Genomic DNA, 57,132 nt, shown 5'->3' with positions numbered 1-57,132 from the left:
ACGTGGTGCTCGCCGGCACCGACACCGTGGCCGTCGGACCCGCCGACCTGAACCTCGAGGAGGGAACGAGCAACATCGTCTACGCCTGGGGCAGCGCGGAGGACAAGAACCTCGCGCTGGCGACCCAGACCCTCAGCGGCATGGAATCCGCGCCGAACACCGTCAACGCGGGCGGCAGCGGCGCGGCGGCCACGCCCAACTCGTCCGACGAGTGGCTGGCCTGGGCAGCCGTGACCGGCATGGTCGCCCTGACCGGCGCCCTGCTGATCCGCCGGACCGCGAGCCGGCGTGGGTGACGTGTCACGACGACTCACCGGCCTCACCGTGGCGACCGCCGCCCTGGCGGCGGTCCTCACGTTCGGGGCCACTCCGGCGGAACAGGCCTCGCCCCCACCCGATTTCGGCGGTGCCACCGCCGCGGACGCCACCACCTCCGAGGCGTCGCCCGGCGCCGCCTCCGACCGGGCGGGCCCCTCGTCCCGGGTGCGAAGCGCGCTCCCGCCCCAGCGGATCCTCATCGACACGGTGGGGCTGGACGCCCGGATCCGGCCGGTGGGAGTCACCGGAGCGGGTGACATGGCCGTCCCGTCCGATCCGGCCGTCGCGGGCTGGTACCGCTTCGGGCCGGCCCCCGGCAGCAACCGGGGTTCCTCCGTGCTCGTCGGGCACGTGGACGGCGACACCGGAGACCTCGGCGAGTTCGCCTCGCTCTACGAGGTGAGGCCGGGAGACCCGGTCGAGGTGCGACGGGCCGGGGCCGAACCGGCCCGCTACCGCGTCACCGCGCGTTCGACGGTCCCCAAGGACTCCCTTCCGCCCTCGGCGTTCCGCAGGAGCGGCCCGCCGGTTCTCACCCTCATCACCTGCGCCCCTCCCTTCGTTCCCGGGCGGGGCGGCTACCAGGCCAATCTGATCGTCACCGCGGAGCCCCTCACCGCCTGACACCGAACGGACCCGGTACGGCGGTGAGCACGTCCGCGGACGGCCACCCGCCCGTACGGGTACGGGAGGACGGCCAAGCACACGAACAGGAGGGTGACGGTGCCGCACGTCGACCCCACGCACCTGGTGGAACTGGCGCTGGGAAACGGCGTCTCCCACCACGACGTCAGTGCCCTGCAGCACATCGCCGTGTGCCCGCGCTGCTGGGAGGAACTGAGCCTGATGACCCGTATCGTCAACGCCGCCCGCGGGGTCGAGGAGCCGGATCTGCCGACCGCGCCTCCGGACCGGGTGTGGCAGCGCATCACGGAGGAGCTGACCGGGACGGACGCACCGGCCGCTCCGCCACCCGCGACTCCGCTCCGGGGGCACCACCCGTCGTGGGCCTCCCCGCACGCCGGCCGTCTCCCGGGCGTCCGGTGCCGAAGAGCCGGTCCCGTGCTCGGCCTCGCCGCCGGCCTCGCCCTCCTGTGGTGGTGGCACCGGACCCGCTCGGGGCGCCGCCCCGCACGGGACGGGTGACCGCCCGCCCGTGCCGGCGACGGCTTCCTACGCGGCGCGCCCCGTCACGTACCAGAGGGACGGCAGTTCGACGCGGGTGCCGTCGGGGCCGTACTCCGTGGTGGTGAGCGGCAGGGTGCCGCTCGCCAGCACGGTGAGCCCGGCCGCGGTCAGGAACTCGGGCACCGCCGCGTCGGCGACCTCGCCGGGGGCTATGCCGTGCCGGAGGACCGGCGCGAGTTTGGCCGGCGGGCCGCCGGGGCCGGCCGCCAGGCTCCTCAGCACCGCGCCGGCCTCCTCGGACGGCTCGACGAGGAAGGCCCGGCCGCGCCCGCCCAGCACCGTGGCGACACCGTCCACCAAGCCCTGCCGGTCGTCGGCCTCGCACTGGTGCAGCACACCGCGCACATAGACGTTGGCGTCGCCGAGTTCCGCGTGCAGCGCCTGCGACTCGGCCTTCTCCACGGCGTCCAGCCGACGGTACGCCGCCCGGCCGGCCGGGTCCGCGCGGCGTGCGCGGTCCAGGGCCGCGGCGGACAGGTCGGCGCCGAGGACCCGGGGGAAACGGTCGGCGAGGAAACGGGTCTGGGTGCCGTTGCCGCAGCCGAGGTCCACCAGGGGAAGCCCCGGATCCGAGAGATACGGTTCGAACAGGGCGAGATGCCGGGCCACGGTGAGGGCGGGCTCCGCGTCCCAGAACACGGCACCCTGCTCGTCCGGTGCCTCACGCCAGAAGCCCTCCCAGGCCTCCCGGTACCGACTTGTCACGCTCATGACCGACTCCCCGGGGTGCGACGCCGGCCCGCCCGGTGCGGCGGGCGAGTACGGTGTATCGCGCCCCGGGCGCGCGGACAAGCGCGCGGGCGCATTCCTTCACGGCTCGTCCGCCGCGGAACGCGCCGTCGTACGACCGGCGTCGGCGGCCGCCGTGCTCAACGGCGCGGCAGCGTCAGCTCGAACCACACGCTCTTGCCGGCCGCCGTCCGGCTCGTGCCCCACTCGCGGGCGAGGGTGCTGACCACGCGCAGTCCGCGCCCGGACTCGTCCGCCGGCCGCGCGTCGGTCAGCGTCGGCAGTTCGTGGTCGTCGTCCTCCACCTCGCACAGCAGCGTGTCGCCGCGCACCAGCCGCAGGGCGACGGGGCGGGCGTGGGAGTGCCGTACGGCGTTGGTGACGAGTTCGCTCACCATCAGCCCGGCGCCGTCCACGAGTTCCGGCAGCCCCCAGTCGTGCAACTGCTCGCGGACCACCGCACGGGCCCGGCCGACCCCCGACGGCTCGGGGGCGAGCCGCCACTCGGCGACGTCGCCGGGTCCGATGCCGCCCAGACGGGCCATCAGCAGCGCCACGTCGTCCTTGCGGCCGCCGCGTGTGCTGAGCGCGCGGATGACGGTGTCGCAGGCGTCGTCCATGGACGCGGCCGGGTGGGCGGCGGACTCGCACAGCGTGGCGAGCCCGACACCGATGTCCTCGCCGCGCACCTCGACCAGTCCGTCGGTGCACATCACCAGCCGGTCGCCGGGCTCCACGCGTACCCGCACCGCCTCGAAGGGCACTCCCCCGACACCGATGGGCGCGCCCGTGGGCAGGTCGAGCAGTTCGCTGCGCCCGTCCGCGGCGCGCACCAGCACGGGCGGGACGTGTCCGGCGTTGGCGAGGTGCAGTGCACCCGCGACGGGGTCGTGGACGGCGTACAGACAGGTCGCCAGATAGGTGTCGCCGAGCCGCTGGGCCAGGTCGTCGAGATGGCGCAGGAGCTGCGCGGGCGGCAGGTCCAGGGCGGCCATGGTCTGTACGGCGGTGCGCAACTGACCCATCATCGCGGCCGCGTTCAGCCCGTGCCCCATGACGTCGCCGACGACGAACGCGGTGCGGGCGCCGGGCAGTTTGACCGCGTCGAACCAGTCGCCGCCGATCCGCCCGAGGAGGGTGCCCGGCAGATACCGGGTGGCGATGTCGCAGCCCGCCATGCGCGGCGGGATGTGCGGCAGCATGCTGTCCTGGAGCGTCTCGGCGACGTTCTCCTGGTACGTGTACATGCGGGCGTTGTCGAGCACGAGCCCCGCGCGGGCGGCGAGTTCGGCGCCGGTGGCCCGGTCCATGTCGTTGAAGACCGGCCGCTCGGGATGGCGCAGCAGGATCATGAAGCCGAGGACGGCATGGCGTGCCTTCAGCGGGACGACCAGCATGGAGCGGCCGGTGATCAGCGGCCGGATGTCACGCTTGTCGAACTGCGAGGCGATGGCGTGGCCCAACTCCTCGCTGATGCGCGGCACCAGGACGGGTTCGCCGGTGGTCATGCACTGGAAGAACGGGGTGTGCGCCGGAAAGGGCATGGCCTCCCCGACGGGCACCACGTCGTCCCAGCGGCCGGGTTCGTCGGTGTGCTCCAGGGCGACCCGGTGCCACATGGTGGTGGTGTCAGGCACGCCCTCGTCGAAGCCCTCGCCGGCGACGACCTGTTCCCGCAGATAGGTGCCGGCGACGTCGGTGAAGCGGGGCACGACGGCCTTGCTGACCTCGACGACGGTGCGGGAGAGGTCGAGGGAGGTGCCGATGCGGGAGCTGACCTCGTTGAGGAACTCCAGACGCTCGCGGACGGCGGCGTACTCGAGGTCCTCGCTCTCGTCACGCAGCTCCTCGGGCACCGGTTCGCCGGACGCCAGGGCCCGCGCGGCCCGTTCGCGGCGCTCCCGGCGCCCGGCGCGCCGGGGCACACCCCAGTCGGGGGTGACCGGGACCCGGTCGTTCCGACTGAACTCCAGTATGGGGTAACCCAGTTCCAGGACCTGCGCGACGATGCGGGCGCTGTCCTCGACGCTCATGCTGGGGAGGATCTCCGGGAGCCTGCGGGCGAGGTCCCCGGAACCGGGGAAGTCGGTGTGCAGGGCGAAGCCGGGCGCGACGCGTTCGACCACCCCGGCCCCGTCCGCACGCAGCCCCTCCGCGTCGGCGGCCAGCACCAGCAGCCGCTCCCGTCCCGAGCCCACCAGCGGATACGCCCACCACAGCACGTCGACGCGGACGGCCGGCGACGTGGCCAGACGCGCCCGGCCCGCGGCCGGGTAGGCCAGGCCTCCGCCGAGGGAGACACCCAGGCCCGGTCCCAGGCCGTCGTGGGGCGCGTACGCCCCGTACGGGGTGTCCTCCTCTTCCTCCGGTTCCTCGGGCAGTGCTCCGGTCACGGGCAGCAGGTCCACCGCCGGACGGCCGAGGGCCTCCTCCTTGGGGAGTGCGAAGAGGCGCCGCGCGCCCCTGCTCCAGTGCGAGACGAGTCCGTCGCGGTCGACGACGACCACGGCCAGCGGGATCCGGCCGGCGCGGCCCGGTCCGGTCGCCGTGCCGTCACCGGTGCGGCGATCGGGAGGTCCGTTCCGCTCGGTGCCACGGTCCATGGCCCAGGCCCTCTCTCCCCCGGCTGCGCAAGATCTGTACGGCCGCCACCACCGTACGGCCGCGGTCGGCCGCGATGTGCGGCAATACCGGAATTGCCCGCCGGGGCCCGCACCGGCGCGCGACACCCCGTGCGGCGGACCGTCTCAGTCCTCGTGCCCCAGTTGGAGGTCGCGTTCCGTACGGCCTCCGCCGGCCACCTGGAGCACGGTCGCGACCGGCGGGTAACCGGCGGCGATGACGGTGTACTCGCCGGAGGAGAGGTCGACGAAGCGGAAGGTGCCGTCGGGTCCGGTGGTGAGGGTGTCGACGACGTTGCCCGCCGCGTCCAGCAGCGTCACGCGCGCCTCCTCCACGGCCCGTCCGCCGCCCGCCCGTACCGTGCCGCGCAGCACGGCACCGCCGGCCAGCTCGACGTCCTGGCGGGTCTCGCGGGCCGCCTGGACGGTGACGGGGAGCGCGGCCGGGCGGAAGGCGGGAGCACTCGCGGCGAGGGTGTACTCGCCCGCCACCAGCTCGCTGATGACGTACCCGCCCTCGCGGCCGCTGCGGGTGCTCGCGACCACCTCCCCGTGGACGTTGGTGAGGGTGACGGCGGCGTCCCGCACCGGTGTGCCGTCGGCGGTGAGGACACTGCCGGCCAGGCGGCCCGCGCCGCCGAGGACGACGTCGAGCTCGACGGGCCGCTCGCCGACGGTCACGGAGACCGCCTGCGGCTGGTGGCCGCCGGCGGCGGCGATCAGGACGTACGAGCCCGGTCCCGGCGTGGCCAGCGCGTACCGCCCGTCCTCGCCACTGGCGCCGCGACCGGTCTGCTGCCCGCAGACGTCGATGAGGGTGAGCGCCGCGCGCGGTACGGCGGTCCCGTCGGGGTGCTGCACGGTCCCGCAGACGGGGATCCCGCCGGTGTGCGGGGCGCGGGCCTGGGGCACGCGCGTGCGGGCGTGCGGTGCTTCCTGAGCCGGGTCGGCGAGGGGGGTGTGGTGGGACACCAGTGGTTTCTCCTTGAGGAAGAAGGCGATGAACAGGCCGAGGACGAGCACCGGCACCAGGTAGAGGAAGATGCGCGGCATGGCGTCGGCGTAGGCCTGGACGTAGGCGTCGCGCAGCTCGGGCGGCAGCGCGTGCACGAGCTCCGGTGTGATCGACTCGGCGTCCGGCAGGGCGGTGCCCGCGTCCGCGGGGAGGCGCTCGGCGAGCGCGTCGGTGAGCCGGCCGGCGAAGAGGGTGCCGAAGACGGCGGCCCCGACGCTGCCGCCGATCTGGCGGAAGTAGTTGTTGGCGCTGGTGGCGGCGCCGAGGTCGGCGGGGCGCACGGAGTTCTGCACGGCGAGGATCAGCACGGGCATCACCATGCCGAGGCCGGCTCCGAGCACGGCCATCCAGATGCTGTAGTGCAGCCGGGGCGTGCCGGTCTCCAGGCGGGAGAGCAGCCACATGCCGAGGACGGAGAGGGCGGCGCCGACGACGGGGTGGCGCCGGTAGCGGCCGGTGCGGCTGATGAGCTGGCCGGAGACGACCGAGGCACCGACGATGCCGCCCATCATGGGCAGCATCAGCAGTCCGGACTCGGTGGCGCTGGCCCCGTCGACCATCTGCAGGTACGTCGGCAGATAACTGGCGGCGCCGAACAGGGCGACACCGGTCACCAGGCCCACCAGGGCGGTGACGTTGAACACGGAGTCCCGGAACAGCCCGAGCGGGATGAGGGGTTCGGCGGCGAAGCGCTCGACGACGAGGAAGAGGACGGTGGCCGCGGCGGCGCCCGCGCCGAGACCGAGCACGAGCCGGGAGTCCCAGGCGTGCTCGGTGCCGCCCCAACTGGTCAGCAGGACCAGGCAGGTGGAGGCGGCGGCCAGCAGCAGGGTGCCGAGAACGTCGAAGCGCCCCCGGGCGGCCGGCTTGGGGAGCTTGAGCACCAGGGCGACGACGACCATGGTGACGATGCCGAACGGCACGTTGATGTAGAAGCACCAGCGCCACGAGAGGTGGTCGGTGAAGTAGCCGCCCAGCAGGGGTCCGGCGACGGACGCGAGTCCGAAGGCGGCGCCGATCAGCCCCATGAAGCGGCCGCGCTGCCGTGCCGGCACGATGTCCGCCATGATCGCCTGGACGCCGATCATCAGTCCGCCCGCGCCGACGCCCTGCACCGCGCGGCAGGCGATGAGCTGGTCCATGGTCGTCGCGCGGCCGGCCAGCGCGGATCCGACGACGAAGACGAGGATCGCGAACTGGAAGACGCCCTTGCGGCCGAGCTGGTCGCCGAGCTTGCCGTAGACGGGCAGTCCGACGGTGGCGGTGAGCAGGTAGGCGGTGATCGCCCAGGACATGGTGTCCAGGCCGTGCAGTTCACCGACGATCTTCGGGAGCGCGGTGGCGACGATCATCTGCTCCAGCGCGGCGAGCAGCAGCGCCAGCATCAGCGCGACGAAGACCAGCCGGACCCGGCGCGGGCTCAGGCCCGGTTCCGCGACCGGTGCCGGGGGCGGCGGGCCCCCGGCCGGTGGTGCCGCGACCGACTCGTCCTGCGTCAGAGTGATCCCGCCCACGTGCCGCTCCCCTCGTCGCACCGCCGGACAATTCCCGCGTAAAAGCGACAACTACGAGCAAGCGCGGCGAGTTACGGGACAGAGGCGGTCCGCCGGCAGATCACCCGAACCGGTGAGGAGTCAACTCCCCACCGTTTCTCGGGCCTTGAGGACGCCGGGCGGCGGCTACTTCTCGACTTCCGTGGCCAGCTTGGCCAGCAGGGCGTCGTAGATGCGGGCGAGACCCTTGGGCGCGAAGGTCTTCTCGAAGAAGCCGCCGATGCCGCCGGCGCCGTTCCAGACGGTGGTCACGACGACCCGGGACCGGCCGTCGCCGGCGGGGGTGACGCGCCAGGTGGTGACCATGGAGGAGTTGCGGTCCTTCTCGACGAGTTCGCCGTCGGCCGGCTCGGTGACCTCCAGGAGGCAGTCGCGCACGCGCTTGCTGGTGGCCTGGAGCCTCCAGTGGACGAGGGTGCCCTCGCCGTCGCCGCCCTCGCGGACCTCGTACTCGCTGAACTGCTCGGGCAGCACCCTGCCGCGGGTGCCGCTGTAGTCGGCGAGGGCGTCGAACACCGTCTCCGCGTCCGCCGCGACGATCCGCTCCGTAGTGGCCTCGACCTGCGCCATCGCTTTCCTCCAGGGCATGGGTTCTCGGGGTCGGGGCAAGCCAACCACCCCGCTGCCCGGCCGCCCAAATCGGGGTTCCGGTTCTGACCGAACATGTCACTCGCACGATCAAGGGAACACTTGTTCTATTGTGGGGCGGAGTACAGCCACAGGAGGCGCCATGCGCTGGGAGAACCTCACCCCGGACTCCGGACACAGCCGGGCCGACGCCGCGCTGTTCGGCGCGGAGGCGGTGGTCACCCGCACCTTCGACACGCCGGAGTTCCGCGGCATCACCTTCCACGAGATCCGGGCCCGCTCGATCGTCAACCGGGTGCCGGGTGCCTCGCGCATGCCCTTCGAGTGGACGGTGAACCCCTACCGGGGCTGCACGCACGCGTGCGTGTACTGCTTCGCGAGGAAGACCCACAGCTACCTGGACCTCGACACCGGCCTCGGCTTCGACAGCCAGATCGTGGTCAAGGTGAACGCGCCCGAGCTGCTGCGGCGCAAACTGTCCTCCCGCGGCTGGCAGGGCGAGCACATAGCCATGGGCACCAACGTCGACTGCTACCAGCGCGCGGAGGGCCGCTACCGGCTGATGCCGGGCATCCTGGCGGCCCTGCGCGACCACGCGAACCCGTTCTCGATCCTCACCAAGGGCACGCTGATCCTGCGGGACCTGCCGCTGCTGCGGCAGGCGGCCGAGGTGACCGACGTGGGCATCTCGGTCTCGGTGGGCTTCACCGACGAGACGCTGTGGCGCACGGTCGAGCCGGGCACGCCGGCCCCGGAGCGGCGGCTGGACGTGGTCCGCGCGCTCGCCGGGCACGGCATCGGCTGCGGGGTCCTGATGGCGCCGGTGATCCCGTTCCTGAGCGACCGGCCGGACCAGCTGCGCGCGACCGTGCGGGCCGTCGCGGCCGCGGGCGCCACCTCCGTCACACCCCTGGTGCTGCACCTGCGGCCCGGCGCCCGCGAGTGGTTCATGGCCTGGCTGGCACACCACCACCCGCACCTGGTGAACCGTTACGAGCGGCTGTACACGGAGGGGGCCTACGCGCCGAAGTGGTACCAGCGCCGCATCACCCGTCAGGTGCACGACCTGGCCCAGGAGTACGGCATCGGCCCCACCCGCGCGGGCATGCCGCGCCGGATCCCCACCGCGGGGCCCGCCGGGCCCTCGACGGCGGAGCCCACCCAGCTGACGCTCCTCTGAGCGCATCCGAGGGCATCCGGCGGCCCAATTGGGTCAACTATCGATCGAACGCGTTCCTACGGGGTCCCACATCGGGACGATGCCGCGTGGACCGTGAGCCTCGCGGTCCGCAGCACCTCCGTCCTGGGAGGACCCCCATGAGTAAACGCGCAGCCGTGCTGTGCGGTGCCGTCGTCGTCGTGGCCGGAAGCCTCACGGCCGTCCCCGCCGAGGCCGGCACTCCGCGCGCCGCGGAATCCTTCCACGCCGCGAAGCCCGCGTGGAGGAAGTGCGGCACCGACGACCACCCGACGCTGCAGTGCGCGTCCGTCGAGGTGCCGCTCGACCACTCCGCCCCCGCGGGGCGGACGATCACGCTCGCGCTGTCCCGCGTGCCGCACACCGCGAAGAAGTACCAGGGCCCCCTGCTGGTGAACCCGGGCGGTCCCGGCGGCAGCGGGCTGACGCTCGCCGGGTTCGTGGCGTCGTCGCTGCCGGAGAAGGTGGCCGCCCAGTACGACGTCATCGGCTTCGACCCGCGCGGTGTGGGCGCGAGCGAACCCGCGCTGGACTGCGCGCCGGACCACTTCGGTGCGGTGCGCCCCGACTCGGTGCCCACCTCGCCCGAGGTGGAGCAGGCCAACCTCCGGCGTGCGAAGTCCTTCGCCGAAGCCTGCGGCCGGAAGTACGGCGACCTGCTGCCGCACATCGGCACGGGTGCCGCGGTGCGCGACATGGACGTCATCCGGCAGGCACTGGGCGCCGAGCGGATCAACTACTTCGGCTACTCCTACGGCACCTATCTGGGCACCGTCTACGCCAAGCGGTTCCCGGATCGGGTGCGGCGGCTGGTCCTGGACTCGGTGGTCGACCCCACCGAGGTCTGGTACGACGCCAATCTGAACCAGGACCACGCCTTCAACGACCGTCACCGCGCCTTCATGGACTGGGTGGCCAAGTACGACACGACGTACCGCCTCGGCACCGACCCGGAGAAGATCGAGGCCAGGTGGTACGCGATGCGCGCGGACCTGAAGAAGCACCCGGCCGGCGGCAAGGTGGGCGCCGCCGAGCTGGAGGACACCTACATCCCGGGCGGTTACTACAACGGCTACTGGCCCTATCTCGCGGAGGCGTTCTCGGCCTACGTGAACGACGGGGACGCCGAGCCGCTGATCGAGGCGTACGAGAACTTCGGCGCGAACGACGCCGCCGGGGACAACGGCTACAGCGTCTACACGGCGGTCGAGTGCCGGGACGCCTCCTGGCCGCGGGACTGGCGGCAGTGGCGCAAGGACAACTGGGAGGCCTACGCACGGGCACCGTTCATGACCTGGAACAACGCCTGGTACAACGCGCCGTGCGCGTTCTGGCCGGCCGAGTCCCTGCGGCCGGAGCGCGTCAGCAACAGCGAACTGCCGCCGGCGCTGCTGTTCCAGGCGACGCACGACGCGGCGACCCCGTACCAGGGCGGTGTCACCGTCCACCGGCTGCTGTCGCGCTCCAGCCTGGTCGTCGAGTCGGGCAGCGGCAACCACGGCATCACGCTGAGCGGGAACGCCTGTCTGGACCGGCACCTGGCCGCCTACCTGGCCGACGGGACCGTGCCGCGCGGCAGCCACGGCGAGGCGGACGCGGTCTGCGCGGCGCTGCCCGACCCGAAGCCGCTGACGTCGAAGGCGGCGCCGAACACGGCACGCGGCTCGACGCTGCACGGCCTGCTCGGCCCCCGCGGCTGAGCGCCTGACACCCCGTCGGGGGCGGGACCGACGTACCCGTGGTCCATCATGAACACATGATCGACCTGACCCGCGTCCCCGCCCCCGACGGCGTGGCCCCCGCGGCCCGGTACCCCCACGTGGTGACGGGCACGGGCCGCCTGGTCGCCGTCTCCGGCCGGCTCGCCCGGGACGAGGACGGGGAGCTCGTCGGCGCGGGGAACGCCGGGGCCCAGGCCCGTCAGGTGTTCGAGAGCCTGAGGCGCTGTCCGGCGGCGGCCGGGGCGACGTTCGACGACGTCGTGAGGCTCACCTGTTTCGTGACGGACAGGGCGCACCCGTCGGCCGTCCAGTTCGCCGGGCTGGTCCGCCAGGAGTTCCCGTCGGAGACCGAGGCCCTCGCGGTGGTGGCCGCATGAGCGGGCTCCTGGTGCGGCCCATGACCGCCGGGGACTGCGAGGGCGTCGCCGCGATCCGGATCCGCGGGTGGCAGCACGCGTACCGGGGCCTCGTCCCGCAGCCGTATCTCGACGGCCTCGACATCGGGGCGGACGCCGAGCGGCATCGCGCCCGCCTGCTGGAGGGCGACGGCAGCGCGGTCGACCTGGTCGCCGAGGCCGAGGGCGGCGAGCTCGTCGGATGGGCCGCGTTCGGTCCGTACCGGGACGGCGACGTGCGCACCGGGGACGCCGAGTTGTACGCCTTGTACCTGCGCCCCGAGCACATCGGCCGGGGTGTGGGGCGGACCCTCCTGTCCGAGGCGACCCACCGCTGCGCCTCCGCCGGCCCCCGGCGCATGTACCTGTGGGTCCTCAAGGACAACACCCGCGCCCGCCGCTTCTACGAGCGCGCGGGCTTCGGCGCGGACGGCGCCGAGGAACCCTTCGAGGTGGCCGGCGTGGCGGTGCCCGAGGTGCGGTACGCGCGGGAGCTCGGCGGCTGACGCGGGGCACCACCGGCCGGGACCCCGCGGGCACGCGGCCACCTGCCCGGCGACTCCGCTCCGGCGCGCGCATCGCCGGGAGGGCCGGAGCACCGCCCGGGCACGAACGGTGTCGCGGAACCCGCCGAGGCGGCCGGGGTGCGGTACCCGCGGGAGCGCGGCGGCCGACGGCGGGGTTACCGCTGTCCGGGGACGCGCCCCCGGGCGCCCCCCTGCCGGGGGATCCGGGTCAGGGCGCGCACCGCCGCCTCGGCCAGTGCCGGGTGGGCGAGGGCGTCGTTCAGTACGGGTTCGGCGCGCGGGTCGCCGAGTTCGCCCAGCCCGTCGACGCAGGCGAGCGCGACCCGGCGGTACGGGTCGTGGGGGCGGAGCCGGCGCCGCAGGGTGGTGATCAGGGCCGGTACCGCCTCGGGGGCGCGCAGTTCGGTGAGCAGGCGGACCGGGTGCAGGGCGTAGGCGACGCGGAGTTCGTTGGTGGCGAGGGCGGCGGCGGCGCGGGCGGTGCGCGGGTCGCCGAGGCGGGCCAGGGCGTGGGCGGCGGAGGCGCAGCGCGGCGGGTCGCGGTGGTTGAGGAGGAGGACGAGGGCCTCGAAGGCCCTGCGGTCCCCCGCCAGTCCCAGCCGGAACGCGGCCAGTTCCCGCGCCCACAGCGGCTGTCCGGGCTCGGTGAGCACGCCGGCCAGGGTGTCGGGGTCGTCGGTGGCCAGGAGACGGTCGTACGCCGCCGATCCGCCCGACTCCGCCCGTAAGCGCTCCGTGAGCGATCGCAACTCTTCGTCCATGTCCCAGAGATTAGGGGCCGGGCGGGGGTGCTCGGGACCTACATCACAAAGCAGGGGGCTGGCGCGCTCGTTACCCGCGGGTTAAGCTCAGACGAGCGAGTTACCCACTCGCCACCCTCCTCACGCCGGTCTGGTGACGCGGCCGTCGTGAGTCGCAGTCGGTTCGGTACCCCGTGTACCGCAGTACGGCTCGGCCCCGGGACAGGGCCGGCCGGATCCACCGTCGCTCCGTCGACGGCACCGGGCGTGTGCGCTCGCAGCCCGGTCCACACCCGCATCCCGCACGCACCCGGTGCGCCCTTCGGCGCACCCGGGCGTGTTTCCCGTCGTCACCCTCATTCCTGGAGTCCCGCGATGGCCACTCCCCTGTCCGACACCCCTCTGTCCCCGCTCCGGACCATCGCCGTGGTCGGCCTCGGCACGATGGGCACCGGCATCGCCGAGGTCCTGGCCGCGGCCGGCCGCGACGTCGTCGGCATCGACATCAGCGAGGCCCAGGCCGCCCGGTGCGTCGCCGCCCTGGAGGCCTCGACCGCCCGGGCCGTGGAGCGCGGCCGGCTCACCGGGCAGCAGCGCGCACAGCTCCTGGCCCGCGTCACCACCTCCACCGACCTCACGGCCGCAGCCGACGCCGATCTGGTGATCGAGGTGGCGCCGGAGTCGTACGAGGTCAAGCAGCAGATCCTCCGGGAACTCGACGGGATCGTGCGGCCGGAGACCATCCTGGCGACCGGCACGAACGCCCTGTCCGTCACCCGTCTCGCGGCCGACTCGGCCCGCCCGGAGCGGGTGCTGGGCATGCACTTCTTCAACCCGGCGCCGGCGATGAAGCTGGTGGAGATCGTCTCCTGTGTGCTGACCGCCCCCGCGGCCGTCACCGCGGTCACGAACCTGGCCCTGGACCTCGGCAAGGAGCCCGTGGCGGTCGGCGACCGGCCCGGATTCGTCGCCGACGGCCTGCTGTTCGGCTACCTCAACCAGGCCGCCGCGATGTACGAGGCCAACTACGCCTCGCGTGAGGACATCGACGCCGCGATGCGGCTGGGCTGCGGACTGCCCATGGGCCCGCTGGCACTGCTCGACCTGATCGGCATCGACACCGCGCGCACGGTCCTCGAGGCCATGTACGCCGAGTCCCGTGACCGGCTGCACGCCCCGGCCCCGGTGCTCAAGCAGCTCAGCGAGGCGGGCCTGACGGGCCGCAAGGCGGGGCGCGGCTTCTACACGTACGAGGCGCCCGGCAGCGGCACCGTCGTGCGCGACGCCCTCACCCCGCGTGAGGACGGCGCCGCGGCCGGGGGCCGTCCGGTCCGCTCGGTGGGCGTCGCGGGCTCGGGCACCATGGCCTCCGGCATCGCCGAGGTCTTCGCGAAGGCGGGTTACGACGTGGTCCTGGCCGCCCGCAGCGAGGAGAAGGCACTCGGCGCCAGGGCCCGGATCGGGAAGTCCCTCGCGCGCTCCGTGGACAAGGGCCGGATGACCGCGGAGGCCGCCGCCGAGACCCTGGAGCGGGTCCGTGCGACGGGCACCTACGACGATTTCGCCGACGTCGATCTCGCGGTCGAGGCGGTCGCCGAGGACCTGGAGGTCAAGCGGCAGCTGTTCGCGACGCTGGACAAGGTCTGCAAGCCGGGCGCCGTGCTCGCCACCACCACGTCCTCCCTCCCGGTCGTCGCCTGCGCCCGCGCCACCTCGCGCCCGCAGGACGTGATCGGCATGCACTTCTTCAACCCCGCGCCGGCCATGAAGCTGGTCGAGGTGGTCCGTACCGTGCTGACCGCCGACGACGTGCACGCCACCGTGCGCGAGGTCTGCGGGAGGATCCGCAAGCACGCCGTGGACTGCGGCGACCGGGCCGGGTTCATCGTGAACGCCCTGCTGTTCCCGTACCTCAACAACGCGATCAAGATGGTGCAGGAGCACTACGCGTCCCTCGACGACATCGACGCCGCGATGAAGCTGGGCGGCGGTTACCCGATGGGCCCCTTCGAGCTGCTGGACGTCGTCGGGCTGGATGTCTCGCTGGCCATCGAGAAGGTGCTGCACCGCGAGTTCCGCGACCCGGGCCTCGCCCCGGCGCCGCTGCTGGAGCACCTGGTGGCCGCGGGCTGCCTCGGCCGCAAGACCGGCCGTGGCTTCCGCGAATATGCCAAGCGCTGAGCAGCGCCCCGGCGACTGGTTCCTGAGCGGCGCGGAGTGGGGCGGACTGCTCGACCCCGACCGGTTCCCGCCACCCGCCCGCAGCGATCCTCCCCCGCCCGCCGAGGGCGGGGGAGCCCCCGGTCACGCGCATCGAGCTGCGCACATGCAGTACGTTCAGGGCATGTCCCAGCCCGCCAAGTCCGCACGTACGCCAGCCACGACCGAGCCGCCGGAAAGCGCCGCAGGCTCTCGGGCCGCCGCCCAGCGGCTCAAAATGCGCCGGGAACTGGCGGCCGCCGCGATGGAGCTGTTCGCGACCAAGGGGTACGAAGCCACCACCGTCGACGAGATCGCGGCCGCCGCCGGGGTGGCCCGCCGCACCTTCTTCCGCCACTTCCGTTCCAAGGAAGAGGCGATCTTCCCCGACCACGACGACACCCTGGTCCGCGCCGAGGCGGTGCTCAACGCCGCCCCCGCGCACGAGCATCCGCTCGACACGGTGTGCCGCGGCATCAAAGAGGTCATGAAGATGTACGCGGCGCGGCCGGAGATCTCGGTCGCCCGCTACAAGCTGACGCGCGAGGTGCCCACCCTGCGCGAGGCCGAGATCGCGTCGGTGGCCCGCTACGAGCGGCTCTTCACCCGCTATCTCCTCGGCCACTTCGACGAGCACGCGCACGACGACGACGCCAATGACGACCCGCTGCTGGCGGAGGTCGCCGCCTCGGCCGTCGTCACCGCGCACAACCACGTGCTGCGGCGCTGGCTCAGGGCGGGCGGCCAGGGGGACGTGGAGGCGCAGCTGGACCACGCCTTCGCGATCGTCCGCAAGACCTTCGGCAGCGGCATCATGGCGGGCCGGCGCACCGCGCCCCCGCCGTCTCCGGCCGCCTCGGCGTCCACGCATGGCGAGGTGCTGGTGACGGTCGCCCACGTGGACGCGTCGCTGGACGAGGTGATGCGGACCATCGAGCAGGCGCTGAAGGAGCGCTGAGCGGCCCCTCGACGCGCGCCGCCCGCTGTGACAACGGCCACCCCACCGGGTGGCCGTTTTGCCATGTCAGAGCCCCTTTTCGCACTGATTCCGGAGCCCGTTCGATCGATCATCGCTCATCTGATGCGTAAAGATTTCACCTGAGCCAATGTTCTGGCACGCAGTGCCTTGCCGGATGACACGGCGTGCCATACGTTGAAGGAGTCCGGGCGAACTGTCCCGGCGGGCCCACCGCCCGTACGTCCGGACGCCTGCGTCACAGGCAACCTCCCGCGCACACCAAGCGCTGCCGAAGCACCACCGCCGAACCGACGGCAAACCCCCGAACCCTCAGCAGCACACCGACGTAACCCTCAGCGCCCCTCCCTCAGGGCGCTCATCGCCGGAGGCAACACCGTGACCGTCAAGGACATCCTGGCCGCGATCCAGTCGCCCGACTCCACGTCGGAGGACTTCGCCGCCCTGCCGCTCCCCGAGTCGTACCGCGCCATCACGGTGCACAAGGACGAGACGGAGATGTTCGCGGGCCTCGAGACCCGCGACAAGGACCCCCGCAAGTCGATCCACCTGGACGACGTGCCGCTGCCCGAACTCGGCCCGGGCGAGGCCCTGGTGGCCGTCATGGCCTCCTCGGTCAACTACAACTCGGTGTGGACCTCGATCTTCGAGCCGCTGTCCACGTTCGGGTTCCTCGAGCGCTACGGCCGCACCAGCGAGCTGGCCAAGCGCCACGACCTGCCGTACCACATCATCGGCTCCGACCTCGCGGGCGTCGTGCTGCGCACCGGCCCCGGCGTCAACTCCTGGCGGCCCGGTGACGAGGTCGTCGCCCACTGCCTGTCCGTCGAGCTGGAGTCCAGCGACGGCCACAACGACACGATGCTCGACCCCGAGCAGCGCATCTGGGGCTTCGAGACCAATTTCGGCGGCCTCGCCGAGATCGCCCTGGTGAAGTCCAACCAGCTGATGCCCAAGCCGGACCACCTCAGCTGGGAGGAGGCCGCCGCCCCGGGCCTGGTCAACTCCACCGCGTACCGGCAGCTCGTCTCCCGCAACGGCGCCGGCATGAAGCAGGGCGACAACGTCCTCATCTGGGGCGCGAGCGGCGGACTCGGCTCCTACGCCACCCAGTTCGCGCTGGCCGGCGGCGCCAACCCGATCTGTGTCGTCTCCAGCGAGCAGAAGGCCGGCATCTGCCGGTCGATGGGCGCCGAGGCGATCATCGACCGCAGCGCCGAGGGCTACAGGTTCTGGAAGGACGAGAACACCCAGGACCCCAAGGAGTGGAAGCGCTTCGGCAAGCGCATCCGCGAGCTCACCGGCGGCGAGGACATCGACATCGTCTTCGAGCACCCCGGCCGCGAGACCTTCGGCGCCTCGGTCTACGTCACCCGCAAGGGCGGCACCATCACCACCTGCGCCTCGACCTCGGGCTACATGCACCAGTACGACAACCGCTACCTGTGGATGTCGCTGAAGCGCATCATCGGCTCGCACTTCGCCAACTACCGCGAGGCCTGGGAGGCCAACCGGCTGATCGCGAAGGGCAAGATCCACCCGACGCTGTCCAAGGTGTACTCCCTGGAGGACACCGGCCAGGCCGCCCACGACGTGCACCGCAACGCGCACCAGGGCAAGGTCGGCGTGCTGTGCATGGCGCCCGAGGAGGGCCTGGGCGTGCGCGACCACGAGAAGCGCGCCAAGCACATCGACGCCATCAACCGCTTCCGGAACGTCTGAGGGCCGGGACATGACAGAGCGCCAGAAGGACCGTCCGTGGCTCATGCGGACGTACGCCGGTCACTCGACCGCCGAGGCGTCCAACGAGCTGTACCGGCGCAACCTCGCCAAGGGCCAGACGGGTCTGTCGGTCGCGTTCGACCTGCCGACGCAGACCGGGTACGACTCCGACCACGTCCTCGCCCGCGGCGAGGTCGGCCGGGTCGGGGTGCCGGTGGCCCACCTCGGTGACATGCGCCGGCTGTTCCAGGACATCCCCCTGGAGCAGATGAACACCTCGATGACGATCAACGCCACCGCCATGTGGCTGCTGGCGCTCTACCAGGTCGTCGCCGAGGAGCAGGGCGCGGACATCACCAGGCTCCAGGGCACGACCCAGAACGACATCGTCAAGGAGTACCTGTCCCGGGGCACCCATGTGTTCCCGCCGGGGCCGTCGCTCCGCCTGACGACGGACATGATCGCGTACACGGTCTCCCACATCCCGAAGTGGAACCCGATCAACATCTGCAGCTACCACCTGCAGGAGGCCGGGGCCACGCCGGTGCAGGAGATCGCGTACGCGATGTCCACCGCCATCGCCGTCCTGGACGCCGTCCGCGACAGCGGACAGGTGCCGCAGGAGCGCATGGGCGACGTGGTCGGCCGCATCTCCTTCTTCGTGAACGCCGGCGTCCGGTTCATCGAGGAGATGTGCAAGATGCGCGCCTTCGGCCGCATCTGGGACCGGGTCACCCGCGAGCGGTACGGCATCGAGAACCCCAAGCACCGCCGCTTCCGGTACGGCGTCCAGGTCAACTCCCTCGGTCTGACCGAGGCGCAGCCGGAGAACAACGTCCAGCGGATCGTGCTGGAGATGCTGGCCGTCACCCTCTCCAAGGACGCACGCGCGCGTGCCGTGCAGCTGCCGGCCTGGAACGAGGCCCTGGGCCTCCCCCGCCCCTGGGACCAGCAGTGGTCGCTGCGCATCCAGCAGGTCCTGGCGTACGAGAGCGATCTGCTGGAGTACGACGACATCTTCGAGGGTTCGAAGGTGATCGAGGCGAAGGTGGAGGAGCTGGTCGCGGACTCGCTCGCGGAGATGGAGCGGATCGAGGAGATGGGCGGCGCGATGGCCGCCGTCGAGTCCGGCTACCTCAAGTCCCAGCTGGTCTCCTCGCACGCCGCGCGCCGGGCCCGGATCGAGTCCGGCGAGGAGAAGATCATCGGTGTCAACGCCTTCGAGGGCACCGAGCCGAACCCGCTGACCGCCGACCTGGACACCGCGATCCAGACGGTGGACCCGGCGGTGGAGGCACGCGTGATCGCCTCGCTGCAGAACTGGCGCGACACGCGCTACCAGCCGCCCTTCAACCACCCGCGCCCCTGCAAGGCGCTGGAGAAGCTGAAGGAGGCCGCGCGCGGCACCGACAACCTCATGGAGGCCACCCTGGAGTGCGCCCGCGCCGGCGTCACGACCGGCGAGTGGGCCGGGGCGCTGCGCGAGGTGTTCGGCGAGTTCCGGGCACCGACCGGCGTGTCCTCCGCCCCGGTGGCGGTCGCCGCGGAGGAGGGCTCGGCCCTGTCCGAGGTGCGCCGCAAGGTGGACCTGACGGCCAGGGACCTGGGCGTGGGCAAGCTGCGCTTCCTGGTCGGCAAGCCGGGCCTGGACGGACACTCCAACGGCGCCGAGCAGATCGCCGTGCGGGCCCGCGACGCCGGGTTCGAGGTGGTCTACCAGGGCATCCGGCTCACCCCGGAGCAGATCGTGGACGCCGCCCTCGCGGAGGACGTGCACGCGGTGGGCCTGTCCATCCTCTCCGGTTCGCACGCCCAGCTGGTGCCGGACGTACTCGAACGGCTCCGTGTGGCCGGTGCCACAGATATACCGGTGATCGCCGGTGGCATCATCCCGAACGGGGATGCCGAACAGCTGCGGGCAGCCGGAGTGGCCGCGGTCTTCACCCCGAAGGACTTCGACATCACCGGGATCATCGGCCGCATCGTCGACGAGATCCGCACAGCGAACAAGCTCGACCCCCTGGAGGTCCCCGCATGACCACGCCTGTCAACCGTCTCCGTCCGCGGCGTTCCTGCCTGGCGGTGCCGGGCTCGAACCCGCGCTTCCTGGAGAAGGCCCAGGGCCTCCCCGCGGACCAGGTCTTCCTCGACCTGGAGGACGCCTGCGCGCCGCTCGCCAAGCCCGAGGCGCGGCACACCATCGTGAAGTTCCTCAACGAGGGCGACTGGACGGGCAAGACGCGCGTGGTCCGCGTCAACGACTGGACGACCGAGTGGACGTACCGGGACGTCGTCACGGTCGTCGAGGGCGCCGGCCCGAACCTCGACTGCATCATGCTGCCGAAGGTCCAGGACGCCCAGCAGATCGTGGCGCTCGACCTGCTGCTGACGCAGATCGAGAAGACGATGGGCTTCGAGGTCGGCCGCATCGGCATCGAGGCGCAGATCGAGAACGCGCAGGGCCTGAACAACGTCAACGAGATCGCGCAGGCCTCCCCGCGCGTCGAGACGATCATCTTCGGCCCGGCCGACTTCATGGCCTCCATCAACATGAAGTCGCTGGTCGTGGGTGAGCAGCCGCCCGGCTACCCGGCGGACGCCTACCACTACATCCTGATGAAGATCCTGATGGCCGCCCGCGCCAACAACCTCCAGGCGATCGACGGCCCCTACCTGCAGATCCGCAACGTCGAGGGCTACCGGGCGGTCGCGCAGCGCGCCGCCGCGCTCGGCTTCGACGGCAAGTGGGTGCTGCACCCGGGACAGGTCGAGGCGTCCAACGAGATCTTCTCGCCGTCGCAGGAGGACTACGACCACGCCGAGCTGATCCTGGACGCGTACGACTACTACACGTCCGAGGCGGGCGGCAAGAAGGGCTCGGCGATGCTCGGCGACGAGATGATCGACGAGGCCAGCCGCAAGATGGCACTGGTCATCTCGGGCAAGGGCCGCGCCGCCGGCATGCGGCGCACCAGCAAGTTCGAGATCCCGGAGGGCTGAGCGCGATGCAGTTCGGACGCACCTACGAGGAGTTCGAGGTCGGGGCGACGTACAAGCACTGGCCGGGCAAGACGGTCACGGAGTACGACGACCACCTGTTCTGTCTGCTCACCATGAACCACCACCCGCTCCACATGGACACGAACTATGCGGAGAAGACGACGGACTTCGGCAAGAACGTCGTCGTGGGGAACTACATCTACTCGCTGCTGCTCGGCATGTCCGTGCCGGACATCTCCGGCAAGGCCATCGCCAACCTGGAGATCGAGTCGCTGAAGCACGTGGCGCCGACCTTCCACGGCGACACCGTCTACGGCCAGACGACCGTGCTCGACAAGTGGCCGTCGAAGTCGAAGAACGACCGCGGCATCGTCCACGTCGAGACCAAGGGCTACAAGCAGGACGGCACGCTCGTCTGCGTGTTCCGCCGCAAGGTGATGGTGCCGACCGAGACGTACATCAAGGAGCGCGGCGGCGAGCAGCCCGGCCGCCCGGAACTGAAGCAGCAGGAGAAGTAGGCCATGGCCCGTCTCGCCCAGACCGCCGGTCTGACCGACGTTCAGCAGGAGATCCTCTCCACCGTCCGCGACTTCGTGGACAAGGAGATCATCCCGGTCGCGACCGAGCTGGAGCACCGCGACGAGTACCCGCAGGCGATCGTCGACGGTCTGAAGGAACTCGGCCTGTTCGGCCTGATGATCCCCGAGGAGTACGGGGGTCTGGGCGAGTCCCTCCTCACCTACGCGCTGTGCGTGGAGGAGATCGCCCGCGGCTGGATGTCGGTGTCCGGCATCATCAACACGCACTTCATCGTGGCGTACATGCTCAAGCAGCACGGCACGCAGGAGCAGAAGGACCACTTCCTGCCGAGGATGGCGGCCGGCGACATCCGCGGCGCCTTCTCGATGTCGGAGCCGGGCCTCGGCTCCGACGTGTCGGCCATCACGTCGAAGGCGGTGAAGGACGGCGAGGAGTACGTCCTGAACGGCCAGAAGATGTGGCTGACCAACGGCGGCACGTCCTCCCTGGTGGCCGTTCTGGTCCGGAGTGACGAGGGTCACCCCGAGGGCACGGCCCCGCACAAGTCGATGACGACCTTCCTCGTGGAGAAGGAGCCGGGCTTCGGCGAGGTGCGCCCCGGCCTGACCATCCCCGGGAAGATCGACAAGATGGGCTACAAGGGCGTCGACACGACCGAGCTCATCATGGACGGCCTGCGGATTCCCGCCGACCGGGTGCTCGGCGGGGTCACCGGCCGAGGTTTCTACCACATGATGGACGGCGTCGAGGTCGGCCGGGTCAACGTGGCGGCGCGTGGCTGCGGCGTCGCCCAGCGCGCCTTCGAGCTGGGCGTCCGGTACGCCCAGCAGCGGCACACGTTCGGCAAGCCGATCGCCCAGCACCAGGCCATCCAGTTCAAGCTGGCCGAGATGGCTACCAAGGTGGAGGCCGCGCATGCGATGATGGTGAACGCAGCGCGCAAAAAGGACTCCGGGGAACGAAACGACCTTGAAGCAGGGATGGCGAAGTACCTCGCCTCCGAGTACTGCAAGGAGGTCGTGGAGGACGCCTTCCGGATCCACGGCGGCTACGGCTTCTCCAAGGAGTACGAGATCGAGCGCCTCTACCGGGAGGCTCCGATGCTGCTGATCGGTGAAGGCACCGCCGAGATCCAGAAAATGATCATCGGTCGCCGACTGCTCGAAGAGTATCGATTCCAGGGCTAGATGTCTGGGTACGGGGTGTTTTCTTGGAGAAGAGGATCACACCCCGTATGCACTCTTCGGCCGTCGACTTGGCTGCCTGCCTTACCCAGTTGCCGCCCGAAGCCGCTACGATCGCCGGAAAGCCGCCGTCCCCCGCAGTTGCGCGGCATCATCCGCTACGAAGGTCATCCATGCCCCACAGCCAAACCTCTGCACCTCGCGACAGCCTCGCCGGCGTACGCCTCGCGCGCGGAGCCTCGCCGTGGCTCCTGCCGACCGTTGCCACCGCAGCCGTCAGTCTGCTCCGCTCCCGCCGGTCGGGGGCCGCCAAGGCCGTCGCCGTCCCCGCCACCGCCCTGGCGGCGGGGATGCTGTGGTTCTTCCGCGACCCCGAGCGCGAGATCGCCCAGGGCCGGGTCATCTCGCCCGCCGACGGTGTGGTGCAGAGCATCATGCCGTGGAAGGACGGCCGCACCCGCGTCGCGATCTTCATGAGCCCGCTCAACGTCCACGTGAACCGGGCCCCGCTGGCCGGCACGGTGACGTCGGTCGAGCACATCCCCGGTGGCTTCGTTCCCGCCTTCAACAAGGAGAGCGAGAACAACGAGCGCGTAGTCTGGCACTTCGACACCGAGCTCGGTGACATCGAGATGATCCAGATCGCCGGCGCGGTGGCCCGCCGCATCGTCCCCTACGTGCCCCGGGGCACCAAGGTCGAGCAGGGCGAGCGCATCGGTCTGATCCGCTTCGGCTCGCGTGTGGACATCTACCTGCCGGAGGGCGTGGAGGTGGCCGTCGAGGTCGGTCAGAAGACCGTGGCTGGGGTGACTCGCATTGACCGTGGTTGATCCGGAGACACAGGCCGGCTGGGTGCCGGAGGCCGACGAGGCGGACGACGAGGAGGAGATGCCCCTCTCGCTCCGCCTGTCGATAGCGGACACCCTCACCCTGGGCAACGCCACCTGTGGCTTCATGGCGGTGTACTTCACCACCACCGGCATTCTGATCCCGCACCTCCAGGGCAGCCAGGAGACCGGCATGGCCCGCCACAGCGCGGCCACGGCCGTCATCCTGATGCTGTGCGCGGCGGTCTTCGACCTCTTCGACGGCCTGGTGGCGCGCAAGCTGCGCTCCTCGCCGATGGGCGCGGAGCTGGACAACCTGTCCGACCTGATCAGCTTCGGCCTGGCGCCGGCGTACTTCGTCCTCGTCTACGGCATGGTCGCGAACGACGCGCACCAGCGAGTGGCCGCGGTCGGAGCGATCATGGTGCTGCTGGCGGTGGTGCTGAGACTGGCGCGGTTCTCGTGCGTCACGGTGAAGGACGGCACCTTCCAGGGCATGCCCTCGCCCTTCGGGGCACTGACGGTGGTCTCGATCGTGCTGCTGGAGCTGCCGTTCGAGGCGACGCTGATGGCGATCCTGGGTACGGCGTGGCTGATGGTCAGCCGGGTGGAGTACCCGAAGCCGCGGGGGCGTCTCGCGGTGGCGATGCTGACGTGGATCGTACTGAGCATGGGACTGCTGGCGGCGTGGGCGTTCGACGCGCCGGGCGGTCAGCTGCTGCTGCAGATGGGCTGTGCGCTGCAGCTGGTGATGGGTGCGGTCATTCCGCTGTTCGCCACGGCCCGCCGTGTGAACAACTTCCGCGACAACCGCCGCGAGGCACGGGCGGCGCAGCTGCCGTAACGCCGGTTCGTTGTGATGGCCCCGGACCCGGGTTGGGACCGGGGCCTTCTTCTTGCCACCCCGGCGCGGCTGCGGCCCCGCCCGGGGCTCCGCCCTCGGACCCCCGGCCCATGCCCACCCACCACCCGACTCAGCCGGCTCAGCCGACTGAAGGGGCACCGTCGGACCCACCCAGCCCGTCCGGCGTTCGAGGACGAGGCCCGTTCAGGGCGGAAAGGGGGCCCGGGGGCGAAGCCCCCCGGGGAGGGGACGGGAAGGGGGGCGGGGGCGGAAAACCGCGTCAGCTCAGGAAGTCGCTCGCGATCCGTTCCGCCGTGCGTTCCAGGATCGGCCCCGCGTCGGCGATGCACACGGCCACGTCCGGCTCGAGGTCCGTCAGGGCGTACGCCCGCCGGATGCCCGCCCGGCCCAGCACCTCCGGAGGCAGCGCCAGCCGCCCGCACACCGCGACCACCTCCTTGCCCGCCGCACGCGCCGCCGCGGCGACACCCGCGGGGGCCTTGCCGTGCAGCGTCTGCCGGTCCAGCGAGCCCTCACCGGTGATCACCAGATCCGCCCGCTCCAGCGCCGGCGCGAAGCCCAGCACGTCCAGCATGACCTCGATGCCCGGCCGGAACGCGGCGCCCAGCAGCAGCGCGCCGTAGCCGATACCGCCCGCCGCCCCCGCCCCCGGCGACGCGGCGTACTCCGCGGCCCTCGGCCCGACGGCGCCCTCCAGCACCTTCGCGAAGTGCGCGAGCGCCGCGTCCAGCGTCTCCACGTCCTCCGGCGAGGCGCCCTTCTGCGGGCCGTACACCGCGGGCGCCCCCTTGGGGCCGGTCAGCGGATTGTCGACGTCACTGGCGAGCACGAACTTGACCGACGACAGCCGCGGGTCGAGCCCGGACAGATCGGCCGACGCCAGTTCGGCGAGCCCTCCGCCCCCGGGCGCCACCGGCTCGCCCCCGGCCGTCAGGAACCGCGCGCCCAGCGCCGACAGCATGCCCGCGCCGCCGTCCGTGGTGGCGCTGCCGCCCACCCCGAACACGATGCTCCGCGCCCCCGCGTCCAGCGCGGCCCGCAGCAGCTCCCCGGAGCCGTACGTCGATGCCGTGAGCGGCGCGAAGACCCCCTCCGGGAGCCGCTGCAGCCCGCTGGCCTCGGCCATCTCCACGACGGCGGTGCCGTCACGCAGCGCGTACGCCGCGGTCACCTCGTCCCCGAGGGGGCCGGTGACCCGTACCTCCCGCCGCTCGAACCCCGCCGCGACCGCCGCGGCGACGGTGCCGTCGCCGCCGTCGGCCACCGGCAGCGCCTCGACCACCAGCTCCGGTACGACCCGGCGCAGCCCCGCCGTCACCCGCTCGGCGACCTCCACGGCCGTCAGCGACCCCTTGAACTTGTCCGCGGCGACGAGCACCCGCTGTGCCGACCCCGCCGTACCAGTGCCGCTTTCTGCAGCGTCCGCCACGTGCCTTCCCCTCGCTCTCCGGGCCTCGCGCACACGTCAAGGCCAGTCGCGCCGCTGCGACCTTAACCGGCGGGCACCGCCGCCGCCATGCCCTGCCCACCCCGTGAAACGGCGCGGACCCGCCGGTAATCGGGTAGACCGGTGCCATGACCGCCATGACCGCTGTGGGTACGGAGCCAGGACTCGCCGACCGCGTCCTCGGGGGCTGGCTGGGCCGGATCGCGGGCAACATGCTCGGCAAGCCGGTCGAGCAGGGCGAGGTGTGGACGCGTGAACGCATCGACCGCTACCTCCGGCGGACGGACGCCCTCCCCCTCACCGACTACCTGCCGGAGCCGCCGACCGAGAGCGAGAGCCTCCAGCTGCGCCCCGAGTGGCGCCACTGCGTCCGCGGCCGCATCCACGGAAGCTGCCGCGACGACGACGTCGACTACGCGATCCTCGGGCTCCACCTGCTGGAGACCCACGGCTTCTCGTTCAGCACCGAGCAGGTGGGCGACCTGTGGCTGCTGCGGCTGCCCTACCTGCAGACCTTCACGGCGGAGCGGGCGGCGTACCGGAATCTCGCGAACGGTCTCAGGCCGCCGCTGACGGCCACGTACGACAACCCGTACCAGGAGTGGATCGGCGCCCTGATCCGCGCCGACATCCACGGCTGGACCTCTCCGGGGGCCCCGCGCCGCGCCGCCGGGCTGGCCCGCCGGGACGCGGTGCTGTCCCACACCGGCAACGGCGTGTACGGCGCGATGTGGGCGGCGGCGCTCGTCTCGGCGGCGTTCACGGCCTCCACGGTGCGGCAGGCGGTGGACGAGGCGCTGACGGTGATTCCGGCGAGCAGCCGTCTCGCCCGGACCGTGCGCCGGGTGGCCTCCCTGCACGAGGCGGGCCTGGCCTGGGAGGACACGCTCACGACGGTCGAGGAGGAGACGGCGGGCCTCGGCTGGATCCACACGGTTCCGAACGCGGCGGTGCTCACCGCGGGCCTGCTGTTCGGCGACGGGGACTTCACCCGCACCATCGCGCTGACGGTGCGCGGCGGCCTGGACACGGACTCCAACGGGGCGACGGCCGGCTCGGTGGCCGGCGTGCTGTGCGGCGCCGCGGCCGTCCCGGACCAGTGGAAGGACCCGCTCCAGGACACGGTGCGCAGCGCCGTCTTCGGGTTCGACGGGGTGCGGATCAGCGAACTGGCGGAACGGACGCTGCGCCTGGCGCTCTCCCCGTGACGATTGCCCGCGAGGTCAGACGAGGGCGGTGACCAGCAGGGTGAAGGCGGCGATGATGACGGCGACGCGGACGTAGTGGAAGCGGTCCCAGCGGTTCACCTGCCGCTTCCAGTCGGCGGGCCGGTTGTCGGGGGTCCATGTCCTGCCCCGGTTGTTGATCGGGACGAGCAGCAGGAGCGACATGATCACGCTGACGATCAGCAGCGCGCCGCCGGTGACGACGAGGCCGACGCCTTCGTGGTGCCGTCCGGCGACGGCCCAGACCGCGACGAGGACGAGCGAGCCGATGTACCAGACCGGCATCACGGCGCCGAGCATCCGGCCCCCGTGGGCGCGGCCGAGTTGGCCACTGTCCTCCGGGAGTGCGTTGAGGATCGGGTTGATGACGAAGGCGACGGAGAACTCCACCCCCACCATCACGCCGACGACCACGGTGGTGAACACCTCGAGCGCGTTGAGCATGATGACCCCTGCCGGTATCTAGTGCTGCTAGCCGATAAAGCAACGCTAGCGCTGCTGCCGCTCGATTGTCTAGCGGTGCTAGGATCGGGTCATGTCGGTACAGGAACGCAAGCAGCGCGAACGGGCGGAGCGCGAACGTCTCATCGTGGCGACAGCCCGCGAACTCGCCGAGCAGCAAGGCTGGGACGCGGTCACCACCCGCCGGCTCGCCGAGCGCATCGAATACAGCCAGCCCGTCCTCTACAGCCATTTCCGCGGCAAGCGCGAGATCATCGGCGCCGTGGCCCTCGAGGGCGCCGCCGAGATGGCCACGGCGCTGCGGGCCGCGGCCTCCGTCGCGGACGGACCTCGCGCCCGGGTCACCGCCCTCGCCCGCACCTACCTCGACTTCGCCGCGCGCAACCCGGCGGTCTACGACGCCATGTTCCAGCTCGACGGCGGCCTGGCCTTCGCGAAGGAGGAGACCCCGCAACCTCTGAAGGACGCCTTCGCCGCCCTGCTGGACAGCCTCGGCGAGGTCGCCGGCGACGGCGTCCACCCGGGACGGTTCACCGAGGTGTTCTGGGCGGCCCTGCACGGGCTGGCCACCCTGACCCGGGCGGGACGGATGCCGCCGGAGGACACCGAGCAGAGGGTGGAGCTGCTGGTGGACCGGCTCGCCGTGCTCTGACCCACCGCCACGTCGGGCCCGCCGCCGCTCCTAGGACGGACGGGGTGGCGCACCCCCGTCTCCGGCCGGAGGCGGCGAAGATCCAGCGGACGTTCCCCGGCACGCGCGTCGTGAAGACCCTCGTCACCGTCGACAGGGAGCTGATGGTCGCGCCCGATTCCCTGGAGGGGCCGAGCACCGTCTTCCTGTCCGGGGAGGACACGGACGCCAAGCACACGGTCGCGGGGCTCCTGACCGACCTGGGCCGGCCGGAGGACTCCCCGCTCGACCTCGGGGGGATCGCGACGGCGCGGGGGCAGGAGCACTACGCCCTGCTGTTCTTGGGCATCGCCGGGGCCACCGGCTCGTACGGCTTCGGGATCCGGGTGGTGCCACCGGCCGGGGCATGACGGTTCCGCCGCCCGTGCCCCCGGCGCGTGCGCCGCCGCGTGCCGGTCGCGGGACCGCGTGTGCTGTGGTGCGCCCTGCGAGCCGGTCGCCGTTCCCAGGAGGAGGCCCGGCGCCGCCGCTACCCTTCCCGCATGACCACCACCCAGGACACCCAGGACTTCGCCGCCTACGTCGCCTCGCTCCCCCGTGTCCTCGCCGGCGCCGCCGTTCTCCTCCGGGACGAGGAGGGACGGGTGCTGCTCGTGGAGCCGAACTACCGGGAGGGGTGGGCCCTTCCGGGCGGGACGATCGAGTCGGACCAGGGCGAGAGCCCGCGCGAGGGGGCGCGGCGCGAGACGGCCGAGGAGATCGGGCTGGACCGGGAGCCGGGACGGCTGCTGGCCGTGGACTGGGTGAAGGGAGCGGGCCGGCCGCCGCTGGTGGCGTACCTGTACGACGGTGGCGTGCTCGGCGCGGGCGAGGTCGCCGCGATCCGGCTGCAGGAGTCGGAGCTGCTGTCGTGGCGCTTCGTGCCGCGCGGGGAGCTGACGGAGTATCTCCGGGGCTCCCTGGGGCGCCGGGTGCTGGCCGCGCTGGACGTCCTCGCCGACGGCTCGGGCACCGCGGAGCTGGAGGACGGGCACCGGGTGCACTGAGTGCGCAGGGGCCGATATCCGGTCGCGGGGCGGGCGCCCCGCTCCCTACCCTCGGCCCATGAGCAAGCCCCTCGTCGCCCTCCTCACCGGCGCCGGTGTCAGCACCGACTCCGGCATCCCGGACTACCGCGGGCCGAACGGTCTGTGGCGCCGCGATCCCGAGGCCGAGAAGCTCGTGACGTACGCGTACTACATGGGCGACCCGGAGATCCGCCGCCGGTCGTGGCGCATGCGGCGGGAGAACTTCGCACGCGCGGCCGAACCCAACGCCGCGCACCGGGCCGTGGCCGACCTGGAGCGGTCCGGGGCGGCGGTGCGGGTGATCACCCAGAACGTGGACGGGCTGCACCAGCTCGCCGGACTGCCGGACCGCAAGGTGCTCGAACTGCACGGCACCGTACGGAGCGTGGTGTGCACGGCGTGTCGTGCGCGGGGCTCGATGGAGGACGCCCTCGCCCGGGTCGAGGCCGGTGAGGACGATCCACCGTGCCGGGACTGCGGCGGCATCCTGAAGCCGGCGACGGTGATGTTCGGCGAGCGGCTCGACCCGGTGGTGCTCGGCGAGGCGGTGGCGATCAGCAAGGCCTGCACCGTCTTCGCCGCCGTCGGCACCAGTCTCCAGGTCCATCCCGCCGCCGGGCTCGCGGACGTGGCCGCCGACCACGGCGCCCGTCTGATCGTCGTCAACGCGGAGCCGACCCCCTACGACGACCGTGCGGACGAGGTGATCCGCGAGCCGATCGGCACGGCGCTGCCCGTGCTGCTGCGCCGGATCGTTGCCCGAAAATCGTTCTGAACACGTTCGAGGAGCGCTCTATAGTCATGCCGACCGAGACCGACGGTGAGCATGACAGCCATGGGGCTCTCCGGGCGGTCCCTGCGCGAGCCGAGGGCGGCGAGACGTCCCCGTGCAGGACCGGACAACACCACACGGGGGACCCCACCGCATGAACCCGCATTCCGGCCGACGAGCCAGAACCACCGCCGCGGCCACGGGACTGGCGGCCGTGCTGCTCGCCGCCTTCCCGGGCATCGCCACGGCGGCCGGGGAGAACCTCCCTCCGCTTCAGCCGAGCGTCGACACCCTCACCGTCGACTGGACCAAAGCCTGCTCCGACGAGCCCGTCCACGTCCCCCGCGCGCCCGAACTCCGGGCCGTCGTCGAGGACACGACGGAGGACAACCAGGAGGGCGAGACCAACGGAGCCGGCGCCCAGTTCGAGGCCTGGTGGACCGACACCGACGGAGCCGAGCAGCGCCGCACCCACACCTCCGGCACGGTGCACTCCCCCATCACCCAGCTGTGGCGGACCCCGGACGACCTCCCGGCCGACACCGTCGTCTCCTGGCACGTCCGGGCCGTCGACGCCGAGGGCGCGACCTCGCCCTGGAGCGACGAGGCCCCCGGCACGACCTGCCGGTTCGTCATCGACACGGTCAGCCCGGAGCCGGCGACGATCGTCTCGGAGCAGTACCCGGACGACGACAGCGGCTGGCACGACGGCGTCGGCGTCTACGGCAGCTTCACGTTCGACTCCCCCTCCGAGGACGTCGTCGAGTACGTCTACTCCGTCCTCGGCTCCACCCCCAAGCGTGTCCGGCCCGAAGAACCGGGCGGACCGGTCACCGTCCGCTGGATGCCGGAGCGCAGTGGGCCCCACTTCCTCGAGGTCGCCGCCGTCGACCGGGCCGGGCGGCGCAGTTCCCAGACGACTCACTGGATGCGTGTCGCCGAGGGCCGCGCCCCCGTGGCCCACTGGACGCTCGCCGATCCGGCCGGAGCCGACGGCGCCGCCGCCAAGGCCGGCCCCTCGGCCCGGGCCGAGGACGGTGTCGTATTCGGCGCCCCCGCTCCCTCCCGCACCGGCCTCACCTCCACCGTCACCCTTGACGGCCGGGGCAACAGCTACCTCACCCCGGACGCCCCCGCGACGGACACCGCCGGGACCTTCGCCCTCTCCGCCTGGGTGCGCCCCGCCGCCACCGGCACCGCGATGACGGCGGCCAGCCAGGACGCCGCCGACGGCACTTCCGCCTTCACCCTCGGCCTGCGCCCGGCCGAGGGCTCGGCGGCCACCTGGGCCTTCCGCTACGGCGCCACCACGCTCACCGGCGGCAGCGCCTCCGCCGGCGGGTGGGCCCATCTGACCGGCCTGTACGACAGCGAGGACGACACCCTGCGCCTCTACGTCAACGGCAAGGAGGTTGCCTCCGGGACCGGCGTCGCCCCGGTGAGCGCCCCCGGCGCCTTCCAGATCGGCCGCGCCCGCGGCGAGGGAGGTGCGCGCTGGCAGGGCGAAGTCGGCGACGTCCGCGTCTGGGACCGGGTCGTGCCCCGTGAGGAGATCGAGAAGCTGGGTTCCCGCCCCGCCGAACTGGCCGCCGCCTGGGACATCGAACGGACCGATGACGGTGTGATCCCCGACCGGGACGGCGACGAGCCGCTCACCCTGCACGGCGGCGCCGGCTTCTACACCCCCGACTACGACGCCTGCTTCGAGGACCCCGAGTGCGTCGAATTCCCGGAGGGCGCTCTCGACGGCGACGACCACCTCGCCCTGGACGGCGCGGACGACTACGCCGCCACCCGTGGCCCCGTCGTCGACACCGCCGACAGCTACAGCGTCGGCCTGCGGGTCCGCTTCGCCGACACCACTCCCGACCGGCCGATGACCCTCCTGTCCCAGGGCGGCGCCGGCAGCGACGCCTTCACCGTCCGCTACGACCCGGCCGCGTCCGAGTGGCAGCTGATCGTCACCCACGGCAGCGCACCGGGCGCCGCGCGGACCGTCGTCGCCGGGCCCGGCGCCCCCAGGTCCTACTCCGACGACGTGGTGGTCGTGTACGACGACTCCGAGGGCCGCGTCACCCTGTATGCCGAGGGCGAGGCCGTGGCCACCGCGGAGTTCAACGCCTCCTGGAGCGCCCCCGGCCCTCTGCAGATCGGCCGCGGCCACACCGCGGACGGCGGCTGGGGCGAGTACTTCCACGGCGGGGCGGACACCGTCCGGGTCTTCAGCGGCGCGCTCACCGCGTCCCAGGTGCGCTCGTTCGCCCATCTGTCCTGAGCCGCGCGGAGGGGCTTGTGGTGGTGAGCTCCCCCAGAGGGTTCGCCGAGGTCGGACCGGCGCCTACGGCGCCGGTCCGCTCCGCGCGTTCGAAGTCCAGCAGGCGCTGTTTGCGGTCCAGTCCGCCGCCGTAGCCGGTGAGGCCGCCGCTCGCGCCGATGACGCGGTGGCAGGGGACGATGATGCCGACCGGGTTGCGGCCGTTCGCGAGACCGACCGCGCGGGAGGCCTTGGGGTTGCCGAGGAGGTCGGCGAGTTGGCCGTAGGTGCGGGTCTCCCCGTAGGGGATGCGCGTCAGCTGCTCCCAGACCCGCCGCTGGAACGGGGTGCCGTGTAGGCGCAGTTCCACGGTGAACTCCTTCAACTCGCCCGCGAAGTAGGCCGCCAGCTGCTCCTCCGTCTCGGCGAAGGGGGTGTCGTCGGGGGAGCCGAAGGTCTCCTCCGGCGGGCGGTGGCGCTGGTCGGTCATGTACAGGCCGCACAGGACGCCGCCGTCGGCGACGAGCGTCAGCGGCCCGTAGGGGCTGTCGATCACGGTGTGCTGCTTCATCGGCTGTGATTCCTTGGCTGCTTCAGACCGGCAGGAAGTTGATCGGGTGGCTGTCCGTCGCCCAGAGGTACTGCACCGCGTACGCCCGCCAGGGCCGCCAGGCCGCCGCGCGTGCGGTGAGGGCGGCCGGGGTGGACGGCAGGCCCAGTTCGCGGGCGGCGCGGCGGATGCCGAGGTCGGTGGGGAGGAAGGCGTCGGGGTCGCCCAGGGCGCGCATGGCTATGACGTCCACCGTCCAGGGGCCGAAGCCCGGGAGGGCGAGGAGCTCCGCCCGGGTCTCGGGCCAGTCGCTGTCGGCACCCAGGTGGAGGCCGCCGTCGGCCAGCCGGCGGACCAGGGTGGTGAAGGTGGTGCGGCGGGTGCGGGGCATGGCGAGGGTCCCGGGGTCGAGCGCGGCCAGGGCCCCGGGCGTCGGGAAGAGGTGGGTGAGGCCGCCCTCGGGGTCGTCCACCGGTGTGCCGTGCGCGGTGACCAGGCGGGCCGCGTGGGTGCGGGCGGCGGCCGTGGAGACCTGCTGGCCGAGGACGGCCCGTACGGCGAACTCCGCCTCGTCGACGGTGCGCGGCACGCGGCGGCCGGGTGCCTTGTCGACCAGGGGCGCGAGGACCGGGTCCGTGCGCAGCTGTTCGTCGACGGCGACCGGATCGGCGTCCAGGTCGAGCATGCGGCGGCAGCGGCTGATGGCGACGGTGAGGTCGCGGGGGTCGCTCAGCCTGAGGCGGCAGGCGATGTGGTCGGGACGCGGGGTCAGCGCCACGATGCCGTGTCCGTACGGCAGTCGCAGCGTGCGCCGGTAGGCGCCGTCCCTCCACTCCTCCACGCCGGGTACGGCGGTCGCGGCGAGGTGGCCGAAGAGGTTGTCGGGGTTGAGCGGGGCGCGGAACGGCAGGCGCAGGGAGAGCACGCCGGGCGTGCCCCGGGGGCCGTTCCTCGGGGCCCGGGTGCGCAGGTCGCTCGGGGAGAGCGCGAAGACCTCGCGCACGGTGTCGTTGAAGGTGCGGACGGAGGAGAAGCCGGCCGCGAAGGCGATCTGGGCCATCGGCAGGTCCGTCGTCTCGACGAGCAGCCGCGCGGTCTGGGCGCGCTGGGCGCGGGCGAGCGCGAGGGGGCCCGCGCCCAGCTCGGCGAGCAGCTGGCGTTCGAGCTGCCGGGTGCTGTAGCCGAGGCGGGCGGCGAGTCCGGGGACGCCCTCGCGGTCCACGACGCCGTCGGCGATCAGCCGCATGGCGCGGCCCACGAGGTCGGCCCGGTGGTTCCACTCCGGTGAGCCGGGGCTGGTGTCGGGACGGCAGCGTTTGCACGCCCGGAACCCGGCCTGCTGGCAGGCGGCCGCGCTCGGGTGGAAGACCATGTTCTCGGGCCTGGGCGGGACCACGGGGCAGCTCGGCCGGCAGTAGATGCCGGTGGTCAGGACGGCGGTGTAGAACCAGCCGTCGAACCGCGCGTCCTTCGACCGCACGGCGCGCACGCAGCGCTCGGTGTCGGTGTGCATCCCCTTCTGCATGTCTCAAGGATCGGGCACGAGGGCGTGCCGGTCTGGCGGGAATCCGACATCGACGTCAGTTGTCCTGCGGCTGTCCGGATCGCCAGGCCGACTCGCGGAGCAGCCGCGGTCCGTTCAGTCCGACCAGCACGGTGGAGCCCTCGTGCCCGGCGACGCCGAGCGGGAGGGGAGGTGGCCGAGGAGGTCCCACAGGACGAGAACGGTGATGGCCGTGCCCGCGATGACGAGGTTCTGCCGCACCGGCCGGCGGGCGGTGCGGGACAGCCGTACGACCGCCGGGACGGCGGCGAGCTCGTCCCGCACGACGACCGCGTCCGCCGTCTCCAGGGTCAGGCCGGGCCTCCGGGAGCGTGAGGACGCGGGTGCGGCGGGGCGGCGCCGGGACGCCGGCGGACGACGGGGGCGCGGGAGCGAGAGTCACGGACACGCGGCCACCATGAGGGAAGACATGAAGACTCGTTCATGTGTTCAGGTGCGATGGGTAGGATGGGCGCATGGGTCATGGAGCCGTCACCGCCGCGCAGGACGACGCCGGGCGGGTGCGCCTGGACGCGGACAACGTCGCGAAGGTCGCCACCACGCTCCAGGCCCTGTCCACCCCCTCCCGGCTGCTGATCCTCGCCCGGTTGCGCGAAGGCCCGCTCCCGGCCACGGAGCTGGCGGCGGAGGTGGGCATGGAGCAGTCCGCCTGCTCGCACCAGCTGCGGCTGCTGCGCAACCTGGGCCTGGTGGTCGGCGAGCGCCGGGGCCGCTCCGTCGTCTACGCCCTGCACGACCACCATGTCGCCGAGCTGCTCGACCAGGCCGTCTACCACGTGGAGCATCTGCGGCTGGGGATCAGCGACACGGCCGGGTGAGCAGGCTCCGCATGGTCTCGGCGGCACGTACGGCGGCGTCCGCGCAGCAGTTGTTGAACAGGACGTGCAGCTCGTCGGTCTGGCGGGCCGCGCGGCGCAACCGGGGTACCCAGGCGGCGAGTTCGGTCACGTCGTAGTCGTGGCGGAAGCGGTCCTCCTTGCTGCCCCTCCCCCAGGCCCTGCTGCGGCCGTGGAAGCGGACGACGGCCAGGGCGGGGCGGCTGACGGGCGCGACGGGCGGGGTCGAGCCGGTGAGTCCCTGGGCCATGTCCACGCCGACGGCCGTCGCGCCCAGCCCGGACAGCAACGCGCGGGTGCCGTCGGCCCGTTCGGCCTCCCACCACCCCGGGTGGCGGAACTCGACGGCGATCGGCCAGCCCGCCGTGCGCTCCGCGCAGTCCTCCAGCGCGCGTTCGGCCGGGGCTCCGGGCGCGAACCAGGGCGGGAACTGGAACAGCACGGCCCCCAGCCGCCCGGCCTTGCGCAGCGGCTCGACCGCCTCCGCGAACCTGCCCCACACCTCGTCGAGGAGCGCGCCGCTCACCGGTGCGCGCGGGCCGGCCGGCGCCCGGGTCCGCAGGTCGGCGGGCAGCGCCTGCGGGCGTGTGGGGTGACCGGTCAGCAGCGAGAACGCCTTGACGTCGAAACGGAATTGGTCCGGGGTGCGCTCCACCCACAGCTCGCTGTTGCGGCGGCTGGGCAACGCGTAGTAGGCGGCGTCCACTTCGACGACGGGCAGCCTGGAGGCGTAGTGCCGCAGCCGGCCCTCCGCGTCCCGCCGCCCGCGCGGATACCAGCCGCTCGCCACGAGCCGGCGGTCCGTCCACGAACAGGCCCCGACGAGAATCTCACCCATGGGAGCCCGGTTACCCCGGGCTCCGCCGGGTGTGTCCCCCTACTCGGCCGCCGTCGGCCGGCGTGACGCCTCCATCGCCTCCCTCACGTCGGCCAGCGGGCGCAGCCGGTAGGTGTACGCGTAGTCGCGGTCGGCGAAGAGCTTGAACTCGTCGTGGGTGTGCGCGCCCCAGCTGTCGTCGCCGCCCACGCCCATCTGCCGGTGGTTGACCCGCAGCACGACGGCGTCCCGCGGGGTCAGCTGGTAGTCGTGCCGGACCCCGGCCGACAGGTCCTCCGGGGTGAAGTGCGAGGCGTTGATCTCCAGGAGGGGCTCGCCCGACACCAGCAGACCGCGCCCGCGGCCGTCGGTCAGGGCCGCCCAGCGGACGTCGGTCCTGTTGCCGTTCTCCTGCGGGCGGATGTACGGCGTCCACTGGCCGGCGACGGTCGAGGCGTACCGGCCCACGTCGGTGCCGGTGTTGCGGTCCCAGTGGTTCTCCTCCGGGCCGCGGCCGTAGTAGTGCAGACGGTCGAGGCGGCGCGGCAGGAACAGCAGGGTGCCGACCTCGGGGATGTACGGCAGGTTCGCGGCACCCGGGTGGAGGGTGTTGTCGACCTTGATCTCGCCGTTGCCGAAGACCGTGTACCTGGTGGTGTACGCCGACTCGACCGTGGTGGGCAGCGTGCCGCGGACCTCGATCTCGACGGCCCGGTCGTCGAGCGTCCGCACGGTGACGTCGGTGACCGTCCGGCGGGCTCCCGCGTCGCGCCAGGTCTGGTTGCGGGTGTGCTGGCCGTTGCCCTTGTCGTTGTCGGTGGGCGCCCGCCAGAAGTTGGGCACGGGCCCGGACGTGATCAGGCGGGTGCCCTCCGCCTCGTAGGAGGTGATGGTGCCGCTGCCCCTGTCGACGGTGACCGAGAAGCCCCTGCCGGTGACGTGGATGTCCTCCTCCCGCTCCTCGTGCCGCAGGGCCGGGACGCCCGCCAGGGGCACGGGGGTGACGGCGGGGCTCGCGGCGTCCAGGGGGAGCTGCTCGCGGGCCACCTCGAAGCCCGCCTTCGCCCACTTCGTGGACTGCCTGGTGGTGAAGGAGAGCTGGAGGAAGTACTCGGTCCCCGGCGCCGGGTCCTCGGGCAGACGTACGGGCAGGCTGATGTCCTTGGCGGACCGCGGCGGCACGTCCAGCTGGTCCCGGTTCAGCCGTCCGCCCCGAACGGCCTCGCCGTCGGCGACGAGTTCCCACCGGCCGTCGAACTCGCGCAGGCCGGTGAACAGGTACTCGTTGGTAAGGGTGACCGCACCGGGGCCGCCGCCGGGGGTGCGGGCGACGCCGACCGCCTGGTGGACGCGCTTGACCTCGACGGCCTTTCCGGTGTGCCCGCGGTCGGCGGTGACGATGCCGTCCGCGGCGAAGGCACCGTCGTTGGGGTTGTCGCCCCAGTCGCCGCCGTAGGCGAGGAACGAGGTCTGCTCGGGCCGCTTCTGCTCCGCCCGGACGGTGGCGGCGTCGAACCAGAACCGCACGCCGTCGTCGCCGGGGCCCCGGCTGTCGGAGGCCAGTTCGGCGGCGGACAGGGCGCGGGCGTAGACACGGGCGCGGCGGATGGTGCCGCTGAACTCCCGGGTCTGGTTGTCGGCGTCGGAGGCGAGCGCGAGCGGCGCGGTGGTGCTGCTGGGGCGCCGGTCGGTGGTGCGGGTGGCCCTGACCGCGCCGTCGGCGTACAGGGTCAGCGTGCCGGCGCCGGCGTCGAAGACGCCCGCGACGTGGTGCTCGCGGCCGGTCCAGTCGTCCGGCAGCGCCCAGTTCACGGCGATCCACCGGCCCGCGGAGTGGATGAAGAACTCCAGCCTCCGGTCGGTCTGCTTCAGCGCGTACTGGGTGTCGCCCTTGGCGATGAGGGGCTGGTGGTACCCCAGGACGTCCGGGGTGATCCAGGCCTCCAGGGTCAGGGAGCCCGTGAGGTCGAGGCTGTCGTCGCGTTCGAAGACCGTGATGCCGGACAGGCCCTTGTCGCGGTCGAGCCGGCCGCGGGTGGCGAGGATCTCGCCGCGCAGGCCGGCCGGTCCCGACTCGGTGAGCAGGGTGCGGGCGGGGACGGGCGTGTACAGGGACTGGTCGGCGAAGTCCCAGATCCAGCCGCCCTGCAGGACGTCGTGGCGGCGGATGACGTCCCAGTACTTCTTGAAGTTGCCGCCTGAGTTGCCCATCGCGTGGGAGTACTCGATCAGGACGTACGGCCGGGTGTCGGCGGTGTCCCGGGCGCGCTGCTCGATGCGTGACGGGCTCTCGTACATCTCCGAGCGGATGTCGCTGACGCCGGGCCGGTCGTCGCCCTCGTACTGGATGACGCGGGACGGGTCGTAGGAGCGGATCCAGTCGTGCATGGCGGTGAAGGTGGATCCGCCGCCGGCCTCGTTGCCCAGCGACCAGATGACCACCGAGGGGTGGTTCTTGTCGCGGTGGACCATGTTCTGGGCCCTGGCGACGCAGGCCGCGGTCCACTCGGGGTGGTCGCCCGGGTACTCCGCACGGATGCCGTGGGTCTCGAGGTTGGTCTCGTCCACGAGGTACAGGCCGTACTCGTCGGCGAGTTCGTACCACAGCGGCTGGTCGGGGTAGTGCGAGGTGCGGACGGAGTTCATGTTCATCCGCTTGATGAGCGTGATGTCCTCGATCAGGTCCTCGCGGGTGAGGGCGGTGCCGCGGCTCGGGTGCATCTCGTGGCGGTTGGTGCCGCGGAAGGAGACGGGCTCGCCGTTGATGCGCATCAGCCCGTCCCTGATCGCGAACTCGCGGAAGCCGACGCGGTGGGACAGGGTCTCGACCACCTTCCCGGCCGGGTCGCGGAGCCTGAGGACGGCCGTGTAGAGGTTCGGCTGCTCCGCCGACCACAGCCTCGGCCCGGTCACCGCCTTCGACGCCCGTACGGTGACGTCCTCGCCGGCGCCGGCCGTGCCGAGGTCGGCGGTCTGCTCCAGCGGGCGGGACCAGACGGCGTGGCCGCGGGCGTCGTACAGCCGGGTCTCGACGGTGTACCGGCCGCGCGCACCGGTGCCGTACGCCCGCACGCTCGCCGTGACGGCCAGTTCGGCGGCCGTGTACGTGTCGTTCAGCGGGGTGTCCAGCTTGAAGTCGCGCAGGCGCACGGGCGGGGTGGAGTACAGGTGGACCGAGCGGAAGATGCCGCTCAGCCGGATCATGTCCTGGTCCTCCAGCCAGTCCCCGTCGGAGTAGCGGTACACCTCCACGGCGATCTGGTTGGTGCCGGGCCTCAGGTGGTCGGTGATGTCGTACTCGGAGGGCGTCCAGGAGTCCTCGTCGTAGCCCACCAGTGCGCCGTTGATCCACACGTAGTGGGCGGACTTGACGCCCTCGAAGTGCAGGAAGGTGCGGCGGCCCCGCCAGTCGCGCGGCACGGTGAAGGTGCGCCGGTACTGGCCGACCGGGTGGTACCGGGTCGGGGCGGCGGGCGGCTGCGGGTCCTCGCCGCGGCCGTTGGGGCCCCAGTACGGGTAGGTGATGTTCAGGTAGACGGGGAAGTCGTGGCCGTGCAGTTGCCACACGGACGGCACCGGGATCGTCTCCCAGTCGCTGTCGTCCACGTCGGTGCGGTGGAAGTCGGGGTCCCGGTCGTCGGGACGGTCCGCGTAGGCGAACTTCCAGGTGCCGTCGAGGCTCTTCCGGTAGGGCGAGCGGGTGCGGTCGCCGGCGAGGGCCTGTTCCACGTCCGCGTACGGCGTGAGCGTGGTGTGCGGCGGCTGGGTGCCGAGCCGGAAGACACCGAAGTCGTTCCACTCCGGGGGTGCGCCGGCCGCCGCCCGCGCGCCGGCCGCGTACGCGGCGGCGGGGGACGTCGGCAGGGCGAGGGCGCCGAGCACGGCGGCGCCGGACTCCAGGAGACGGCGGCGGCTGACGACCGGCCGGCCGGGCCGGGTGGGCCGGCCGGCGGGAAACACGTGGGGCATGACCGTGGCCTTCCTCGGTTCGACAGGGCGCTGCACGGAGGGGGCGTCACGCCGGGGAAGCGCCGCGACTGTTGGTGACGGAGCAACTACCGAGCCAGCCACACCCTAGGACTCGAACACAATCGAAGCAATGGCCCCGTCGGACTCTGTGCGATCCTGATGGTTCTGCCGTCTGTGTCGTCTTTCTCGCGCACACCTCTCGGAACGCGACCTACCCATGGGTAAAATGGGTGCAAAGGTGTCGGTTGTCGTTCCGTCTCGGCCGGCACCCCGGTTCATGCCCTCGAGACCCGTACCGGTGAGAAGAGGCGCGTCATGGATCCATGGCTGATCTGGCTGATCGTCGCGGCCGTCCTGGCGGTGGCGGAGATCCTCACTCTCACGGCCGCGCTGGGGATGCTGAGCGTGGCCGCGCTGGTCACCGCGGGAACGGCCGCGGCCGGGCTGCCGCTGGGACTCCAGTTCCTGGTGTACGCGCTCGTCGCCGCCGCCACGCTGCTGTTCGTACGGCCCCTCGCCCTGCGCCACATGGACCGGCCCCAGGCCGCACGTTTCGGCACGGACGCCCTGATCGGCAAGTCCGCCTACGTGGTCTCGGACGTGACGGGCACGGGCGGCAGGGTCCGTATCGACGGCGAGGAGTGGACGGCCCGCAGCTACGACGAGACCCTGGTCATCTCGTCCGGAACGACCGTCGACGTCATGGAGATCAGCGGAGCCACCGCGCTCGTCTACCCACGGGACTGAAGCCATGGACATCACCGCCTCCCTCATCGCCGGCCTGATCATCGCGCTGTTCGCGATCTTCACCGTCGTGCGAGCGGTCCGTATCGTGCCGCAGGCACGCGCTCGCAACGTCGAGCGGCTGGGCCGCTACCACCGGACCCTCACCCCCGGACTCAGCCTCGTCATCCCCTACATCGACCGGGTGCACCCGCTGATCGACCTGCGGGAGCAGGTGGTCTCCTTCAAACCCCAGCCGGTCATCACCGAGGACAACCTGGTCGTCGAGATCGACACCGTGCTGTACTTCCAGGTCACCGACCCGCGCGCGGCCTTCTACGAGATCGCCAGCTTCCTGCAGGCCGTCGAGCAGCTCACCGTCACGACCCTGCGCAACGTCGTGGGCTCCATGGACCTGGAGAAGACCCTCACCTCGCGGGACACCATCAACAGCCAGCTCCGCGGGGTGCTGGACGAGGCCACCGGCAAGTGGGGGCTGCGGGTCAACCGGGTCGAGATCAAGGCGATCGACCCGCCGCAGTCCATCAAGGAGGCGATGCAGAAGCAGATGCGGGCCGAGCGGGACAAGCGGGCCGCGATCCTGGGGGCCGAGGGGCAGCGGCAGTCGCAGATCCTCACCGCCGAAGGGGACAAGCAGGCGGCCGTCCTGCGCGCGGAGGGCAACAGGACCGCCGCGATCCTCCAGGCCGAGGGCCAGTCCCGGGCCATCGACGAGGTGTTCCAGGCCGTGCACCGCAACGACCCCGACCCCAAGCTCCTCGCCTACCAGTACCTCCAGGCGCTCCCCCAGCTCGCGCAGGGCTCGGGCAACAACTTCTGGGTGATCCCCAGCGAGATCACGTCCGCGCTCCAGGGCGTGTCCAGGGCCTTCACCGAAGTGCTGCCCCCGTCGCCGGCCACCCGGGAGAAGCCGTCGGCCGACGACAGCACGACCCGGGCCGCCGACGACACGGCACAGGCCGCCCAGGCCGCGGCGGAGGCCCTGGCGGACGCGGCCCAGGCCGACAGCGGTCCCTCCGCCGGCGGTCTCCGGCACCGCCGCCTCGCGGAGGGGGACGGAGACGGCCGGGGGTGAGGCCGGCCGGTCATCAGCCGACCTGTGCGGCGAACGCCTCGTGGGCGCGGTCGTCGAAGAGGACGAAGGTGACCTCCTCGACCGCCGTGTCCGTGGTCCGGACGGTCTCGACGGCGATGCGGGCCGCGTCCTCCATCGGCCAGCGGTAGACGCCCGTGGAGATGGCGGGGAAGGCGACCGTGCGGGCGCCCAGTTCGTCGGCGACGCGGAGGGACTCCCGGTAGCAGGAGGCGAGCAGGCCGGACCGGTCCTCGCTCGTACTGTGGACGGGGCCGACGGTGTGGATCACCCAGCGGGCGTCCAGGCGGCCCGCGGTGGTGGCGACCGCCTGGCCGGTGGGCAGGCCCCTGCCGTACCGGGACGCGCGGAGTCGGCGGCACTCCGCCAGGATGTCCGGGCCGCCCCGGCGGTGGATCGCGCCGTCGACGCCTCCCCCGCCGAGAAGGGAGGAGTTGGCCGCGTTGACGATCGCGTCGGCGCTCCGGCGGGTGATGTCGCCCCGGACGAGCGTGACAGTGGGGGTCATGTCTGGCGGAGCCTCCTCCAGACGGCCTTCGCCGCGTTGTGCCCGGACATGCCGTGCACGCCCGGGCCGGGCGGGGTGGCCGACGAACAGATGAAGACGGCCGGGTGCGGGGTCGCGTAGGGGAACAGGGACAGCTTCGGACGCAGCAGCAGCTGGAGTCCGGAGACCGCGCCGGAGGCGATGTCTCCGCCGACGTAGTTGGCGTTGCCGGCCGCGAGTTCGGGCGGGCCTGCGGTGGCGCGCGCCAGGACACGGTCGCGGAAACCGGGGGCGTAGCGCTCCAGTTGGCGTTCCATGGCGTCGGTGAGGTCACCGGTCCAGCCGTTCGGCACGTGCCCGTAGGCCCAGAAGACGTGCCGGCCGGCCGGGGCGCGGGTGGGGTCGGCCACGCCCGGCTGCACGGTGATGAGGAACGGGGCGTCCGGGGCCCGCCCCTCCCGGGAGGCGGCCCGCAGGGCGGCGCCGATCTCATGACTGTCCGCGCCGATCTGCACGGTGCCGGCGGCGCGGGCCTCCGGAGCGGTCCACGGCACGGGGCCGTCGAGGGCATAGTCGATCTTGAAGACGCCGGGCCCGTAACGGTAGTTCGCGTAGTGGCCGCCGAAGCCGGCGATGCGGGCCAGGGCGGTGGGCGAGGTGTCGAAGACGTACGCGCGGGCGGGCGGCAGGTCGTCGAGGCGCTTGACCTCGAAGTCGGTGTGGACGCTGCCGCCGAGGTCCTTCAGATACGCGGCGAGGGCGTCGGAGATGGCCTGGGAGCCGCCGCGGGCGACGGGCCAGCCCCGGGCGTGTGCGGCGAGGGCGAAGACCAGGCCGACGGCGCCGGTGGCGAAGCCGCTCAGGGGGGCCATGACGTGGGCGACGAGGCCGGCGAACAGGGTGCGGGCGCGCTCGTCGCGGAAGCGCCGGGTGAGCCAGGTGGACGGGGGCAGGCCGACCAGCCCGAAGCGGGCGAGGGTGACCGGATCGCGGGGCAGCGCGGTCAGCGGCAGGGACATGAAGTCGCGGGCGAGGGTGTCCCACCTGGACAGGAAGGGCTCGACCAGGCGGCGGTAGGCGCCGGCGTCGCGCGGCCCGAAGGAGGCGGCGGTCTCGCCGACCGACCGGGACAGCACGGCCGCCGTACCGTCCGGGAAGGGGTGCGCCATCGGGATGGCGGGGTGCAGCCATTCCAGACCGTAGCGGTCGAGCGGGAGGGCGCGGAACGCCGGTGAGTTGACGGCGAGGGGGTGCGCGGCGGAGCACGGGTCGTGGCGGAAGCCGGGGAGGGTGAGTTCCTCGGTGCGCGCGCCGCCGCCGACGGTGCCCTTCGCCTCGAACAGGGCCACGGAGAAGCCCCGCCGGGCCAGCTCCACGGCAGCGGTCAGCCCGTTCGGCCCCGCACCCACCACGACCGCATCGAGCATCGACGGCACCTTCGGACTCCCTTGTCAGCCGACGGCCACTGGAGGATCAGGATATGCCGGGGCCGGAGCGCCTTCCCGGGGCCTCCGGCGCGGGACCGCTCAGGCCCCGTCCGACAGCAGCGCCACCACCCGGTGCGCGGTGGCCGCGTCCCGGGCCGCCGTGAAGGGCAGGGTGTTGCCGCCCCTGATGTCGAAGGGCCTGCCCGCGCGGGTGAGGTGGGCGCCTCCGGACTCCTCCACGAGAAGCAGCCCGGCCGCGTGGTCCCAGGCGGCCTCCCAGGAGAAGGCGGTGGCGTCCGACGCGCCGCGGGCCACGGCCAGGTACTCGAGTCCGGCCGAGCCGCAGGGGCGCGGGGCCACGCCCTCCGTCCGCAGGCCGAGCAGGGCGCGCTTCTGTTCGTCCGTCGTGAAGTCCGGGTGGGAGGTGGCCACACGGAGATCACGGCCGGGCTCGGGGGAGCCGGCCCGCAGCCGCTCGCCCTCGAGGTGGGCGCCGTGTCCCCGGACGGCCGTGGCGAGTTCGTCCCGGACGGGGGCGTAGGTCCAGGAGGCGCACACCACTCCGCGCAGGGCGAGGGCGACCAGGGTGCAGAAGCCGGCGTCGCCGTGCACGAACTGGCGGGTCCCGTCGACGGGGTCGATGATCCAGACCGGCGCCTCGCCCTGTATCGCCCCGTACGACGCGGGGTTGGCGTGCACCGCCTCCTCGCCCACCACGACCGAGCCGGGCAGCAGGGCGGCGAGCACCTCCGTGAGGTACAGCTCGGCGTTGCGGTCGGCGTCCGTCACCAGGTCGTGCGGGCCGGTCTTGCGGTCCACCTCGTGCTCGGCGAGGCGGCGCCAGCGCGGCATGATCTCCTGTGCGGCGGCCTTGCGGACGGCCTCCTCCACGTCGGAGGCGTGCCGGGCGAGAAACTCGTCGATGGTTTCGTTGTGGTTCTCGATCATGTCTCCATGAGAGCACGCGCCACTGACATTCCCGTCCCTCCCGGTGCACGTCAGGTGGAATCGGTATGAAAATGGGGTGCCGGCCGGTCGGCCTGTGGGTTCAGCGGCCCACCGCGTAGCCCTGCTGGCCGCGCGGGTTCGCCGCCGCGGAGAGGACGCCGGTGGCCGGGTCCCGTGCGACGGCGCAGAGCCGGCCCTCCGACCAGGCGTCGCCGACCGTCACGTCGTGGCCGCGGCGGCGCAGCGCCTCCACCACCGCGGGGTCCGTTCGGGACTCGACGGTGACGCTGCCCGGGCGCATGCCGCGCGGGTAGAAGGAGCCGGGGAAGCTGTCGTTGTGCCAGTTCGGGGCGTCGATGGCGCCCTGGAGGTCGAGCCCGCCGCGCACCTTGGCGCGCTGGACGACCGAGAGGAAGAAGTGCAGCTGCCACTGGTCCTGCTGGTCCCCGCCGGGCGTGCCGAACGCCATGACCGGCACGCCGTCGCGCAGCGCCAGGGACGGCGTGAGGGTGGTCCGGGGCCGGCGGCCCGGTGTGAGGGTGCCCGGCAGCCCCTCCTCCAGCCAGGTCATCTGCAGCCGGGTGCCGAGCGGGAAGCCCAGTTCGGGCACGACGGGGTTGGACTGGAGCCAGCCGCCGCTGGGCGTGGCGGCGATCATGTTGCCCCAGCGGTCCACGACGTCCAGGTGGCAGGTGTCGCCGCGGGTGGCGCCGTCGGCGGAGACGTCCGGTTCGCCGGGCACGGGGGACGTGGGGCTCTTGGCGACCGTCGGCTCCCCGGCGCCCATCGGGGCGAAGCCCGGTTCGTCCGCGGCCACGACGCGCGCGTGGGCGCTCAGCCGGGGGGTGCGCCCGCCGGGACTGCCGGGCCGCAGGTCGTGGGAGGCGCGGGGGCCGATCCTGGTCCGCCGCTCGGCGTTGTACTCGGCCGACAGGAGGTCGTCCAGAGGCACGTCGGCCGCGTCCCCGTACCAGGCCTCACGGTCGGCCATGGCGAGCTTGCAGCCCTCGATCAGCAGGTGCATGCAGTCGGCGGAACCGTACCGGGGCAGTTCCGGCGGGAGCAGGGCGAGCTGCTGGAGCAGGACCGGGCCCTGGCTCCAGGGGCCGGCCTTGCACACGGTCCAGCCGTCGAAGTCGTACGTCACCGGGGTCTCGTAGGTCGCGGACCAGCCGGCGAGGTCCGCGGCGGTCAGGGTGCCGGTGTGGCGCTCGCCGCTGGTGTCCACGGTCGGCCGTCCGGCTTGCCTGACCAGGGCCTCCGCTATGAATCCGCCGCGCCACACCTCCCGCGCGGCGTCGATCTGGGCCTCCCGGTCCCCCGCCCCGGCGACCTCGGCGAGGAGCCGCTTCCAGGTGGCGGCGAGGGCGCGGTTGCGGAACGGCTCGCCGGGGCGGGGGGCCCGGCCGCCGGGCAGGTACACCTCGGCCGAGGTGGTCCACTCGGTCTCGAACAGCTCGCGCACGGTCTCGACGGTCTCGCCGACGCGCTCCACGGGCGGGTGCCCGTCCTCGGCGTACCCGATGGCGTACTTCAGGACGTCGGCGAGGGTCCTGGTGCCGTGGTCGCGCAGCAGGAGCATCCAGGCGTCGAAGGCGCCGGGCACGGCCGCGGCGAGCGGTCCGGTGCCGGGGACGAGGTCCAGGCCGAGCCCGCGGTAATGGGCGGCACTCGCCCCGGCCGGGGCGACGCCCTGCCCGCACAGCACCCGCACCTCCCCGCCGGCCGGCGCGAGCAGGATCGGCACCTCGCCGGCCGGGCCGTTGAGGTGCGGCTCGACGACGTGCAGCACGAAGGCCCCGGCCACGGCCGCGTCGAAGGCGTTGCCGCCGTCCTCCAGCACGGCCATCGCCGACTGGGAGGCCAGCCAGTGGGTGGAGGACACCATGCCGAAGGTGCCCTGGAGGGTCGGTCGGGTGGTGAACACAGGGCCTCTACCTCGCTGTCCACGTGTACGGGCCCGAGTCCTTCTCCGGCTCCCCCGGAAGGCTATCGACCGCCCCGCGCCCCTTCCTCCCCGCCTCCGGCATGCGATGGGCGTCCGGCGCCGCGGTACACGCCGGCCAGGGCCCGTGCCGTGGGGGCGACGGAGCAGCGGGCCGAGCACGGCGCGCACGCGGTGCTCGTCCGGGGTCGGATGCCGTGTCGCGCCTCCCACCATGACGAGGGTCGCGCACCGCCACAGGTCCGCGGTCAGCCAGGTGCGCAGCAGCAGGTCCTGCTGCTTGACCGGGGGCAGGCGCTCGACGCACAGCAGCAGGGGCAGGTCCCGGTCGGCCGGGTCCAGCGCGTCGGGACGGTCGCCGCCCGCGAACAGGAAGTCCAGCAACGCGCGCCGCCGGTCCCGCCCGTCCTCCGCGGGCTCGCAGGGGGCGATGCCCTCAGGGGGGCGGGTCAGGGCCGGAAACCCCTTGGGGGACGAGGACGGAGTGCGGGCACGCGTCGAGGAGGAGGGACCGCCGGGGCCGTCCGGCCTCCCGCCGGTCCGGGGACGGGGAACATCCCCGCACCCGCCGGTGTTGGTCCCGAGGGCGGAACGAAAGGCGGAGCCGTGCACGGTGAGTACAAGGTTCCCGGCGGCAAGCTCGTCGTCGTGGACGTGGACGTGGAGGACGGCGTGCTGCGCCGCGTTCGCGTGGCGGGCGACTTCTTCCTGGAACCCGACGAGGCGCTGGACGCCGTGAACCGCGCGCTGGACGGCGCGCCGGCCGGCACCGACGCCGCCGGTCTGGCCGCACGGATCGACGGCGCCCTGCCCGAGGGGACGGTGATGTACGGGCTCACCTCGGAGGGCGTCGGCATCGCGGTGCGCCGCGCCCTGGCCCACGCCACCGACTGGACCGACTACGACTGGCAGTTCATCCACGAGGGACCGCAGTCCCCCGCGCTCCACATGGCGCTGGACGAGGTGCTGACCGCCGAGGTCGCCGCCGGCCGGCGTCCTCCGACGCTGCGGGTGTGGGAGTGGGGCGCCCCCGCGGTGATCATCGGCAGCTTCCAGTCGCTGCGCAACGAGGTCGACGCCGAGGGCGCGCGGCGGCACGGTATCGAGGTGGTGCGCCGTGTCTCCGGCGGCGGAGCGATGTTCGTGGAACCCGGCAACACGATCACGTACTCGCTGTCGGTGCCCGGGTCGCTGGTGCAGGGGCTGTCCTTCCAGGACAGCTACGCCTATCTCGACGACTGGGTGCTCGGCGCGCTCGGCGAGATGGGGATCCGGGCCTGGTACCAGCCGCTGAACGACATCGCCACCGACCAGGGCAAGATCGCCGGCGCCGCGCAGAAGCGGATCGTGGGTCCGGACGGCGGTCCCGGCGCGGTGCTGCACCACGTGACGATGGCGTACGACATCGACGCCGACAAGATGCTCGAAGTGCTGCGCATCGGGCGGGAGAAGCTGTCCGACAAGGGCACCGGGAGCGCGAAGAAGCGGGTGGATCCGCTGCGCCGGCAGACCGGTCTGCCGCGCGAGGCCGTCATCGAGCAGATGACCGACTCGTTCCGCGCCCGGTACGGGCTCGCCGACGGGAAGGTGACCGACGAGGAGCTGGCCCGCGCGCAGGAGCTGGCGCGGACGAAGTTCACCGCGCCGGAGTGGATCGCGCGCGTACCCTGAGGCGCGAGCCCTGACGCACCCGAATCACCTGTTTCACAAAGGAATCGAGGCAACCGGCGGCACCGGCCGGTACGCCCCCGTCATCACGCGCCTACGGAGCGAGTTGACCCTTCCGCACCACCACGATGCGTGTGACACTGGCGTCCCGTCCGCAGTGCGGACCCTCTCCGCACCGTCCCCCACGAGAAGTGCGCCGTGCGTTCCTTTCCTCTGCCGATCGCCCTGACCGCGCGCCTGTCCCCGGTGGTCGTTCTCGCCGCGGCGGGATGGGCGCTGTCCTCCGGCCCGTTGGCCGCTCCGCAGGCCGCCGAGAACAGGCCGGCCGAGAAGACGCGGCCCCAGTCCGCCTCCGCCCCTTCCAGGACCCAGGTGCCGAAGACGTACACCGCCGCGCCTGCACCGTGCGACAGCGTCGCCGAGAAGAGCGTCAAGTCCCTTGTGCCGGGCGCCAGGACGGCCGGCAAGGAGATACCGTCCACGGACGCGAAGCTGCGCCGCACCTGTTCCTGGAACGCGCTCGAGGGATACGAGTACCGCTGGCTCGACGTGTCCTTCGAGGTGCTGGAGTCGGACGACGCGGCGGAGCGGTCGTACCGGGGGCGGCTGGAGGAGAAGAGCGGCGGGGGCCCGGTTCCCGGACTCGGGGACGCGGCGTACTCCGTCGTGAACCTCACCACCGAGGACAAGCAGCAGACGCGTGAGGGTGTGGTCGTGGCGCGCGCCTCCAACGCGCTGGTGATCGTGACGTACAACGGCAGCGACTTCGAGTCGAAGAAGGCACCGGGCACGGACGAGATCAACAAGGGCGCCATCAAGGCCGCCAAGGAGGCCGTGGCCGCCCTGGAGGCCGCGCGGGACTGATCCGGAATTGATGGTTCCGTGACATCTGTCACAGCGGGTTGCGGATCTGTGCGGGCCGCTTAGTAGCGATCACTCCGACGACATAGTGGACTTGTCCGGCTTGCCACGGATGGCGGCCGGAGCGGGGCGGGTGGCGGCCGGGCGGGGAGCCGGGAGCCCCGGCTCCCCCGGCATGCGGGGGTTTCTGACGAGGTGGCAGGCGCTGCGGGGAGCCCTCCACCAGGGGGTCGGCACGCTCCCCCGCCCGCCGCAAGACCCCCGCGGGGCTACGAAGCCCGGTAGTAGCGAGGCCCTTTGCGCCCGGCGCCGGGCCGTCCCAAGAATGACCAGCCTCCGCACAGCAGGGGTGAGGTCACGCAATGGGAAAGCACCGCCATCAGCAGCAGTACCGCCGCACGGTCGTCGCGGCAGTCGCCATCGGCGTCATAGGCATACCCTCGGTCGCCATGGCCTGTACCGACTGGCCCGGCGAAGGGGAACGGCAGGACCGGAACACCGCCGCGCCGGTCGCTGACCGGGACAGGTGGGACGGCCCCGACTGGTACCGCGAGTGGAGCGGCCAGCACGAGAGTGAGCCCTCGGCCGCACCGTCCGGCACACCGGCCGCCACGACGGCCCCGTCGAAGCCCGCCGCACCGAAGCGCGGCAGCGCCAGGCCGTCGCACAAGCCGGAGAGGACGGCCCCCGAGGCCCCCACCTCCCGGCCCACCACCGCGGCCCCGAGGCCCACCACGGCCGCTCCGAAGCCCACCACGGCCGCTCCGAGGCCGAGCACGTCCGCTCCCGAGCCCGGCGCCACCGCCTCCAGTCCCGCGCCGACGGGCGGCACCCAGGCCTCCGGCGCCGTCGCCCGGGTCGTGGAACTCGTCAACGCCGAACGCGGCAAGGCCGGCTGCTCCCCGGTGAAGGTGAACGCCACCCTGACCGAGGCCGCGCAGAACCACAGCGAGGACATGGCGGCGAGTGGCAGCATGTCGCACACCGGCTCGGACGGATCCTCCCCCGGCGACCGCATCACCCGCGCCGGCTACAGCTGGAGCACCTACGGCGAGAACGTCGCCTACGGCTACTCCACCCCCGAGCAGGTGATGCAGGGCTGGATGACCAGCCCCGGTCACAAGGCGAACATCCTCAACTGCGCGTTCAAGGAGATCGGCGTCGGTCTCGCCCAGCCCGGCTCCTACTGGACCCAGGACTTCGGCACGGCCCGCTAGGGCCTTGCCGGCGGCGTGCGCCGCCGCCCCGCCATCAGCGCGACGTACACCGTGAGCGACGCCGCCAGGCCCACCGCCCAGCCGTAGTCCGCGAGGGGCTTGAGGAAGGGGATCAGTCCGTCCTGCGGGAAGGGACCCTTCCCGGGCGCCGAGTGGGAGCCGCCCACCGCCAGCACCCCGCCGGCCAGGAAGGCGGCGACGGCGCGCAGGTTCCAGCCGGACGTGTACCAGTAGCGTCCGCCGGGCCTGTACAGGTCGGGCAGGTCCAGGGCGGTGCGGCGGACCAGCCAGTAGTCGGCGATGAGGATGCCGGCGACGGTGCCCAGCAGCCCGCCGACCAGGCCGAGCCAGGTGAAGATGTACAGCTCGGGTGTCTCAGTGAGCTTCCACGGCATGATCAGCACCCCGACGACGCCGGTGATCAGCGCGCCGGTGCGGAAGCTGATGAGGCGCGGCGCCAGGTTCGCCAGGTCGTACGCCGGGGAGACCACGTTGGCCGCGATGTTCACCGAGATGGTGGCGACCAGCACCGTCACCAGGGCGAAGAGCAGCCCGAAGACGTTGTCGGTCTTGGCGGCGAGTGCGACGGGGTCCCACAGCGGGGCCCCGTACACCGCCTGCGAACCGGACGTGACGAACACGGACAGCAGCGCGAACAGGGTCATGGTGGTGGGCAGTCCGAGCGTCTGGCCCCAGACCTGGGCGCGCTGGCCCGCGCCGAAGCGGGTGAAGTCGGGGATGTTCAGGCTCAGGGTCGACCAGAAGGCGATCATGCCCATGAGGGAGGGGAAGAACACCGGCCAGAAGTCGGCTCCCCAGCCGAGCTGCGAGGGCTGGTCGAGGAGCGGTCCGAGACCGCCGGCCTTGCCCGCGATCCAGGCCAGCAGGACCAGCGCGCCGACGATGACGAACGGCGCGGCCCAGTTCTCGAACCGCCGCAGTGTCTCCATCCCGCGGTGGATGATGGCCAGTTCGAGGGCCCAGAACAGGACGAAGCAGACCCACAGCGTCCACGGCTGGCCCCCGACCCGCGACGCCTCGGCCCACCCGCCGAACAGCTTGCCGAGGAGCACGAAGATGCCCTGGCCGCCGATCCACGTCTGGATGCCGAACCAGGCGCACGCCACCCCGGCCCGGATCATCGCCGGCAGGTTGGCACCGCGCAGCCCGAACGAGGCACGGGCGAGCACCGGGAACGGGATGCCGTACTTGGGTCCTGCGTGACCGGTCAGCAGCATCGGCGCGAGCACGATGACGTTCGCCAGCGCGATGGTGAACACGGCCTGCTTCCAGTCCATGCCCAGGGCGACGAGACCGGAGGCGAGCAGCCACGAGGGGATGTTGTGCGCCATCCCCACCCACAGCGCGGTGAAGTTGTACGTCGTCCAGCGGCGGCGGGCCAGCGGCACGGGCAGCAGGTCGTCGTTGACGAAGCGGCTGTCGGTGAGGGCGACGCCCGGCGGGAGCTCGACGCGTCCCGCCGGGTCGGGTATCGGGTTCTCTGACGGCACGGGCGGGACGGTCGCGGTCATGGGCGTGTCCTTCGGCGGTGGTACCGGTCAGCGGTTGAGTGCCGGGATGATCTCCGCGCCGTACGCGTCGATCGTCGCTTCCTGCGCGTCGTGCATGTCGTAGACGGCGAACTGGTCCACACCCAGGTCGCGCAGCGCCTTCAGCTTCTCGATGTGCGCCTCGGCCGGGCCGAGCAGGCAGAACCGGTCGACGATCTCGTCGGGCACGAAGTCCGTGGACGGGTTGCCGGCCCGTCCGTGGTGGCTGTAGTCGTAGCCGTGGCGTTCCTTGATGTACGCCGTCAGCGCCTCGGGGACCATGCCGGAGTGCTCGCCGTAGCGGGCGACCAGGTCGGCGACGTGGTTGCCGACCATGCCGCCGAACCAGCGGCACTGCTCGCGGGCGTGCGCCAGGTCGTCACCGACGTACGCCGGGGCGGCGACGCAGACGGTGACCGAGGCGGGATCCCGCCCCGCCTCCACGGCCGCGGCCCGCACGGACTTCACCATCCACTCGGTGAGATACGGGTCGGCGAGCTGGAGGATGAAGCCGTCGGCCCTGCGCCCCGCGAGGGCGAGCGCCTTCGGTCCGTACGCCGCCATCCAGACGGGCAGCTTCCCTTCGCTCACCCACGGGATCCGCAGCGGCTGCCCGTCGACCTCGGTCTCCCGCCCCTCGGCGAGATCGCGGATCACGTCGATCGCCTCGCCCAGGCGGGCCAGGGTGTTGGGTCTGCGTCCGGCGACGCGCATCGCGGAGTCGCCGCGCCCGATGCCGCAGACGGTGCGGTTGCCGAACATGTCGTTCAGGGTGGCGAAGGTGGAGGCGGTGACCTCCCAGGTGCGGGTGCCCGGGTTGGTGACCATCGGGCCGACCGTCAGTTTCGTGGTGTTGGCCAGGATCTGGCTGTAGATGACGAAGGGTTCCTGCCACAGCACGGCGGAGTCGAAGGTCCAGCCGTGGGTGAAGCCGTTGCGCTCGGCGCGCTTCATCAGGCTGACGACCCGCGAGGCCGGCGGGTCGGTCTGCAGTACGAGTCCGAAGTCCATGCGGAGCGCTCCTAGGTGAGGTACTGGCAGGTGGCGCGCGGGGTGTAGACGCCGTGCCCGGCGCGCCCGGTGTACTCCCGCTCGGTGAGGACCGGGACTCCGCGCGAGAGGACGGTCTCGACGCGGCCGGTGACCCGCTTGCCCTCGTAGGCCGAGTAGTCGACGTTCATGTGGTGGGTGCCGGCGGAGATGACCTGCTCCGCGCCCGGGTCGTAGATCACGACGTCGGCGTCCGCTCCGGGCGCGATCGTGCCCTTCTTCGGGTAGAGGCCGAACATCCGGGCCGGGGTGGCACAGGCGATCTCGATCCAGCGCCGGCGGGAGATGTGCCCGTCGACGACGGCCTGGTGGAGCAGGTCCATGCGGTTCTCCACGCCCGGGAGACCGTTGGGGATCCTGGAGAAGTCGCCGCGGCCGAGCTCCTTCTGTCCGGTGAAGCAGAAGGGGCAGTGGTCGGTGGAGACCACCTGGAGGTCGTTGGTGCGCAGGCCGCGCCACAGGGCCGCCTGGTGCTCCTTCGGCCTCAGCGGCGTGCTGCACACGTACTTGGCGCCCTCGAAGTCCGGCTCGGCGAGGTTGTCCGTGGACAGGAACAGGTACTGCGGGCAGGTCTCGCCGAAGACGTTCAGGCCCTCGTCGCGGGCCCGGGCCAGTTCCGCGACGGCCTCGGTGGCGGAGACGTGGACGACGTACAGCGGGGCCCCCGCGACCTGGGCGAGCCGGATGGCGCGGTGGGTGGCCTCGGCCTCGAGGAGGGCCTTGCGGACCTCACCGTGGTGGCGGGGGCCGGTCTCGCCCCGGGCCAGGGCCTGTTCGACGAGCACGTCGATCGCGATGCCGTTCTCGGCGTGCATCATGATCAGCCCGCCGTTCTCGGCGGAACGCTGCATGGCGCGCAGGATCTGTCCGTCGTCGGAGTAGAACACGCCCGGGTACGCCATGAACTGCTTGAACGACGTGACCCCTTCCTCCACCAGGAGGTCCATCTCCTTCAGCGTCTCGGCGTTGACGTCCGAGACGATCATGTGGAAGGCGTAGTCGACGGCGCAGTTGCCCTCCGCCTTGGCGTGCCAGGCGTCCAGGCCCTCGCGCAGGGAGTGGCCGACGCTCTGCACGGCGAAGTCGACGATGGTCGTCGTGCCGCCCCAGGCGGCGGCCCGGGTTCCCGTCTCGAAGGTGTCGGAGGCGAAGGTGCCGCCGAACGGCAGCTCCATGTGGGTGTGGGCGTCGACGCCGCCCGGGACGACGTACTTCCCGGTGGCGTCGATGGTCCGGTCGGCGGTGAACGCCCGGGCGGCGGGGGTGCCGGAGGCGGCGAGGGCGGCGATGCGGCCGTCCTCGATCAGGACGTCGGCGTGCATCTCGTCGGAGGCGGTGATGACGAGGCCGCCGCGGATCAATGTTCGGCTCACTGGTCACTCCTCGCGGTGGGTACGTGCGGGTTGTGTGTGTGGCTGGTCGCGCCCCGCGCGGCGGCGGCCGCACATCGGACGCGGCCCCGCGCCCCCGGGCTGGTCGCCGCTACGGCGTCGTCAGGGGCCCGTAGGCACCCGGAGCGCGGTCCCGGTAGAACTGCCAGCGGTCGCGGACCTCCCTCAGCTTCGCCGTGTCCAGGTCGCGGACGACGAGTTCGGTCTCCTTGTCGCTCGCCGGCTCGCCGACGAACCGGGCCTCCGGGTCGACGAAGTAGCTCGTGCCGTAGAAGTCGTTGTCGCCGTACTCCTCCACGCCCACCCGGTTGATGGCGCCGACGAAGTACTCGTTGGCGACGGCCGCCGCCGGCTGCTCCAGCTGCCAGAGGTAGCCGGACAGTCCCCGCGAGGTGGCCGAGGGGTTGAAGACGATCTCGGCGCCCGCGAGGCCGAGCGCCCGCCAGCCCTCGGGGAAGTGGCGGTCGTAGCAGATGTAGACGCCGATCCGGCCGGCCCTGGTGTCGAAGACGGGCCAGCCGCTGTTGCCGGGCCGGAAGTAGAACTTCTCCCAGAAGCCCTTCACCTGCGGGATGTGCGTCTTGCGGTACTTGCCGAGGTAGGAGCCGTCCGCGTCGATCACGGCGGCCGTGTTGTAGAGGACTCCGGGCTGCTCCTCCTCGTACATCGGCAGCACCAGGACGATGCCCAGCTCCTGGGCAAGTGCCTGGAAGCGCTGGACGATCGGGCCGTCGGGGATGCGTTCGGCGTACGCGTAGAAGGCCGGGTCCTGCACCTGGCAGAAGTACGGCCCGTAGAACAGCTCCTGGAAGCACAGCACGTGAGCGCCCTGCGCGGCCGCGTCGCGGGCGGCCTGCTCGTGGACCTGGATCATCGACTCCTTGTCGCCGGTCCAGGCGGTCTGGAAGACGGCGGCACGGATCACTCGGCTCATCGGGACCTCCGGTCGCTCGGTGTGCGGTGAGCCTAGGGAGGGGACGAGCCCGCTTTGAGGTGCACCGTGTCACGTCCGCCGGGGTGCGGCGTGTCACCGTGTCACCCGTCGACGATCCCATGTCTCACCGCCGTTGCCGCAGGTGGTCACCTGTTTCAGTGCTGTTGCGCGTCGTGTGCGAGGAGCGCGATGTGGACCGAGGCGGCCTGCTCGAAATCGTCGAGGTCCACGCCCAGGCGGGTCTGTATCGCCTCCAGCCGGCGGTAGAGGGCGGGCCGGGAGACGTGGTGGAGCTGCGCGGTGCGGGACTTGTTGCGGCCGGTGGCGAGGTAGGTGCGCAGCACGGACAGCAGGTCCTCGTCCGGCTCGCCGAGCAGGCCGTCCAACTCCCGTTCGGCGAAGGACTGCACCTGCGGGTCGTCCCGCAGCAGCCGGATCAGTCCGCGCAGGTGGACGTCCCTGAGGCGGACCACGGGTGGCAGGTCCAGCGCGGCGGCGGAGTCCGCCACGGCGTCCGCCACGTGCCGGGCCTCGCGCAGCCCGGCGGGCACGTCGTCGAAGGCGGTGCGGGCACCGGCCGCCGCCACCACGGCCGGCGCGGAACCGGGCTCGGCACGCAGTCGTGCGGCGAAGTGGAGGGTGAGCGCGTCGGCGTCCTGGTCGCGGGCGAGGCTGAGCAGGACGGCGGCCCCGGTGTCGGCCAGTTCGGCTGCGATCCCGGGAAGCCCCAGCAGGCGCAGGACGCGGTCCAGCCGGGCCGCGTCCCGGCCGCGTACGACGAGCGGCACGAAGGTGCGCCGGTTCACCGGCAGCCCGGCCGCGCGCGCCCGGGGCAGCAGGGTCCTGGCCGGTACGACGCCGCCGACCAGGTCGGTCATCAGGCTCCGCGCGGACTGTTCCTCCCAGGAGCGGGCGGCACCGCCGCCGAGCATGCGGTGCAGCACCAGGGCCTCGGCGGCACGGTCGGCGAGCAGCCGGCCGGTCGCGGTGTCGCCCCGGTAGCCGCACAGCACGATCCGGCCCCACCGCTCGCCACGCCCGCCGAGCTCGGCGCGGATCCAGCCGTCGCCCTCACCGCGTCCGGCCTGCCGGGCGATGCGCTCCCAGTCGCGCAGGACGTCGTCCACGGCCGGCCGCTCCCCCGCCGTGCCGAGGACCCGGTGGGCGAGGTTGGTGACGACGACGGGGCAGCCGCTGTGCCGGGCGACCTCGTCGAGCAGGCGCTGCAGCGGGGCGCCGGTGGTGATCAGTGCGGTGAGTCCGGTGCGGACGGCCTCGGAGAGGCTGACGGCGGCGAACTTCCGCCGCACCAGCCGGGACTGCACCTCCTCGGTCAACTGGGCGAAGGGCGACGGGCGGTGGAGGACCACCAGGGGCAGTCCGCACCGCTCCGCCACCCGCCGCATCGTCTCCGGCGGGGACGGGAAGGCCCGGCCGAGCCCGAGGACCACGGCGGACGCCTCGGCGCGGTGCAGGGAGCGGACGTACTCGGCCTGCTTGTTCTCGTCACCGGCGAGCAGGACCCCGGTGGTGAGCACCATCTCGCCGCCGCTGAGCATCACCCCGACGTCGGCCGCCTCGGCGACGTGCACCCAGCGCACCGGCCGGTCCAGCCGCCCCGCGGCCGCCACCACCTCGGGCTCCCCGGCGAGCACCCGCTCCAGGGCGAGGACCTGCCGGACCGACAGGGCCGGTGCGGATGGCTCCCAGGTCGTCATGGCGGCGTCCTTCTGATCGGTGTACGGGTCCTACCGGATGCTCCGCAGCGCGCGATCGAGGATCTCCGCGCCCTCCTCGGCCTCCGCGACGTTGAGGGACAGCGGCGGGGCGATGCGCAGGGCGCTGGTGTCGTGTCCACCGCCCTTGCCGATGAGCAGGCCGCCCTCCCGGGCCGCCTCCAGGACGGCGGACGCCGCCTCGGGGTCGGCCTCGTCGGTGCCGGGGCGGCTCAGCTCGATACCGATCATCAGCCCGCGTCCGCGCACTTCCCGTACGGCCGGCACCTGGGCGGCGACGGCGCGCAGCCGCTCGATGAGCAGGCCGCCGACCCGGCGGGCGTTGCCCTGCAGATCGTGCTCCAGCAGGTAGGTGAGATTGGCCAGGCCCGCCGCCATGGTGATCTGGGTGCCGCCGAACGTCGAGATGCTGTTGGCGTCCAGGCAGTTCATGATCTCGGAGCGGGCGACGACCCCGCCGATGGACATGCCGTTGCCGATGCCCTTGGCGAAGGTCAGCATGTCGGGCGGCCCGCTGCGGCCGTGGGCCTGCCAGCCCCAGAAGTGCTCTCCGGTGCGGCCCCAGCCGGTCTGCACCTCG

49 protein-coding genes and 1 pseudogene (2 of these 50 running past the window's edge) are annotated in these 57,132 nt (G+C 72.5%); 28 read left to right on the top strand and 22 right to left on the bottom strand.

The window, feature by feature from the left end; translation table 11 throughout:
• From F1615_RS22575 to F1615_RS22565, 3 genes are all read left to right on the top strand, one after another.
• Positions 1-296, top strand: the end of a protein-coding gene (locus F1615_RS22575; protein ID WP_149550865.1) for a DUF4397 domain-containing protein. It extends 544 nt beyond the left edge of the window; the window shows 296 of its 840 coding nt (coding positions 545-840); its start codon lies beyond the left edge, outside the window; the stop codon is at positions 294-296.
• A 1-nt stretch (position 297) separates the two neighbouring features.
• Positions 298-942, top strand: coding sequence for a class F sortase (locus F1615_RS22570; RefSeq protein WP_244328817.1), 645 nt, complete (start codon positions 298-300; stop codon positions 940-942).
• Positions 943-1,041: 99 nt separating this feature from the next.
• Positions 1,042-1,464: a hypothetical protein gene (locus F1615_RS22565; RefSeq protein WP_149550863.1), complete on the top strand. Its 423-nt coding sequence runs from the start codon at positions 1,042-1,044 to the stop codon at positions 1,462-1,464.
• A 27-nt stretch (positions 1,465-1,491) separates the two neighbouring features.
• Here F1615_RS22565 and F1615_RS22560 read toward each other — a convergent pair whose 3' ends face one another.
• From F1615_RS22560 to F1615_RS22545, 4 genes are all read right to left on the bottom strand, one after another.
• Entirely contained in the window at positions 1,492-2,217 is a 726-nt protein-coding gene (locus F1615_RS22560) for a class I SAM-dependent methyltransferase (protein ID WP_149550862.1), read from the bottom strand.
• A gap of 158 nt (positions 2,218-2,375) precedes the next feature.
• The gene (locus tag F1615_RS22555; protein ID WP_149550861.1) at positions 2,376-4,838 is read right to left on the bottom strand and encodes a SpoIIE family protein phosphatase; all 2,463 of its coding nucleotides are present in this window, start codon (positions 4,836-4,838) and stop codon (positions 2,376-2,378) included.
• 144 nt (positions 4,839-4,982) lie between these two features.
• Positions 4,983-7,385: an MFS transporter gene (locus tag F1615_RS22550; protein WP_149550860.1), complete on the bottom strand. Its 2,403-nt coding sequence runs from the start codon at positions 7,383-7,385 to the stop codon at positions 4,983-4,985.
• A gap of 165 nt (positions 7,386-7,550) precedes the next feature.
• The gene (locus F1615_RS22545) at positions 7,551-7,994 is read right to left on the bottom strand and encodes an SRPBCC family protein (RefSeq protein WP_149550859.1); all 444 of its coding nucleotides are present in this window, start codon (positions 7,992-7,994) and stop codon (positions 7,551-7,553) included.
• Between the two features lie 160 nt (positions 7,995-8,154).
• Here F1615_RS22545 and F1615_RS22540 point away from each other — a divergent pair, with 160 nt between their 5' ends.
• The 4 genes from F1615_RS22540 to F1615_RS22525 all read left to right on the top strand — a co-directional run bounded on the left by F1615_RS22540 (position 8,155) and on the right by F1615_RS22525 (position 11,832).
• The gene (locus F1615_RS22540; RefSeq protein ID WP_149550858.1) at positions 8,155-9,192 is read left to right on the top strand and encodes an Rv2578c family radical SAM protein; all 1,038 of its coding nucleotides are present in this window, start codon (positions 8,155-8,157) and stop codon (positions 9,190-9,192) included.
• 137 nt (positions 9,193-9,329) lie between these two features.
• Entirely contained in the window at positions 9,330-10,910 is a 1,581-nt protein-coding gene (locus tag F1615_RS22535) for an alpha/beta hydrolase (RefSeq protein WP_149550857.1), read from the top strand.
• A gap of 56 nt (positions 10,911-10,966) precedes the next feature.
• Positions 10,967-11,308 carry a Rid family hydrolase gene (locus tag F1615_RS22530; protein WP_149550856.1) on the top strand — a complete coding sequence of 114 codons (342 nt, stop codon included), beginning with the start codon at positions 10,967-10,969 and terminating at the stop codon, positions 11,306-11,308.
• A complete protein-coding gene (locus F1615_RS22525) occupies positions 11,305-11,832 on the top strand; it encodes a GNAT family N-acetyltransferase (protein WP_149550855.1) in 528 nt (175 codons plus the stop codon). Before F1615_RS22530 ends, F1615_RS22525 begins: the two co-directional genes overlap by 4 nt.
• Before the next feature lie 176 nt (positions 11,833-12,008).
• On the opposite strand, the gene F1615_RS22520 is transcribed toward F1615_RS22525, so the two are convergent.
• Positions 12,009-12,614, bottom strand: coding sequence for an adenylosuccinate lyase (locus F1615_RS22520; protein ID WP_149550854.1), 606 nt, complete (start codon positions 12,612-12,614; stop codon positions 12,009-12,011).
• A gap of 354 nt (positions 12,615-12,968) precedes the next feature.
• Here F1615_RS22520 and F1615_RS22515 point away from each other — a divergent pair, with 354 nt between their 5' ends.
• The 9 genes from F1615_RS22515 (at position 12,969) to pssA (ending at position 23,885) form a co-directional block, all read left to right on the top strand.
• Positions 12,969-14,774, top strand: coding sequence for a 3-hydroxyacyl-CoA dehydrogenase family protein (locus tag F1615_RS22515; protein ID WP_149550853.1), 1,806 nt, complete (start codon positions 12,969-12,971; stop codon positions 14,772-14,774).
• 163 nt (positions 14,775-14,937) lie between these two features.
• Entirely contained in the window at positions 14,938-15,750 is an 813-nt protein-coding gene (locus F1615_RS22510; protein WP_149550852.1) for a TetR family transcriptional regulator, read from the top strand.
• A 396-nt stretch (positions 15,751-16,146) separates the two neighbouring features.
• Positions 16,147-17,490, top strand: a complete 1,344-nt coding sequence (gene ccrA / locus F1615_RS22505) for a crotonyl-CoA carboxylase/reductase (protein WP_149550851.1) — start codon at positions 16,147-16,149, stop codon at positions 17,488-17,490.
• Positions 17,491-17,500: 10 nt separating this feature from the next.
• Positions 17,501-19,528: a protein meaA gene (locus F1615_RS22500; protein WP_149550850.1), complete on the top strand. Its 2,028-nt coding sequence runs from the start codon at positions 17,501-17,503 to the stop codon at positions 19,526-19,528.
• Complete coding sequence (locus F1615_RS22495; protein ID WP_149550849.1) at positions 19,525-20,490, top strand: HpcH/HpaI aldolase/citrate lyase family protein; 966 nt, start codon at positions 19,525-19,527, stop codon at positions 20,488-20,490. Before F1615_RS22500 ends, F1615_RS22495 begins: the two co-directional genes overlap by 4 nt.
• A gap of 5 nt (positions 20,491-20,495) precedes the next feature.
• Complete coding sequence (locus tag F1615_RS22490; RefSeq protein ID WP_149550848.1) at positions 20,496-21,008, top strand: MaoC family dehydratase; 513 nt, start codon at positions 20,496-20,498, stop codon at positions 21,006-21,008.
• 3 nt (positions 21,009-21,011) lie between these two features.
• Positions 21,012-22,217: an acyl-CoA dehydrogenase family protein gene (locus F1615_RS22485; protein ID WP_149550847.1), complete on the top strand. Its 1,206-nt coding sequence runs from the start codon at positions 21,012-21,014 to the stop codon at positions 22,215-22,217.
• 170 nt (positions 22,218-22,387) lie between these two features.
• A complete protein-coding gene (locus F1615_RS22480; RefSeq protein ID WP_149550846.1) occupies positions 22,388-23,044 on the top strand; it encodes a phosphatidylserine decarboxylase in 657 nt (218 codons plus the stop codon).
• Between the two features lie 22 nt (positions 23,045-23,066).
• On the top strand, positions 23,067-23,885 hold the full coding sequence (gene pssA / locus F1615_RS22475) for a CDP-diacylglycerol--serine O-phosphatidyltransferase (RefSeq protein ID WP_149550966.1): 819 nt from the start codon (positions 23,067-23,069) through the stop codon (positions 23,883-23,885).
• Positions 23,886-24,165: 280 nt separating this feature from the next.
• Here pssA and F1615_RS22470 read toward each other — a convergent pair whose 3' ends face one another.
• A complete protein-coding gene (locus tag F1615_RS22470; RefSeq protein ID WP_149550845.1) occupies positions 24,166-25,335 on the bottom strand; it encodes a glycerate kinase in 1,170 nt (389 codons plus the stop codon).
• A gap of 155 nt (positions 25,336-25,490) precedes the next feature.
• On the opposite strand from F1615_RS22470, the gene F1615_RS22465 reads away from it, so the two are divergent.
• Complete coding sequence (locus F1615_RS22465; protein ID WP_149550844.1) at positions 25,491-26,561, top strand: ADP-ribosylglycohydrolase family protein; 1,071 nt, start codon at positions 25,491-25,493, stop codon at positions 26,559-26,561.
• A 15-nt stretch (positions 26,562-26,576) separates the two neighbouring features.
• Here F1615_RS22465 and F1615_RS22460 read toward each other — a convergent pair whose 3' ends face one another.
• On the bottom strand, positions 26,577-27,023 hold the full coding sequence (locus F1615_RS22460) for a DUF1772 domain-containing protein (protein ID WP_149550843.1): 447 nt from the start codon (positions 27,021-27,023) through the stop codon (positions 26,577-26,579).
• Positions 27,024-27,114: 91 nt separating this feature from the next.
• Here F1615_RS22460 and F1615_RS22455 point away from each other — a divergent pair, with 91 nt between their 5' ends.
• The 5 genes from F1615_RS22455 (at position 27,115) to F1615_RS22435 (ending at position 31,786) form a co-directional block, all read left to right on the top strand.
• Positions 27,115-27,693: a TetR/AcrR family transcriptional regulator gene (locus F1615_RS22455; RefSeq protein WP_149550842.1), complete on the top strand. Its 579-nt coding sequence runs from the start codon at positions 27,115-27,117 to the stop codon at positions 27,691-27,693.
• 44 nt (positions 27,694-27,737) lie between these two features.
• Complete coding sequence (locus F1615_RS22450; protein ID WP_341873454.1) at positions 27,738-28,082, top strand: hypothetical protein; 345 nt, start codon at positions 27,738-27,740, stop codon at positions 28,080-28,082.
• A gap of 132 nt (positions 28,083-28,214) precedes the next feature.
• A complete protein-coding gene (locus tag F1615_RS22445; RefSeq protein ID WP_149550841.1) occupies positions 28,215-28,718 on the top strand; it encodes an NUDIX domain-containing protein in 504 nt (167 codons plus the stop codon).
• A 58-nt stretch (positions 28,719-28,776) separates the two neighbouring features.
• Positions 28,777-29,514 (top strand): SIR2 family NAD-dependent protein deacylase, encoded by a 738-nt coding sequence (locus tag F1615_RS22440; RefSeq protein ID WP_149550840.1) that lies wholly within the window; start codon positions 28,777-28,779, stop codon positions 29,512-29,514.
• A 151-nt stretch (positions 29,515-29,665) separates the two neighbouring features.
• Positions 29,666-31,786, top strand: a complete 2,121-nt coding sequence (locus tag F1615_RS22435; RefSeq protein ID WP_149550839.1) for a LamG domain-containing protein — start codon at positions 29,666-29,668, stop codon at positions 31,784-31,786.
• Here F1615_RS22435 and F1615_RS22430 read toward each other — a convergent pair.
• The 3 genes and pseudogenes from F1615_RS22430 to F1615_RS22420 form a co-directional block, all read right to left on the bottom strand.
• Positions 31,746-32,336: a methylated-DNA--[protein]-cysteine S-methyltransferase gene (locus F1615_RS22430; protein ID WP_149550838.1), complete on the bottom strand. Its 591-nt coding sequence runs from the start codon at positions 32,334-32,336 to the stop codon at positions 31,746-31,748. The two genes, F1615_RS22435 and F1615_RS22430, sit on opposite strands and share 41 nt — an antisense overlap.
• 22 nt (positions 32,337-32,358) lie before the next feature.
• Entirely contained in the window at positions 32,359-33,840 is a 1,482-nt protein-coding gene (locus F1615_RS22425) for an AlkA N-terminal domain-containing protein (protein ID WP_280118902.1), read from the bottom strand.
• Between the two features lie 55 nt (positions 33,841-33,895).
• Positions 33,896-34,173 (bottom strand): annotated as a pseudogene (locus tag F1615_RS22420) (heavy metal translocating P-type ATPase); the annotation flags it as partial.
• Positions 34,174-34,334: 161 nt separating this feature from the next.
• Here F1615_RS22420 and F1615_RS22415 point away from each other — a divergent pair.
• A complete protein-coding gene (locus tag F1615_RS22415; protein WP_149550837.1) occupies positions 34,335-34,697 on the top strand; it encodes an ArsR/SmtB family transcription factor in 363 nt (120 codons plus the stop codon).
• On the opposite strand, the gene F1615_RS22410 is transcribed toward F1615_RS22415, so the two are convergent.
• Both F1615_RS22410 and F1615_RS22405 read right to left on the bottom strand, forming a co-directional pair.
• Positions 34,678-35,553: a DUF72 domain-containing protein gene (locus tag F1615_RS22410; protein ID WP_149550836.1), complete on the bottom strand. Its 876-nt coding sequence runs from the start codon at positions 35,551-35,553 to the stop codon at positions 34,678-34,680. The genes F1615_RS22415 and F1615_RS22410 overlap by 20 nt on opposite strands.
• 39 nt (positions 35,554-35,592) lie before the next feature.
• Entirely contained in the window at positions 35,593-39,501 is a 3,909-nt protein-coding gene (locus F1615_RS22405) for a glycoside hydrolase family 2 TIM barrel-domain containing protein (protein ID WP_149550835.1), read from the bottom strand.
• A gap of 315 nt (positions 39,502-39,816) precedes the next feature.
• Here F1615_RS22405 and F1615_RS22400 point away from each other — a divergent pair, with 315 nt between their 5' ends.
• Entirely contained in the window at positions 39,817-40,248 is a 432-nt protein-coding gene (locus F1615_RS22400) for an NfeD family protein (protein ID WP_149550834.1), read from the top strand.
• 4 nt (positions 40,249-40,252) lie between these two features.
• On the top strand, positions 40,253-41,320 hold the full coding sequence (locus tag F1615_RS22395; RefSeq protein ID WP_149550833.1) for an SPFH domain-containing protein: 1,068 nt from the start codon (positions 40,253-40,255) through the stop codon (positions 41,318-41,320).
• Between the two features lie 13 nt (positions 41,321-41,333).
• On the opposite strand, the gene F1615_RS22390 is transcribed toward F1615_RS22395, so the two are convergent.
• The 4 genes from F1615_RS22390 to F1615_RS22375 all read right to left on the bottom strand — a co-directional run bounded on the left by F1615_RS22390 (position 41,334) and on the right by F1615_RS22375 (position 46,127).
• Positions 41,334-41,846 carry an O-acetyl-ADP-ribose deacetylase gene (locus F1615_RS22390; RefSeq protein WP_149550832.1) on the bottom strand — a complete coding sequence of 171 codons (513 nt, stop codon included), beginning with the start codon at positions 41,844-41,846 and terminating at the stop codon, positions 41,334-41,336.
• The gene (locus F1615_RS22385) at positions 41,843-43,252 is read right to left on the bottom strand and encodes a phytoene desaturase family protein (RefSeq protein WP_149550831.1); all 1,410 of its coding nucleotides are present in this window, start codon (positions 43,250-43,252) and stop codon (positions 41,843-41,845) included. The genes F1615_RS22390 and F1615_RS22385 overlap by 4 nt, the downstream gene beginning before the upstream one ends.
• Positions 43,253-43,351: 99 nt before the next feature.
• Positions 43,352-44,200, bottom strand: a complete 849-nt coding sequence (locus F1615_RS22380) for an inositol monophosphatase family protein (protein WP_149550830.1) — start codon at positions 44,198-44,200, stop codon at positions 43,352-43,354.
• Positions 44,201-44,300: 100 nt separating this feature from the next.
• A complete protein-coding gene (locus tag F1615_RS22375; RefSeq protein WP_149550829.1) occupies positions 44,301-46,127 on the bottom strand; it encodes a gamma-glutamyltransferase family protein in 1,827 nt (608 codons plus the stop codon).
• Positions 46,128-46,751: 624 nt separating this feature from the next.
• Between F1615_RS22375 and F1615_RS22370 the strand changes: the two genes are divergently transcribed.
• From F1615_RS22370 to F1615_RS22360, 3 genes are all read left to right on the top strand, one after another.
• Positions 46,752-47,816 carry a lipoate--protein ligase family protein gene (locus F1615_RS22370; protein ID WP_149550828.1) on the top strand — a complete coding sequence of 355 codons (1,065 nt, stop codon included), beginning with the start codon at positions 46,752-46,754 and terminating at the stop codon, positions 47,814-47,816.
• Positions 47,817-48,011: 195 nt separating this feature from the next.
• Complete coding sequence (locus F1615_RS22365; protein ID WP_149550827.1) at positions 48,012-48,677, top strand: hypothetical protein; 666 nt, start codon at positions 48,012-48,014, stop codon at positions 48,675-48,677.
• Positions 48,678-49,036: 359 nt separating this feature from the next.
• Complete coding sequence (locus tag F1615_RS22360; RefSeq protein WP_149550826.1) at positions 49,037-49,891, top strand: CAP domain-containing protein; 855 nt, start codon at positions 49,037-49,039, stop codon at positions 49,889-49,891.
• Here the strand turns inward: F1615_RS22360 and F1615_RS22355 are convergent.
• From F1615_RS22355 to F1615_RS22330, 6 genes are all read right to left on the bottom strand, one after another.
• Positions 49,888-51,423, bottom strand: coding sequence for an NCS1 family nucleobase:cation symporter-1 (locus F1615_RS22355; protein WP_149550825.1), 1,536 nt, complete (start codon positions 51,421-51,423; stop codon positions 49,888-49,890). The genes F1615_RS22360 and F1615_RS22355 overlap by 4 nt on opposite strands.
• Positions 51,424-51,450: 27 nt before the next feature.
• Positions 51,451-52,452, bottom strand: coding sequence for a TIGR03842 family LLM class F420-dependent oxidoreductase (locus tag F1615_RS22350; RefSeq protein ID WP_149550824.1), 1,002 nt, complete (start codon positions 52,450-52,452; stop codon positions 51,451-51,453).
• An 11-nt stretch (positions 52,453-52,463) separates the two neighbouring features.
• Positions 52,464-53,864 carry a dihydropyrimidinase gene (hydA, locus tag F1615_RS22345; protein ID WP_149550823.1) on the bottom strand — a complete coding sequence of 467 codons (1,401 nt, stop codon included), beginning with the start codon at positions 53,862-53,864 and terminating at the stop codon, positions 52,464-52,466.
• Positions 53,865-53,973: 109 nt separating this feature from the next.
• Entirely contained in the window at positions 53,974-54,816 is an 843-nt protein-coding gene (locus F1615_RS22340) for a nitrilase-related carbon-nitrogen hydrolase (RefSeq protein WP_149550822.1), read from the bottom strand.
• A 155-nt stretch (positions 54,817-54,971) separates the two neighbouring features.
• Positions 54,972-56,534: a PucR family transcriptional regulator gene (locus F1615_RS22335; protein ID WP_149550821.1), complete on the bottom strand. Its 1,563-nt coding sequence runs from the start codon at positions 56,532-56,534 to the stop codon at positions 54,972-54,974.
• Between the two features lie 30 nt (positions 56,535-56,564).
• Positions 56,565-57,132, bottom strand: the 3' end of a protein-coding gene (locus tag F1615_RS22330) for an aspartate aminotransferase family protein (protein ID WP_149550820.1). Its footprint extends 719 nt past the window's final position; the window shows 568 of its 1,287 coding nt (coding positions 720-1,287); its start codon lies off the right edge, out of view — the gene reads right to left on this strand; it ends in the stop codon at positions 56,565-56,567.

Origin of the sequence: Streptomyces marokkonensis (genome assembly GCF_008312835.1) — a bacterium.
Classification (GTDB): domain Bacteria; phylum Actinomycetota; class Actinomycetes; order Streptomycetales; family Streptomycetaceae; genus Streptomyces; species Streptomyces marokkonensis_A.
This window is presented reverse-complemented; position numbering and strand designations above follow the sequence as displayed.

Bases quoted from the DNA above. Each gene is read 5' to 3' on its own strand.
- F1615_RS22560 (WP_149550862.1), bottom strand. From the start codon at position 2,217: ATGAGCGTGACAAGTCGGTACCGGGAGGCCTGGGAGGGCTTCTGGCGT.
- F1615_RS22555 (WP_149550861.1), bottom strand. From the start codon at position 4,838: ATGGACCGTGGCACCGAGCGGAACGGACCTCCCGATCGCCGCACCGGT.
- F1615_RS22545 (WP_149550859.1), bottom strand. From the start codon at position 7,994: ATGGCGCAGGTCGAGGCCACTACGGAGCGGATCGTCGCGGCGGACGCG.
- F1615_RS22540 (WP_149550858.1), top strand. From the start codon at position 8,155: ATGCGCTGGGAGAACCTCACCCCGGACTCCGGACACAGCCGGGCCGAC.
- F1615_RS22535 (WP_149550857.1), top strand. From the start codon at position 9,330: ATGAGTAAACGCGCAGCCGTGCTGTGCGGTGCCGTCGTCGTCGTGGCC.
- F1615_RS22530 (WP_149550856.1), top strand. From the start codon at position 10,967: ATGATCGACCTGACCCGCGTCCCCGCCCCCGACGGCGTGGCCCCCGCG.
- F1615_RS22525 (WP_149550855.1), top strand. From the start codon at position 11,305: ATGAGCGGGCTCCTGGTGCGGCCCATGACCGCCGGGGACTGCGAGGGC.
- F1615_RS22520 (WP_149550854.1), bottom strand. From the start codon at position 12,614: ATGGACGAAGAGTTGCGATCGCTCACGGAGCGCTTACGGGCGGAGTCG.
- F1615_RS22515 (WP_149550853.1), top strand. From the start codon at position 12,969: ATGGCCACTCCCCTGTCCGACACCCCTCTGTCCCCGCTCCGGACCATC.
- F1615_RS22510 (WP_149550852.1), top strand. From the start codon at position 14,938: ATGTCCCAGCCCGCCAAGTCCGCACGTACGCCAGCCACGACCGAGCCG.
- F1615_RS22500 (WP_149550850.1), top strand. From the start codon at position 17,501: ATGACAGAGCGCCAGAAGGACCGTCCGTGGCTCATGCGGACGTACGCC.
- F1615_RS22495 (WP_149550849.1), top strand. From the start codon at position 19,525: ATGACCACGCCTGTCAACCGTCTCCGTCCGCGGCGTTCCTGCCTGGCG.
- F1615_RS22490 (WP_149550848.1), top strand. From the start codon at position 20,496: ATGCAGTTCGGACGCACCTACGAGGAGTTCGAGGTCGGGGCGACGTAC.
- F1615_RS22485 (WP_149550847.1), top strand. From the start codon at position 21,012: ATGGCCCGTCTCGCCCAGACCGCCGGTCTGACCGACGTTCAGCAGGAG.
- F1615_RS22480 (WP_149550846.1), top strand. From the start codon at position 22,388: ATGCCCCACAGCCAAACCTCTGCACCTCGCGACAGCCTCGCCGGCGTA.
- F1615_RS22465 (WP_149550844.1), top strand. From the start codon at position 25,491: ATGACCGCTGTGGGTACGGAGCCAGGACTCGCCGACCGCGTCCTCGGG.
- F1615_RS22460 (WP_149550843.1), bottom strand. From the start codon at position 27,023: ATGCTCAACGCGCTCGAGGTGTTCACCACCGTGGTCGTCGGCGTGATG.
- F1615_RS22455 (WP_149550842.1), top strand. From the start codon at position 27,115: ATGTCGGTACAGGAACGCAAGCAGCGCGAACGGGCGGAGCGCGAACGT.
- F1615_RS22445 (WP_149550841.1), top strand. From the start codon at position 28,215: ATGACCACCACCCAGGACACCCAGGACTTCGCCGCCTACGTCGCCTCG.
- F1615_RS22440 (WP_149550840.1), top strand. From the start codon at position 28,777: ATGAGCAAGCCCCTCGTCGCCCTCCTCACCGGCGCCGGTGTCAGCACC.
- F1615_RS22435 (WP_149550839.1), top strand. From the start codon at position 29,666: ATGAACCCGCATTCCGGCCGACGAGCCAGAACCACCGCCGCGGCCACG.
- F1615_RS22430 (WP_149550838.1), bottom strand. From the start codon at position 32,336: ATGAAGCAGCACACCGTGATCGACAGCCCCTACGGGCCGCTGACGCTC.
- F1615_RS22425 (WP_280118902.1), bottom strand. From the start codon at position 33,840: ATGCAGAAGGGGATGCACACCGACACCGAGCGCTGCGTGCGCGCCGTG.
- F1615_RS22415 (WP_149550837.1), top strand. From the start codon at position 34,335: ATGGGTCATGGAGCCGTCACCGCCGCGCAGGACGACGCCGGGCGGGTG.
- F1615_RS22410 (WP_149550836.1), bottom strand. From the start codon at position 35,553: ATGGGTGAGATTCTCGTCGGGGCCTGTTCGTGGACGGACCGCCGGCTC.
- F1615_RS22405 (WP_149550835.1), bottom strand. From the start codon at position 39,501: ATGCCCCACGTGTTTCCCGCCGGCCGGCCCACCCGGCCCGGCCGGCCG.
- F1615_RS22400 (WP_149550834.1), top strand. From the start codon at position 39,817: ATGGATCCATGGCTGATCTGGCTGATCGTCGCGGCCGTCCTGGCGGTG.
- F1615_RS22395 (WP_149550833.1), top strand. From the start codon at position 40,253: ATGGACATCACCGCCTCCCTCATCGCCGGCCTGATCATCGCGCTGTTC.
- F1615_RS22390 (WP_149550832.1), bottom strand. From the start codon at position 41,846: ATGACCCCCACTGTCACGCTCGTCCGGGGCGACATCACCCGCCGGAGC.
- F1615_RS22385 (WP_149550831.1), bottom strand. From the start codon at position 43,252: ATGCTCGATGCGGTCGTGGTGGGTGCGGGGCCGAACGGGCTGACCGCT.
- F1615_RS22380 (WP_149550830.1), bottom strand. From the start codon at position 44,200: ATGATCGAGAACCACAACGAAACCATCGACGAGTTTCTCGCCCGGCAC.
- F1615_RS22360 (WP_149550826.1), top strand. From the start codon at position 49,037: ATGGGAAAGCACCGCCATCAGCAGCAGTACCGCCGCACGGTCGTCGCG.
- F1615_RS22355 (WP_149550825.1), bottom strand. From the start codon at position 51,423: ATGACCGCGACCGTCCCGCCCGTGCCGTCAGAGAACCCGATACCCGAC.
- F1615_RS22350 (WP_149550824.1), bottom strand. From the start codon at position 52,452: ATGGACTTCGGACTCGTACTGCAGACCGACCCGCCGGCCTCGCGGGTC.
- F1615_RS22340 (WP_149550822.1), bottom strand. From the start codon at position 54,816: ATGAGCCGAGTGATCCGTGCCGCCGTCTTCCAGACCGCCTGGACCGGC.
- F1615_RS22335 (WP_149550821.1), bottom strand. From the start codon at position 56,534: ATGACGACCTGGGAGCCATCCGCACCGGCCCTGTCGGTCCGGCAGGTC.